The following is a 57,671-nucleotide window of genomic DNA, read 5'->3' on the forward strand; positions in this document are numbered from 1 at the left end:
GGGGATGGCTTGCGCATTCGGTTCGATACCCGCATCGCGAAATCCCAGCTGCTGAAGCGCCTGATCCGCGAGCTGCCCTAGCTCGGGCAGCGATTCGGGCGCGAGCCGCTCCGGCAGCTTCCAGGCGGCGAGCCAGTCCTGCCACTGCCGCCGGCACTCGCCGCAGCGCGTCTCCGCCGTCTGACGATCCCGCTCGACGCGGGCTGCCTCGGCGGCGACCGCTTCCCCACGGCGGCGAATGTCGTCCAGCCTCGCCTGCGCACGGTCCATCGCGCTCCAGCGATCCAGCTGTGCCTGCACCCCGTCGCGCAGCCAGCGGCGGAGACGCTCCGCCTCCGCCTGCACCGCTTCGTACGCCTCCGCACCGCTTGCGCGTCCGTCCGGCGCGAGCGCCGCCGCCACCGCCGCGGGCCGGGCGATCAGTCGCGCCAGCGCTTCCCGCGCCTGCCCGGCCCGGAGGTGCAGCGCAGCTTCGGCCTCGCGCACGCTCGCTTCGACTGCAGCTGCCGCGCCGACATCAGGGCCGTCTGCGGGCGCCGCCCGGCCCGGGGCGCCGCGCGAGACGCGCATCCCGAGCCACAGGGCGGCACCGGAGGCGGCGAGCAGTACGGGCGCGAGCACGCCGTAGAGACCCGCAGCTTCCATGGAGCCGCTCGCGAACGCGGCGATCCCTACGGTGGCTCCGAGGATCGCGAGCGCGACGGCGCCGATCCGAAGGCCGCGGCGCAGCGCCGCGTTATCGTCCGCAGGATCGTTCGCTCTGCGACGCCGGGCGGCGACTCTACCGGCGGAGTGCGACGTCTCCGCGTCGAGCCGCCCCCGCGCATGCGCAGTGTCTTGCGTCGCCACGGCGCTCTTTGCCGCCCAGGCGGCCTCCCGGCCGGCGCGATCGAACTCGCGCAGTTCGTCCTCGAGTTCATGCCAAACGCCAAGCAGCGCCTCTCGCGTTCGCGGTACGAACGCGACCGCCTCGACATCCGACGATGCGGCGGCCCCAGCGGCGCTGGCGGCTTCGTTCGGCGACGCAGAAGCTTCTTCCTCCGCCGCCAGCTCCGCCTGGATCGCCGCTTGATCGCCGCGAATACGCTGCGCTTCGGCTTCGATCCGGTCGCGCACCCGTTCCGCCTCCGCGAGCCGCTGCCGCAGGCGGCCGCCCTCCTCCCGCTCCGCCATCGCGGCGAAGCGACGGGCGTCGTCCTCCGTCCAGGCCGGCGACACCCGCTGGAGCGCGGCGGCCGCGGCCTCCTCCAGCAAACGCAGGTCCGCGGCAACCTCAGTCAGCTCCGAGCGGCGTGCGACCGCCGCTTCCCTTCGCGCGTCCAGCGTTTCGATGCGGGACGCGGCGGCGACTAGCGCCTCGTCCCAGACGAGCGCGTTCCGCTCGCTCCGCAGCTCGGCCAGTGCCTCTTCCGCCAGCTTGCAGGCGGCTTGCGCGTCCGCGCTTCGCCTCAGCAGCGTCTCCCACCGGGCCGACGCCTCCTCGCCGAGCGGGGCCTGCACGCGCGCGTCCGGCGGCAGCTGCGCCGCAAGCTCCGCCTCCGCGAGCCGCGCCGCCTCGGCGTCGAGCCACCAGCTCCTCGCCTCCAGCGCGCCCCGGAGAAAGGCCTCGCGCTCCCGCAGGGCCGGCAGTCCCGCCTCCAAGGCGTCGATCTCGCGATCCGTCTCGGCCAGGCGAGCGGTGGCTTCCCGGTAGGCGGCGATTCCCTGCCGGGACTGCCGGAGCGCCGTTTCGAACGCCTTCATGTCCGCCAGCGTCAGATTGATTGTCTGGGTCGAGCCCTTCGGCCGGTACAGACGATCCATCTCCGCGTTCAGCCATTTGCCGGCTGCAGTCAGCGCCGCGCCGCCCGCCATGCCCGCGTGGTAGAGATAGTTGCCGATCTCCTCCCCCTGGAGCGTGCGCAGCTCGTGAAGCTCGTCCAGCGTCACCGCGAACAGCTGCCGGAAGAGCCGCTCGGAGACGCCCCCCAGCAGCAGCCGCTCCACCTCGGCTTGCGTCAGCGTCCGCTCGGCGCCCGCGTCGTCGCGGAGAACGGCCGTTCCGCCCCTTCGCGCGGCGCCGTCCGCGTAACGCTCCAGGATCAGCTCCCGGTCGCCGTCCCGCAGGACGAGCCGGCCGCCGTGGCGGCCGCCGCGGACCGGCTCGCCCCGCTCCGGCAGCTGCGCCCTTGTCGCAAAGCCGTACAGCATCGTGCGGATGAAGCGAAGCAGCGTGCTCTTGCCGGCTTCGTTCGGCCCGTACACGACGGTGACGGGCGCGTCGAAACGGCAGCGCATATCGTGCCACGCGCCAAAGCCGTCGATATGCAGCTCCTTGATGTGCACGCTCGCGCCTCCTTCTTATGTACGGTAATAAAGACTTGTGTACGGATTTAGAAACTTAGGTTTCATGGCCGTCTTACTCGCCCTCGGACTTGTCCCTCAGCAGCAAGGCGGCGAGCGCTTCAGCCCGCGAGAGCAGCTCCGCCCGGGCTTCGTCGCCGCGACCGTCCAGCCATTCGCGGAGCCGCGGCTGCCGTCGCAACGCCTCCGTCGCGTCCGCCAGCAGCTCCCTCGAGAGGGCCGAGTCCGCCCTCCCGGTTCGCGCGAGACGCGCCAGCTCGCCGAGGAAGCCTTGCCCATCCTCGGCCGCGGCATCGTCGCCCGTGCCGGTCGTCGCAACGGCAAGCCGCTCGACCCACACCCAGTCGTCCCGCTCGTCCGGCTCGCCCACCCATTCGCGCAGCTCGCCGAGCCACGCTTCGCCGGCGTTCTCGCGCACAAGTCGCGCATGAAGCGGCCCCGAGCCGACGAGACGCAGGCGCAGCACGACCGGACGGCCGGCGGCGTCGGCCCGCGCCCCGTCTACGGCCGCGAGCAGCCGTTCCTTCAACTGCTGCTCGCGCTCCGCGCCGTCGATGGCGACGTCCGTCTCCCGCCAACGCACGTCGGAGACGTCCCGGAACGATAGCGCGACCTGCCCTTCGGCGGAGACGCGGACGACGTAAGCGCCCCTGGCCCCCGTCTCCCGGACGCTGCGTCCCTGAATATTGCCGGGATAAACGACGTGCGGATACTCGCGCAGCACGCGGCGGTCGTGAACATGGCCGAGCGCCCAATAGTCAAAACCGGCCCCCGCCAATTCCGCCAGCTTGCAAGGGGCGTAATTGTCGTGGGCCGCGTTTCCGTCGACGTTGGCATGCAGGAGCGCCAAATGAAACGGGGCGCCCTCTGTCGTCCGGTATCGGGATGCGAGGTTGTCCGTCACGCTCGCGTCGGCGTAGGAAATGCCGTATACATGCGCGGCCAGCAGGCCGTCCCGGCGGTATGCGGGACGGCATTCGACGTCCTCCGTCCCGAATACGTGCGCCGTCTCCGGCCAGTCGAGCTTCGACTGCCAGCCGCTGACCGGGTCGTGGTTGCCGTGGACGATAAACGTCTGGACGCCCTCCCGGGCCAGCTCGTTCAGGGCGCGCTGCATGCGCAGCTGCGCCTTCAAGGAACGATCTGCTGCGTCGTACAAATCGCCCGCGAACACGACGAAGTCGAGCCGCTCGCGGCGGACCGTCTCCATTAGCCGATCGAAGGCGGCGAAGGTCGATTCGCGCAGCCGGTCGCGCACCTCGGCGGGCGCCTTGCCGAGTCCGCGGAACGGGCTGTCGAGGTGCAGATCCGCCGCATGCAAAAAGGTAAAGGGAATGCCCACGGTTCGCGGCACGCTCCGTTTCTGAAAGAATGTCGCGCGGAATTGAACTTCCGCGTCTACGGCTGCGGTTCGGCGTCTTTCGCCGGCCCCATCGCCACGTATATTTTTTTCAGCTCTTGGATGACCCGGTTCAAGGAATACGTCTTCTTCGCTTTGTTCATCGCCGCCCGCGCCAGCTCGTAGCGGTAGTGCGGATCGATGATCAGCTTATCCAGCGCCTCGGCGAGCGCTGCCGGATCTTCCGAAGGCACGAGCAGCCCGTTGCTGCCGTCCTCGATCTGCTCGGCGATGCCGCCCACGTTCGTGCCGACGAGCGCAAGCAGGCAGAGCGCCGCCTCGGCGAACACGGAGCCGAACGCTTCCGCGCGGGAGGGGAGCACGAACACGTCGAAGAAGGGCATCATCTCTTCGGGGTGCAGCATATAGCCGTAGAAAATCGTCTCGTCGTAGATGCCCAGATCCTGCGCCAGCTTTTCGAGTTCCGGCCGGATCGGCCCGTCGCCGATGACGTGCAGCACGAACTTGCGATCCCGCTTGCGCAGCTCCGAACAAGCCCGAAGGAGCAGATCGAGCCCTTTGGCGGGCACGAGGCGGCACACCGTCACGAGCTGGGTCACTTCGTTCTCGTGAGAGATCGGCTTGAAACGCCGCTCGTCGTAGCCGTTGGGAATGACGCCGATCGCTTCCGGCCGATTCATATAAGCGCCCATGTAATCGGCGAACGACCGCGAGACGGTCAGCATCCGATCGGCATGATGCTCCAGCTCCCCGTACAGCGAGGTGAGAAACCGATGCTCCGGCCCGTCCGCCGGAATGCGGCCGTTCAGGATCAGCTCCCGCTCGTAGCTCGAGTGCACCGTCATGAGGAGCGGTGTGCCGGGATAAATCCGCTTCATCGCGAGCGCGGCGACCGGATGATGCGCGTGGATCAAGTCGTAAGCGCCCTTGAGGCGAAGCCGGCTCCACCAGATATAGTCTTTGAGCGTTTGCATGTATTTGTCGACGACCGGATGACCGGCGTACGCGCGCCAATCGAATGTGTCGAATTCGATGTCTTCCTGCCCTTTGTTGCGAATGCGCTTGGGGATCGAGAAAAGCTCCATCTCCCAACCGATTTTGCGAAACCGTTCTCCGATATAAGGGACCATGGAAGAAACGCCGCCCGGCTGTTCCGGGGGAAAAAACAGCGCCTGCAAAATGTTCATGAGGCGATTTCCTCCTCTGCCCTACTTTCTCGGTCTATCAAAGTTATGATATATTAGAACATATGTTTCTGTAAAGAAAACGCCCAAGAGGAGCCTTTATGAACGTAGCTACCATCTGGCACGACCGCGGTCTCCTGCTGGCATTCTCTTCGGCCGTCGCCGTCGTCATTCTCGCGCTGATGCTGTTCATGTCCTACCGGCTGATCGCGCTTGGCCGCCGCAAGGCGTATCGCACGCTGCTCATCTCGCTGGGCGTCATCGCCGCCTACCATGCGTTCCAGCTCGTCGCCGCGCTGGACGACCGGCTCGGCACGCCGATCGCCCTGTTCGGCGGAGCCGTTTTGCGCACGCTGGCGTTTGTTCTGCTGAATTTCGCCGTCTTCGAGCTGTATTACAAGCGGCGTCCGCGTACGCGCGCCTGGCTGTTCGGGCTGATGGCGATCGGATTGACGATCGCGGTATGCGACGTCTTCGTCGCGACGGGCGGGCTGGCGAAGCCGATGGCCGACTCCGGCCTCCTCGCGCCCGTGCTCGATGGCTACATGCTCGTGCTGAGCCCCCTGTTCGCGCTCATGTTCGGGCCGCATCTGCTGCAATCAAGCAGATACGTCGCCGGATTGGCCCTGGCCTTCGGCGGACAGCTCGCGGCGATGGCGGGCGAGTATTGGGGAGCCGATTCTCCATTTTATGCGGGGGCGGCGGCGCTTCTGCCGGTCGGCTACTATATTTTGCTGTTCATGCTGCTGTTCGAGCGCGTGGTCGAGCTGTTGCAGTCGGCTTACCGCTCGTCGATCACCGATGGTTTGACTAATCTGTTCAATCGACGCTTCTTCACCGGCCAGCTCGATTCGGTGCTCCGCGCCGGCAAGGAAACCGGCGCCATCTTCTGCGACATCGACAACTTCAAGAAGCTGAACGACACGCAGGGCCATCAGCAGGCCGACATCGTGCTGAAGCAGGTCGCGGCGATTCTGATGGAGGAAACCGGAGGGATCGGCCTCGCGGGACGGTACGGCGGCGAGGAGCTGGTGGCGTTCGTCGCAAGCCCCGGCACATCCTCCCTGGCCGTCGCCGAGCTCATCCGGGCGCGTGTGGCCAAGGAGACGATCGTCACCGTTAGCGTCGGCCACTGCATGGCCGAGCCCGGCATGACGGCCGATCAGTTGATGAAGCACGCGGACGAGGCGATGTACCATTCGAAACATTCGGGCAAAAACCGCGTCACCGACTATGCCGCCCTCGCCGGCGCCGACAACTTCGGCCTGGAGAGCGCGGCGTCAGGCCGGCGCAAACGCTAGGCGCCGCCGCGTCAGCGTCGCGCGTCAGCGGGTATCTGGGACCGCCGGACTTCGTCCGCGGCCCGGATACCCGTTTTTTGTTGGTCGATCAGGGTACGTACAACATCAGGCATGGCACGATGGAGAAAAGGGAAACATCTCCATCTTGGAAACCTTGATTGTACGTGCGTCATGGATTCGGGCAGGCTAACGGTTGCTGCCGAGCTTATATGGCGCAGAAACGTCATTTTAAAATGATAACGGTTGTGGTTGAGCTTATTTCTCCTCTCGGATCCCTTCATACGATGAAAGTTCACAAATAACAACGTTGGCAACCGTTACCGTTCGTAAATCACCATTTTGGCCCCAATAAGCTCATCTGCAATCGTTACACCTTGCACCTCACTAGCCGAAACCGTCGCTGGGGCTTAGGTATGAAAATCTTGATTTTGAGCGACCTTTCCGGCCTTCATCTCCTATCGCACATTCGTAAGCAGCATGCCGAATCCGCGTCGTGAGTCGACTTGTGTCGAATCACCCCGACCGTCAAATTGGAGCGCTTCGACGTCTTCCGAGAGGGGTTCGCCAAGGATTTGCTGCAAATTTACTTGGTCATCCCAATCATGCAGCGCCACGGTATGGTCATTGACCTTTAAGGCATATGTGTTCAACGGATTCTGTACATGCGTGGCTTGGACACATCTGTGGGTTTGGGCGTTTCGGTTTTCATAGCTGGATCAGAGGGAGATGCTGTCCGAGTGTTCGGTTTTTGATCATCGGAGCATCCGAGCATCTAGTACAAGCTGACGAAAGAAAGAATCCAGATCTGCTTTCTCATCTCTATCCCTCTTTTCGGAAACGAGCAATCGGCAAGGCGATCCAATTGTAAGCAAGATTCGTGTATACTAGGACCATTGATTTCGACGCGCGCTCCGCGCCACCGAAGGAGAGACTGACATGACGCCAACCCTACCTCCCGCCTATACCGCGCGCATCCGGGAACAGCTCGGCGGGGAAGCGGACGCCTTCCTCCGCAGCTTTGCGGAACCGCGCGCTGTTGGCCTGCGCCTGAATCCGCTGAAGCTGGACGTCCAGCGGGACGAACGGGGAAGAATGCCCGCGCCGCCGGCAATCGCGCAGGAATGGGGGCTTGCCCCGATCCCGTGGTGCCCGGATGGCTGGTTCTACGAGGAAGACGCCAGGCCGGGCAAGCACCCCTTCCATGCGTCTGGCTTGATCTATATTCAGGAGCCGAGCGCGATGATCGCCGCAGAGCTCCTCGATCCTCAGCCGGGTGACATGGTGCTCGATCTCGCGGCGGCGCCTGGCGGCAAGACGACTCAGATCGCGGGCAAAATGCGGGGGCGAGGACTGCTCGTGGCCAACGAAATCCACCCCGCCCGGGCGCGCATCCTTTCGGAGAACGTCGAGCGGATGGGCATCGTGAACGCGGTCGTCGTGAGCGCGGCGCCGGGGCCGCTCGCCGAGCGCTGGCCCGAAGCGTTCGACCGCATCATGCTGGACGCCCCATGCTCGGGGGAAGGCATGTTCCGCAAAGATCAGGACGCCATCGCCGAGTGGTCGCCCGAGGCGGTACAAGCGTGCGCCGTGCGCCAGTGCGACATCTTGCCGGATGCGGCGGCGATGCTGAAGCCGGGCGGCCGGCTCGTCTACTCCACCTGCACCTTCAATCGGGAGGAGAACGAGGAGACGATCGCCTGGTTCCTGCGCGCGTTTCCCGACTTCCGACTGATTGGGGAGCACCGCATGTGGCCGCACCGGGGCGAAGGCGAAGGACATTACGCCGCCGTCTTGGAAAAACAAGATTCCGATAGCGCCGAACCTGTGCGGCCATCATCCGACTCGCCGCGCAAAGGCGTCCGAAACGCAAAGCCGAATGCCGCCGCAGCAGCCGCGGAAACCGCGCTCCAGGCGTACCGGGCGTTCGCCGAAGACGTGCTGCCCGGCTTCGCGTTGCCGGCGGACGGGACGCCGCTGCTTTTCGGGGAGGCGCTATACTGGTTTCCCGTACCGCCCGGCTCGGCGGTGCAGCCGTCCGGTCTCGCCGGCCTCAAGACGCTTCGCCCGGGCCTGCATCTCGGCGAATACCGCAAAGGCCGGTTCGAGCCCGGGCACGCGCTCGCGCTGGCGGCCGCGGCTGGACAGGCCTCCCTCTCCGCCGATTATCCGCCGGACGCCCCGGAAGTCGCCGCCTACCGCAGAGGAGAATCGCTCCCCGCCGTTCCGGGCGAACGCGGCTGGGGGCTGCTGACGACGGGCAGCCTTCCCCTCGGCTGGTTCAAGTCAAGCGACGGCTGGCGGAAAAACCACTACCCTAAAGGCTTGCGGCAACAGGGGTAACCTTATTGGCATTTCGGCATTTCGGCATTTCGGCATTTCGGCATTTCGGCATTTCGCCAGACGAGCTGTAACCCGATTTTCGGGTTACACGCCGCTATCCCGCCACCAGAGGCTTTCAGCCCTTTCCCAACCCGGACGGTCATGTTCAGCAACTCTCCGGCATCTGCCGGCACGCCGCGCCGAATGCCGGGTCCCAAGCGGAAAACCTCCCGCCAACGCGACGGCTCCTCTCCCGATCCGCGCCGGCCTAATTTTGGCCGAAGCCGGGTAAGTGTCCAGTCGGACCTATACGTTCGTCCATAGGATAAGTTAGGTCGGTCGAGGAAGACGGCAGCGCCGCCTCACGCACGGTCGCCTACCACTTACCGCAACGCAAAGGAGGAGTTTGCATGTCCGGTGTTGTAGACGGCTACTACAGTTCGGGAGCTTTCGCACTCGTCCTTTTCATCTTGCTCGTCCTCATCCTGCGTGTAATATAAGGAGAATGGCCCAGCGGACCGCGTCGAGCCGGCTTGTTTTTGAGGAAACGTCAAAGGCACCCGAGTTGCCCTCGCAACCGGGTGCCTTTTTCGCGATCGCTCCCCCAAGGAGCATTCCGCCAGACGACGCGCCAAACGCCGATTTCGTTCTATCCTTTTCATTGGGACTTGGGTTTCAAACACCGATTCCGTTTGCTCCTATCCTCAATACCTTGGCTTCGAGCACGACGGCGACGCCGTCCTCGTTGTTCGATACCGTGACCTCGTCGGCCGCTTCCTTGACTTCGTCCGGCGAATTGGCCATCGCCACGCCGCACCCGGCAAACCGGAGCATGCCGATATCGTTGTAGTAGTTGCCGATGGCGAGCACTTCTTCGCGCGGGATGCCGCGCATCCGCGCCAACCGGGAGAGCGCCGCCCCTTTGGAAGCGTCCGTATGCTGCACATCGATGAAGAAGTCGCCGCTGCGGATCGTCTGCAACTCGTGATCCCAGTCCCGCCAGGCCAGCTCCAGCTCGTCAAGGGACTCCTTCGGCGCGAAGATCGAGATCTTGACCGTACGGGGCGGCATTCCCTCGGCGGCAGCGCGCAAGATCGGCTTGGTCAGCATGCGCTCGTACATGTCGGACGTCTCCTCGTCCAGCCGTTCCGTGAACAGATCGAACGCAGTGTTCATGTCAAAGTGAAGACCCCGCTCCCGGAAAAGCGCCAAGTACCGCTCCACCGCGGCGGCCGCGATCTCCGCCTCGTGCAGCACTTCGCGCGTGACGCTGTCTACGACCGAGGCGCCGTTATGCGTAATAACCGTTCCGGACAAGCCCAGCTGCTCGAGCACCGTCAGCGCGCTCGTAGAGCCCCGGCCGGTGCAGAGCACGATCTCGGCGCCGTGCTCCGCCGCCGCCAGCACCGCTCGCGCGACCCGTGGAGACAGCTCGTGATCGTCGTTCAGCAGTGTGCCGTCCACATCCAATGCGATGAGTCGATAAGTCATGTGGTTACCCCCGTATTTGTCGTTCGCCGCGCAGCTCCTCCGTTTCGGCTTTCGAGAGCTCGCGCCATTCGCCGGGCGCAAGACCGGCATCGAGCGGCAGCGGGCCCATCGAGACGCGCCGCAAATACAGCACCTGCTTGCCGACGGCTTGGAACATGCGCTTCACTTGATGGAACTTGCCCTCCCGGATCGTCAGCTCGATCCAGCTGAGCGTCCGTCCGCTTCCCGCCGCTTCGGCATACGCCGCGCGATTCGCCGCAAGCGGCGGATGAACATTCAGGCGGGCGACGGCCGACTCGGCGTCGTCTTCGGCAAACGGCTCCGTCCCCTTCGTCCGGGACCGCACCCGGAGTACCGCCGGAAGCGTCACGTAGCCGTCGTCGAGCGCGACGCCCGCTTCGAACGCCTGCACGTCCGCTTCCCCGACTTCTCCGTCGACGAGCGCCCGGTACGTCTTCGGCACGTGTTTGCGGGGGGACAGCAGCTCGTGGGACAGCTTGCCGTCGTTCGTCAGCAGCAGCAAGCCCTCCGTATCCTTGTCGAGCCGTCCGACGGGAAAGGGTGAAAACACCCGCAGTTCCTCGGGCAGCAGATCGATCACGGTCCGGTCTCTCGTATCCTCCGTCGCCGAAACGAATCCGGCCGGCTTGTTCAGCAAAATGTAGACGGTATCGCGGTAGACGATCCGCTCGCCGTTCAGGACGACTTCGTCCGCCGACGGATCGATCTGCATGCCCGCGTCCTTCGCCATCGCGCCATTCACCGTAACGGCGCCTTGCCGGACGAACTGCTTGATTTCGCTTCGCGTGCCGTATCCCAGGTTGCCCAGCATCTTGTCCAGACGCATCGTTTTTTTCATCTCGTACTCCTTCCTCCGCCGTTGCCGGTCAAACCCTGCGCCAGCCCGGCAGCAATTCGTTCTTTAACGTCGCGCCGTCCCAGCGTCCCCAGCCGACGGGATACCCGTCGACGCAGACAAGCGTCCAGCCGCGGCCCGTATCGGATCGGCCGTCCCGTCCGGCGACGCGGTCCGGATCCGGCTGCAGCGTTTCTCCGCGCAAATAGCGCAAGGCGGCGTCTTCATCCGCGCTTAGCAAAAGCACGCGCGCCGCTTCGCCGGCGGACAAGCCCATCGCGAGCGCCTGCGACGGCTCGAAGCGGTGCTTCGTGGCCATGCCTAACAGCCAGCCTGAACGGACAACCTTCAAGCGGTGCAGCTGTCCCTCGCCGATGTCGGCGGACAGCGCGTACAGATAATCTCCGCGCACGTACAAGCGGCCGGGCGGCTGCCATCCGCCCAGCGCGTCCGCGGCGAAAGCGTCGAACTTGCCGAGGACGTCCGTCTCCGGCTCCACGGTCGCCGGTCTCTTGCCGCCCCTGATCGCCTTGCGCGTTCCTTTCGCGTCGCGGACGGGCATCGGCCGTGCGCCTCTGCCTTCAACTACGGGCGAAGCCGGGAGCGGAACCTCCCGCTCCGGCGTTTCGCCTTCCCGGACCAGCAGCGCGGCGAAATGCCCTTCTCCTCGGCAAAGGTGCGGCCACAGCCGGACGGTGCCGGAGAGCGACGCCCGCCGCGGCTCGTTCAATCCCGCCGCCTCCTCCGCGCTCAGCCAATCCGGGCGGCCGGGCGCAAAGCCCCAAGCCGCGGGCGCCGCGATCGGCACGACCGCAAAGTCGGGGAACGCTGCCAGAAACCGTGCGATCGTCCCTTCGTTCTCGACCGGCGAAAAGGTGCACGTCGAGTAGACCAGGCGCCCGCCCGGCGCCACCATCCGGGCCGCCTCCGCGAGGATCGCGTCCTGCATCGCCGCGTAACGCCGCGGCCAACCCGGCTCCCATAGCCGCGCCATATCCTCGTCTTTGCGGAACATGCCTTCGCCGGAGCAAGGCGCATCCACGAGCACGCGGTCGAAAAAGGCTCCGAAGGCATCGGCGAGCCTCGCCGGCTCTTCGTTCGTCACGACGGCGTTGCGGATGCCCGCCCGCTCCACGTTTTTCGCCAGCGCTTTCGTCCTTTCGGCCGCGTTGTCGTTTGTGACCAGCACGCCCTCGCCCCGGAGCTTGGCTGCGAGCTGCGTCGTCTTGCCGCCCGGCGCCGCGCACAAGTCCAGGACGCGATGCCCGGGCCGGACGTCCAGAAGCTCGGCGGGAACCATCGCGCTAGGTTCTTGTATATAGTAGAGACCCGCGTCATAGTGCGGATGCTTGCCGGGCCGATCGTCCCCCTCCGTCGTATAGCGGCCGTCCTCGGTCCACGGAATCGGCGCTCCGCGGCGACCGAACCGGGCCTCGTAGTCTACTCCGCTCAGCTTCAGCCCGTTCACCCGCAGACCCGTCTGCTTGGGCTGCTCGTAGCTCGCGAAGAAGCGCTCCGCTTCATCCCGAAGCAGGGCGGCCATCTCTTCCGCGAATCGTTCCGGTAACCGCATGTCTTTCCGTTCTCCCCCGTTGTTTGCTGTTTGCGATCGGCTATAATGGAAAGGAGTCTTCCGCGCTTGTCCATGGCGGAATGCCGAAGGAGCTCCCCATGTCCAAAGCCGACAATATGTTATCCATTCTATGGCTTCTCAAGACCGGAAAGCAACTGACGGCCAAGCAGCTTGCCGACGAGCTCGAAATCCATATCCGCACCGTGTACCGCTACATCGATGCGCTCTGCGCGAGCGGCGTGCCGATCATCGCGGACGCGGGGCCAGGCGGCGGGTACAAGCTGCTGCACCCGCTCAACGAAGCGCCGCTCTTCTTCGATCTGGAAGAACAGAAGGCGCTCGTCCACGCGGCTCAGTTCGCGGAGGAAGCCGGCTATCCTTACGGCGAAGCGCTCGGGCGAGCGGTCGCCAAGCTGAAGCGCTACACGAACGACGAGCAGCGCGAGGCGATCGACCGCCACGAAGCCGGGCTGAACGTGATCAGTCCTTCGCCGGACCGGACGGTCGCCGAATTGCTGCAGGCGCTCGAGCAAGCCGTCGCGGACGGCCGCACCGTCCGAATCGATTATCGCAAGGAAAGGGGAGAAGCGGCCGAAACGCGGCGTCTCGACCCATACGGTCTCGTCCATTGGAAAAGCAAGTGGTACGTCATCGGCCGCTGCCATCTCCGCGACGACGTCCGCAGCTTTCGCGCCGACCGGATCGAGCGGATTCATTCGACCGACGATTCGTTTGCGCGGCCGGCCGATTTCGATGCCCGGCGCTATTTTCTGGGCAGCCTGCTGCCCGGCGCCGACGCCGCGATCGGCACGGTCAAGGTACGCCTGACGGGGTATCCCGACGCCATTGCCGACCTAAGCGAGCATTGGCAGTTCGGCCACGGGATCATTTCGCAATCGAAAGGGGAAGTCGTCTCCCGCATCCCCGAAGCTTCGCTAACGACCTATCTGCCCTACATGCTCCTGTCCTACGGCGGCGCGGTGCAGGTCGCCGAGCCGCCCGAGCTCAAGGCGCGTATGCTCGAAATCGCGACGGCGCTCGTGTCCCATTACGGTCAAGGCTAATCGCGATATTCGCTCTTCCGCCTCGCGCAAACGGGTCGACGTCCTTCCGGACGTCGACCCGTCTCTTTCTTCCCGATCCCGTCCGGGCGTTCCGAGTCCCGTTCGGGCCCGGTCCTTGCTCAGACATTCGAGCCTTTCCCCGCGCGGATGAGCGCCGCCTGAATCTCTTGGGACAGCTCGGCGAGCGACCACATGTCCTCCTGCTCCCACAGCTCGTTGAAGCGCAGCTGGAACTGCGCCGCTTCGCGGACGCGGCGGAAGAAGTACAGACCTTGGATGTCGTTTAGCACCTTGCGGACTATGCCGGACTTCTCTTCGAAGTCCTGCTGGGCGTCGACGATTTCCTGCCGGATGCTGGACATCTCCTTGTCGAGCTGGAAGGCCGCCTCCGCCGCCTTGCGCAGCCGTTCCTTCACGTGCTCCGGCAGATGCTCGCGGTACTTGTAGTTCAGCGAATGCTCGATCGTCGCCCAGAAATTCATCGCCAGCGTCCGAATCTGGATTTCGGCCAGCACCGGCATCGAGCCGAGCGACGTCTGAACCGGATATTCGACGATAATATGGTAGCTCCGGTAGCCGCTGTCCTTGTAATTGGTTATATAATCCTTCTCGTAGACGACCTTCCAGTCCTTGCGCAGCCGGACGAGATCCGCCACCCGGTGGATGTCTTCGACGAACTGGCACATGATGCGGATGCCCGCGATATCTTCGATGCCGGTCTCGATCTGGTCCATCGGCACGCTCAGGCGTTTGGCCTTTTCCAAAATGCTGGAGATGCGCTTGACGCGGCCGGTGACGAACTCGATCGGAGCATATTCGTCGCGCGCCTTCAGCTCCGTTCGCAGCGCCTTCAGCTTCACTTTGAGCTCTTCTACGGCCTGCTGATAGGGCAGCAGGAACTTGTTCCAATCTCTACCGTCCATCGTTCAACTTCCTCTCTGCCGCGCGTTCGGTCGGAACCCGCCGCACCTTGCCCGATTGTTCGAAATCCGGGGCCTGCCGCCCGTCCTCTCGTTAACGATGATCTGCGCCGACCGCCTCGGCAATTTGGCGGAATCCGTCCCGTGCGAGACGCTCCCGAAGTCCCCGGACGATCTCTTTGACGACGCCCGGCCCCTTGTAGATCAGCGCAGTATAGACCTCGACGAGATGCGCGCCCGCCCGGATCTTGGCGTAGGCGTCGTCCGCCCCCATGATCCCGCCCGAACCGATGATCGGCAGCTTGCCGCCCGTCATCGCGTACAGGGAGCGGACGACCTCGGTCGACCGCTCTGTCAGCGGACGTCCGCTGAGTCCGCCCGCTTCGCGCGCGTTCGCGTGCGTCAGCCCGTCGCGGCCAATCGTCGTATTCGTCGCGATGATACCGGACATCCCGCTCGAGGTGATCGCTTGCGCCATATAGGCGAGCTGTTCCTCGTCGTTGTCGGGCGCCACCTTCACCAGGATCGGCTTAGGGAGTCCGCCCTGCCGCTCCGCCTGTACGGCCATTTCGTCCCTCACCGCGTCCAGCAGCAGCCGCAGCTCATCCCCGTGCTGCAGCTTGCGCAGATCCGGCGTGTTCGGCGAGCTGATGTTCACCACGAAGAAGTCTCCGTAAGCGTACAGCTTCCGCAGACAAGCCCGGTAGTCGTCGGCGGCGTTTTCGTTCGGCGTCAGCTTGTTTTTGCCGATGTTCACCGCGATCGGCACGCGCCGCTTGCGGAGCTTGCCGAGCCGCTCCGCCATCGCGTCGGCGCCTTCGTTGTTGAAGCCCATCCGGTTGATGAGCGCCTCGTCCGGCGGCAGCCGGAACAGCCTCGGCTGTTCGTTGCCCGCCTGTCCGAGCGGGGTGACCGTGCCGACCTCCATGAACGACAAGCCGACGCGGGAAAATCCGGCGACCGCCCTGGCGTTCTTGTCCAAGCCGGCCGCGAGACCGACGGGATGAGCGAAATGCAAGCCGAACAGATCGACCGCGAGCTCCGGCGACTCGCCGACGCCCCACAATCCCGAGAGCAATTGAGGCATGCCCGGCACGCGCGCGGCCGTCCCCATTCCGTCTACGACCAGATGATGCGCCGCCTCCGGATCCATACGGAAAAACAAAGGTTTAGCCAACTTATACAGCAACGAATTCAGCATCCTTTCATCGTCCAAGCCTCCGCCGACGTCCGAAGCGCCACGGCTTCGCGTCCCGGCGGAGATAAAGCGATCATGAAGCAACCCTCGGGTAACAGTTTAGCCTTTTCTCGTCTAAAAGAAAAGGGAACAGACGCCCTTTCCGGCAGGAATCGCTATCTGGCGTTTTCGCCCGCAAGCGTTTACAATAAAAGGAGCTTCTTTTATTTTTTCACGGAAAGGTTGATTGCGATGAGCGCCACCAAAAAACAGCCCCCGATCACCCGCAAGCAGCAGCAAGGCGAAACTGTCAACAAGCGGGCGCTGATCTGGACGGGCGCCATTTTCGTCGTCATCGTCGTCGCGATGGCCGTCCTGTTGATCTGGAACGGCTAAGCCTCTGTTGCACCGCTCGTTATCCTAACCATTTGTACGTTTTGCGGGGGTTGGTCTCGTCCTCCGCGGGCTTCAGGCGGAATCGCTCCGCCGGCGCGCGGAGCTCGGAGGGCAGCCCCCCTTGCGTGATTGTCACTTTCGTGCCAAGCGGCGCCAGATCGTACAACTCCTCCAGGTCCTCGCGCTTCATCCGAATGCAGCCGAGCGATTCGTTTTGGCCGATGCTCTCCGGCTCGTCCGTGCCGTGGATGGCATACAGCGTATCCGACAGCGTCATTCCCCGGCTGCCGAACGCGCCGTCCGAGCGCCCGTTCGGATTCCGCACCTTCTCCGTGATGACGAAGCTCCCCTCCGGCGTCGGCGTATTCTTCGCTCCGAGTCCGACCGCGTAATTCCGCACCAGTATGTCGCCCGCGACGACCGCCAGCCGGTGTCTCGTCATGTCAACGCGGATCTCGATCGCCTGCTCGGCGATCGCGCCCAGCTTCCCCGCCGGCCGGCCGTCGCCCGCCTCGGGTCCCGTCGCGGCCGGCCAGCCGACGTCCGCAGGCTTGGCGACGTTCCGGGCCGCTAGATCTTCACGAAGCTCCCGAAACCAACCTTCCAGCGCCGGGTCGGTACCCGCAAGCGTGTTGTTCGGATAGGCGCCCGCGAGCGACGCCGGGCTGGATGGCCACTTGCCCGTCCGTTCCCGATAGCGGACGATCGCCGACCGCAGCACGAGCTTCCCTTCCTGAAGCGGCTTCCAGGCACGGATCTGCTTGGCGATCGGAGCCGCATCCTGCGCGGTGCTGCAGGGACACCATCCCGGCGCGTACCAATCGACGGCCGCAGCAGCCCGATCCGGCGAAGGCTTGACCTGCGCGAGCGGCCGCCCGCTCCGCTGCCAGTCCGTCCATTTGCCGAGCTGCGGCGTCTCGGCGAGCAAGGACGGCGCCGCCGCCGTCCGATGCAGCAGCAGCTCGCCCAAGGCGCGCTGGCCATCGTCACCCGGGCCGGAAGCGCCCGCGACCAAGCCGACCTTCGGAGCCCTGGCAGCAGCAGCTCCCTTCGGGCCTTCCGGCACCCGTGACGGCGAAGCCGCCGTATCGCCCGGTTCGGCAGCTGCGTCTAACGCGTCCGGCTCCGCCGCCGACGCCTCGATTCCCGCGGGCGCGTGCGCCCGGTCTCCCGCCGGCAGCAATCCCAGCGCGAGCAGCAGGATGCCAGCCGCCGTCAGCAGGAGGCCTCTGCGGCGTCTTTTGGCGCGCCGTCCCCCTCGGCCCTCTTCGGGTTCGCTGCCTGCGAGCGGATGGGCTTGCTGCTCGAACGCTTCGTAGACCGGTCCGGCTTCGCGGAAGCAGTAGTTCGCCTTGGCGACTTCGCCCCGCTCCATATATTGTTTGCCCAGCAAGTACCAGGCCATCTGGTTGTTTTCGTGCTTCAACAAGTAGTCCTTCATCGGATGGGCGTCCGACACTTCCGGCACTTGCTCGTAAAATTGATCGATTTGCTTGTTTAAGCGGTCGTTCTTGCCCATGTTCCCCGCCCCCTTGCCCTCATCTCTCCTTTTCTATATCGGCCGTCGGCGGCTTGGCGTTTAATTCGGCCGCAAGCACGCGAAAAAAACGACATTCGGGGTTGGCGATACCGGGCGGGAGGACGGTGCGTTCAACGGAGTCGGCGAACAGCCCGATGGCGCCGGAAAGCGGCTAGCGGATCTCAGAGACGTTATTTCATTAAATATTGAAAACATTCGATTCTAACGGACCGTAGAGACGTTATTTCATTCCGAAAGCGCGGATTTCGCCTCTATGCCCCCATATAAGACCGTATAGATCCGTTAAAATCTTCATCAGCGCTTTGGACGCAAAATAGCGGCTCCTGAATCCGTTAGCGCTTGCGCCATTCGAATTCCGAATCCCCTATTCCGGATAAAGTCCCGTTGGCGGAATGGCCGTATGCAAAAAAAAGCCGCGGACAGCGAGCTGTCCGCGGCGGTTTATGATGGCTTCAATCAAAACGTCGGGGTGCGAATGACGACCGTCCCGACCGCTCCGTCCCATTGAATGTCGAGATTCGCCTCCGCGGCGAAGAAGCGGACGGGTACGTACAAGCTGCCGTTCCGGACGACCGGCGCGCCGTTCAGAACCAGCTCGCTCGACGCGCCGTTCATTTGCTTAACGACTTTCTTTTGCCCGCCGGCGATGCCGTATACGACCCCGCCTTTGGCCAGCTTGGCCGTCTTCGCACGGCTGTCGAAGCTCACCTCGTAGCCGAGCGCTTGGCCGACGCTGCGCAGCGGCAGCAGGACCGCTCCTTGCTCCAGCAAGGCGGGAGACTCGGTCTTGAGCAGGACGCCGTTCAACAGCGTCTTCACTTTGCCGTCTTTGGTTACGGTATTCGACCCGCTGTACTTGGCCAAGATCCGAACCTTTTGCCCGTTCTCGTCCGCGATGGCGAGGCGGCCGTCCGAGAGGACGGCGACGTCCGTCGGGTGATTGAACATAGCTGCGGTTAGGACGCCGTCAGCTGCGCCGTACTCGCCGCCTTCGCCCGCGAGCGTCGTGACCTTGCCGTCCTTGAGCAGCCGAACCGCGTGGTTCAGACCGTCCGCGATGACGAGCGTGCCGTCCGGTGCGACCGCGAGACCTTCGGGCGCGTGGAACCTTGCGTCGGCGGCCAGGCCGTCCGCATAGTCGCCGGCCGCATAGAGGCTGCTGCCTGCCGCATAGGTAGGCGTGCCTCCCGCCACCGTCGTCACCGTCCCGGCGGCGAAGTCGATATAGCGGATGTTTTGGTTGCCGCGATCGCTGACGTACAGATTGCCTTTCGGGTCGAGGGCGAGACCGCTCGGTTCATTGAACTTCGCGGAGGCGATCGGGCCGTCCGCGAAGTCTCCGGCCGACTCCACCGCGCCCGGGACAACCTGCACGACGCGGGTAGAAGCCGCGTTCAGAGTCGTGACCGTACCGTCGGGCGCGACTTTGCGGATGAGGTGATTCAACGTGTCCGCGACGTACACGTTGCCGCGGTCGTCCACCGCTACGTCGGAAGGCGCGTTAAATGTCGCCTTGGCGCCTTGTCCGTCGTCGCTCCCGAGCAGCCCGTTGCCGGCCAGCGTCGTCACGGTTCCGTCCTGGGCGACTTTGCGGATCGCATGGTTGCCGGAATCGGCAACGAAGGCGTTGCTTTGCCGGTCGACGGCGACGCCCTTCGGCGAATCGAACGCCGCTTGCGGAGCCTTGTCGTCGTGATATGCACCGAGCGGCAGCCCGGATTCGTCACCGCCGATGGAGAGGCCGCTGTAAGTCGCGAGCTGGTCCCGCGTCAGCGTCCGGATCAGGTGATTGCCGCGATCGGCGACGAGCAGCTTGCCGTCCGGCAGCTGCGCGATGCTGTACGGATAAAAGAGCGAAGCCTCGGCTGGCTTGCCGTCCTTAGCACCCGGCTCCGCCTGTCCGGCCCACGTGCGCACTTCGTACAGCTTGCCCGACTGGGTCCAGCCGATGTCGGCTGCGGCCGACGCCGCAGCCGGCCCGGACACGGCAAGGGCGAGTCCCAGCGCCGCCGCGAGGACTTTGCGAGAAGGAAGTTTCATATGCATGCTCCTTTGTTGGCCAAAATCTTAAGAAAGACTCTCAATGGTAATAATGAATCTGTTCAGGACGCCTTGAATCGTGAGGTCAAACTCATAGGAAGTAAAAGGCCCCTCCTCTACCCTTTTCAGTTCGCTAACGGGGAAAGTAAAGGTCGGGTAAACTGAATTAAAAGTATAGCGTTTTTCACCGCTAATATAGAGCTCTACTTCCTGCCCCGAATTCACTTCGAATTCTATGGAAGATTCAAACTCTAGGCTATACAATAATGCTCGATAGACGGGTTGTTCGCCTTCAACAGGTTTTTTGTTCCACACCAAACGATCGCCGTTCGGATCCTTCACCTGAAACGCGTTCAGTCCATCTGGCAAATCCTTGTAAAGGTGGATCCGGATCACGAAGGGTCCCATATCGGCAAACAAAACTTGATCAGGACCTTCCATTAACGGAATGCGGATCAGCCCATCGGTACTCGGCAAATAGGTGTTCTCCCCGTTAGCCAAAACGGATAGGGGAACGAGCCCCATCTCGTTAGGTGCAAATACAATCTCCTCGGTTGCCGGAGAGACATCGGCCGAGAAATTCATTTCTTCAGCATCTTCCAAATTCACGCGAGCGGGGGTCCCACTGCCGTCTCTCAACTCAAACAGCAAGCTTTCGGGTATTCCATTCATCCAGAACATCTGCTGCGGCTGGCCGATCATGCGGCCTTCCGCATCCTTCAAAGTTAAGGTAAACGAGGTCGCCTGGTTGGCCGCCAGCGAATCAAAGATTTCTCCAAAGAAGATTCGATAATCCTCCCCATCGAAACGCGACAGATCCGCTCCCACGCCATCCACACCAACGTGGATGGATTCGACATTTTCCTCCACTTGGATCTGGAGTGCCAGTCTTTCCGTGTCCGTAGACCTGGTCCCGGCAGCATATTTGTTGCTGGCGATATTGTACCAATCAAACCAATGTTCGTCTTGGTCCATGGCAGACCAAGATATGATGCCCTCCGGCGTGTCCGCCCTCTCGACGTATAACGTAGATACCGACTCGTCATTGCCGGGCTCTTCGTCGGACGTCCAAATGGAAATCACGTTATCGGCTTCGGAGCCTGAACGCAGCGGAATCCTAAATTCCCCGTCCGCATTCGGCGTATACGAAATGTCGTTCGACCAGATTTTCTTAATCGGCAAATCTGCGGAGATGTTGCCCGTGATCGTGAGATCGGCGTTGTTGGCGCTGACTTTCATTTCGTAGACGTGTTGGTCCGGCGCAAACGCCAATTGCAACGGCTCGCCTTTCGCGTCCGCATACTTCACGCCGTAGAAAGGCGCCGGCGTCGGCGACGGAGAGGTCGTCGGCGTTGCGCTAGGCGTCGGAGAAGGAGAAGCCGTCGGTGTCGGCGTAGCCGTAGGTGCAGGCGTCGGCGTCGGCGAACCGCCGGAACCTCCCGATCCTCCCGGCGATACCGGCGTAGGCGTAGGTGCGGGCGTCGCGACCGGCGGTAGCCCGAGGGCGGCGCGGTTCTGCTCGAACGCTTGGCGTTCGGCATCGGTCATCCCTTTCAAATAGGCGTCCAGCGCCTGCTGATCGAGGACCATCTGCCTGTTCCGGTTCTGCTGCGTGAGCCGGGTTTTCTCCTCTTGAATTTTCTTCAGCATATCCAGCATCTTTTTTTGAAGCTCTTGCATCTGCTTCATCTGTTCTTCCTTGAGCTGCGCCTCGTATTCGGCCTGGGCATTCTTGGCCGATGCCGATTGGGAAGGGTCGGTCCCCGCGGCGGGATCCAGCGGTTTGACGTTGCCGAGATCCAGTTTTTTCATGAGATCCGTCATTTTACTGTTGGCTTCGTCGATCGCTTTTTGAATGTCGCTTGAGATCGACTTGTTTTGCTCGATCGCTTTTTGGGCGAGATTGCCGACGAGCTGTTCCAGGTTTTGCTGTACGGGGCTCAAGTCGGATGGAATTTGGAAGGAGGACGTAGGCTGCAGGAGCCCATTCCCGTTTTGAAGCCGTTGAATGAACGCCTCGTTTTCCTGATTGATCTCCGGCGCCTGCTTGATGATAGCCTGGACCAGTTCGCTTGAAGCCGACTGAACAAACGCGTTCAGATCCGCGAAGGCGATCTTTGCCTCCGGCTGACGATCCGACGGATTCAGCTGAATCTGCTGCGTCGGATATACGGGGACGGTTGCCGGCGCGGACGGCAGCCCGGTCTGCACGATTCCGGACAGGACGAGCAGGGTCGTCGTCCCGGTCTTCGGGTCGACGACGACGGCGAAGTTCGTGCCTCTTACGCCCATGCTGGCCGTCGGCGTCTCCAATTGAAACGCGTCCTCCGCGGATTTGATCGACTTGACGTGGGACCAGACGTTTCCTTTCAGGACGCTGACCTTGGTGACGGTTCCTTTTTTGTCCGACACTTTGGCGAACGTCATCGACGTATCCGCGCCAAGCGTCATCTGGTCGTCTTCCGACGATCCGTTGGCGAACTGCAGCACGGCGGATCCCTTCGGACCGCTCGTGATGATGTCGCCCTGGTTGAGGCTCATTTTGGCGAAGGCTTTGAACGACTTGCTGCCTCCGGCCTTCTGAACGGACACCTCCCCGGTCAGCGACTTGATGATCGCCACGCGGGAAGAGGCGGCGAACGTCGGCTCCGCAAGCACCCCCAGGAGCGGGAGCGCCACCAGAAGCGCGGATAACAAACGAATCAGGGCTTTACGCAACTCGGATTCCTCCTTGAAATGAACATGCATGCCATCCTATATGAAAATGAGACCGTCCGGATTTAGTCGGCCGAAGCCGGCCCTAACAGCGTAAACACCCGGATGGCCTGCGACTTGCCCTTGAACAAACGATCTTCCCCCTCGTCGTAGCGGAAGTTCGTCCGCGTCCGCTCGAAGACGGCCTCGGACACCATGATCTGCCCGGGCTTCGTCTGAGACTCGATCCGGGCCGCGATGTTGACGTTGTCTCCGATCGCCGTATAGTCGACCCGCAAATAGGAGCCGATATTGCCGACGACCGCCTGGCCCGTGTGAATGCCGATGCCGACGTTCACTTCGCAGCCGTAGCGCTCGCGGATCCGTTCCCGAATGTCGACCATGCCTTGCTGAATCTCATAGGCCGTCCGTACCGCCAACCGTTCGTGGTCCTCTACATCCAGCGGCGCGTTAAACAGGATCATGGCCGCGTCCCCGATGAATTTGTCGATCGTGCCCCGATGCCGGAGCGTCGTCTCGGTGATCATGTTGAACATCGTGTTCAGCGTATCGACGAGCTCGGGCGGCGTCAGCTTCTCCGAGAGCGGCGTAAAGCCGCGAATATCGAGGAATAGGACCGTGATCTGCTTGGCGTCCCCGCCGAGCTTGATGTCGATATCCCGGGCGACGATCTGCCGGACCAGATCCGGGGAAATGTAACGGCCGAACTGGCGGGTGACGAATTGCTTTTGCGCGCTTTCGAGATAGGACTTGAGGGAAACGTTAGTCAGATAAGCGAATGTAATGGCCAGGATCGCGTCCGCCACCCGGATTTGCAGTGCGGATGCCCGATAGAGCTCCATCTGGCCGTAGAGCAGGCCGCCGGCGGCGGCGAGAAACGCGAGAATGGAGATGACGTTTTTGAGGCGCCAAGGCAGGATGACAAACAAGGCGAACAGCAGCAGCTCGCCGAGGAGAAGGGTCCATGCCGGCGGATAAGAGACGCTGCTGCCGTTCAGCAGCTGGTTGACGATATTGGCATGGACATATACGAGCTGCATCTTCTTCTCGATCGGGGTCGTCCCGCTGTCCTGCCCGGACGCGTCGGACAGCCCGGTCGCGGTGAAGCCGACGAGAACGACGGCGTCCTTGAATACGCTCGGATCGATCTCGCCGTTCAGCACGCGGCTGAAGGAGACGGTCGTAATGTCCTCCGTATTCAGATGATAGTCGATCGTGATCGTGTTTTTGGCGACGGCGCTTCCGGGTTCGAACAGTCCCGCCGGATCGGTCATGCCGTCGTACCGGCTGAGGTCCGCCCCGGCCATTCGGGCCGCCTCGTAGGCAAGCGACGGCACGACCTGGCCGTCCTGAGTCGCTAGCTTCAGCCAAGTCTGGCGGATGACCCCGTCCGGGCTGACGACACGGTTGATGTTGGCCAGCTTCGCATGCTCGGCAAACATCGGGAGCGGCACATCCAGCCGATCGACCGATAGCCATTTGTCGGGACGGGCCACGCGCTTGCCGAATACTTCCCCCTCGGTGACGCCGATGACCGGCAGGATGACGTTGTCGGTAGAGGAGAGCGCATCCGCGAACGCCCGGTCGCTGTCCGGGTCGGATGCGTCGTTGAACAGGATGTCGAAGGCGATCGCCTTCGGCTTGCCGTCCGGCTGATTCAGCATGTCGAGGAACGGCGCGTAGACGGCGCGGTCCCACGGAAATCGGCCCAGCTCGGCCAGGGAATCGTTGTCGATCGCAACGACGACGATATCCTTCGGCAGATGCGTCGCGGCCTGCCGCATATTGGCGTCGAACAGCAGCGCGTCCAGGCGCCGCAGCCACCGTTCCTGATCGACGAAGAAGACGGCAAGCAGGAGCACGACGTTCATCGCGATCGCAATCCGTTTGATTCTCTCTCTCAACTCGGACCCCACCTATGTAAATCTTGGCATTGTTTTTAGTATAATGGAAGTCCTAGCGGCTGTGTTGGATTTTGTCAAAAAATATAGGACTCTCTGCATCGGTTTTTGGACCGATACAACCGGTCGGCGGACCCACCTGACAGGCGCGATAGCAGAAGGTAACGCCGTACATAAGCGCAAAAAAACCCTCCCGGGCCGTCGCGCCCGGAAAGGGTGGAATGTCGTTTCTTACATATTGAACGGGGAATCCGCGATCTTGATGGAGTCCGTCGGGCAGCCGTCGGATGCGTCCTGGAGATCGTCGTACAGATCCTCCGGGATCTCGGTATTGCCATGGTTGCCGTCGTTGGCGTAGATGACTTCCGCGAGACCCTCGTCGTCGTAGTCGTAGATGTCGGGAGCCGTCGCGCCGCAGGCGCCGCAAGCGATGCAGGTGTCTTTATCAACATAAGTGAACTTAGCCATGGAAAATAAACCTCCTATATGATTCAATCTCGCTATATATTACGCGAAACTAGGGCCTCTGATGTCCAATATAATACAAAAGGGGTCGGAGATCAAACGAATTTGCAGATGGAAACGTTCTAATCGGCGTCCGAATCGTCCGAGCTACTTCCCCTCAAAAAGTCCTTCTGGAGCGACGTCCCGCGGGTACGGGTGTTGCGGATCAGGGCGGACGGATCGTCGGTGAGCATGCCCGCCGTGAGAACGGCGCTCTCTCCGAATTTGTCCCGCAGACGGTCCATGACGCTGGTGAGCTCGGCCTTGCGGGGAGCGGCTTCGTAGGCGAACAGATCCAGCTGGACGGCCGTCTCCGTTCTCGGCGACAGCCCCTGCAGCGTAATGCCGAGCAGCCGGACGGGCGAGCCCGTCCGCCAGTGGCGGTCCATCAGGCGGCATGCCTCCCTGTGCACATCCTCCATCGTATCCGTCGGAATGTCCATTGTAAACGAACGAGTGATCGTCTTCATGTCGGGGTCCCGGATCGTGATCTGGACCGTGTGGCACATCATCTGCTGTCTGCGCAGTCGTCGGGTCGTCTGGTCCGCCAAATTCAACAGCACCCGTCGGTACTCGTCTTGCGTCGTCAGATCGGCGGGCAGCGTCGTCGTGTGGCCGATCGACTTGGCTGCGTCGGCGATCGGTTCGACCGGCGCGTCGTCCAAGCCATGCGCCGCACGCTTCATCCAGGCGCCGTACACGCCGAATTTGTCGGTCAGCAGTCGTTCGTCCGCCGCAGCCAGCTCCCCGATCGTCCGGATGTTCATCCTGATTAGCTTTTCCGCGGTTTTGCGTCCGATCCCATACAATGTTTGGCACGGCTTGCCCCAGAGCAGCTGCGGCACCTCCCGCCTGCGAAGAACGGTCACGGCGTCGGGCTTGCGCATATCGGAAGCCATCTTGGCAAGCAGCTTGTTCGGAGCGACGCCGATGGAGCACGGCAAGCCGAGCTCCTCCTTCACGCGTCGGCGGATCGTTTCCGCGATTTCGACCGGCGTGCCGAACTGGCCGCTGCCGGTCACATCGAGAAAGCATTCGTCGATCGACACCGCCTCCACCTGCGGCGTGTAATTGCCGGCGATCCGCATGAATCCTTTGGAGTACCGGCGATACAGATGGAAGTCCGGGGAGATCAGAATCAGCTCCGGACAAGCGCGTGTCGCCTCCCGTACGGTCATCCCCGTACGAACGCCGCGGGCACGCGCTTCGTAAGAACTCGTCACGACGATGCCCTTGCGCAGCTCGACGCTGCCGGCGACGGCCGTAGCCTTGCCGCTGTACAGCTCCGGCTGCTCGGCGGCGTGGACGGAGCAGTAGAAGGCGTTCATATCGATATGCAGGATGTACCTTCTGTTTCCGCTCACGGCATGCCCCTCCTTGTCGTCGTCGCCATTTTCCCGGTCCTTTTCTTCTATTATATACATTCGGTTCGGGACGTGCATCACGCCTCTACATTTGAACGCGGCCATGCTATAATAGATTAAATTGTCACCGCAGTGCATTAAAGTTAGGAGGCATCACGTATTACATGACCACTTCCATCAGCATCTTTGATACCACGCTCCGCGACGGCACCCAAGGCGAAGGCATCAGTTTGACGGCGGAGGACAAAATCAAGATCGCGCTGAAGCTCGACGCCTTGGGCGTTCACTATATCGAAGGCGGCAATCCGGGCAGCAACAGCAAGGACATCGAATTTTTCAAGCGCGCCCGGGAGCTGAAGCTGCAGGCGAAGCTGACGGCCTTCGGCAGTACCCGCCGCAAGCTCAGCCTCTGCGAGCAGGACGTGAATTTGCGGAACCTGGTGGAATCCGGTGCTCAAGCGGCGACGCTGGTGGGCAAGACGTGGGACTTTCATGTACACACGGCCTTGCAGACGACTCTCGAAGAAAATCTGGCCATGATCGGCGAGTCCATCGCATTTGTCAAGCAGCACGGCATGGAAGCGATCTTCGACTCGGAGCATTTCTTCGACGGCTACAAGGCCAATCCCGAATACGCGCTTGCCGCCCTCGCTCGGGCTAAGGAAGCCGGCGCCGACTGGATCGTGCTCTGCGACACGAACGGCGGGACGCTGCCGAGCGAGATTCAGGAGATCGTCTCGCGGGTCGGCAGCCTCATCCAGGCACCGATCGGCATTCATACGCACAACGACTGCGAGCTCGCCGTCGCCAACACGCTCGCCGCCGTCACCGCCGGCGCACGGCAGATCCAGGGAACGATCAACGGATACGGCGAGCGCTGCGGCAACGCCAACTTGTGCTCCATCCTCCCCACGCTCCAGCTGAAGATGGGATACCGGGCGATCTCGGACGAACAGCTCCGCACGCTCACGTCGGTCGCCCGCTACGTCGGCGAGATCGCCAACGTCGTGCTGCCGGTAAATCAGCCGTACGTCGGCACCGCCGCCTTCGCGCATAAGGGCGGGATCCACGTCTCGGCGATCCTGAAGGACTCCAAGACCTACGAGCACATCGCGCCGGAGCTGGTCGGCAACAAGCAGCGCGTGCTCGTCTCGGAGCTGGCGGGCCAGAGCAACATTTTGTCCAAAGCGCAGGAAATGGGCCTCACGGTCAGCACCGACAACGCCAAGTCGCGCAGCGTGATCGAGAAGATCAAGGACCTGGAGCATCAGGGCTATCAATTCGAAGGCGCGGACGCTTCGCTGGAGCTGCTGCTGCGGGATGCCTACGGAGATACGATCGACGTCTTCACGGTGGAATCGTTCAAGATCCTGATGGAAAAAGCAGGCACCGGCATTCAGACCGAAGCTATCGTCAAGCTGAGCGTCGGCGATCAACAGGTCTATACGGTCGCCGAGGGCAATGGCCCCGTCAACGCCCTCGACAATGCGCTCCGAAAAGCACTCGTACAGTTTTACCCAGGCATCAACGGCATCCACTTGTCCGACTACAAGGTCCGCGTCTTAGACGAAAAAGACACGACTGCCGCCAAGGTTCGGGTGCTGATCGAATCGACCGACTTCAAGGATACGTGGAGCACGGTCGGCGTCTCGTCCAACGTGATTGAAGCAAGCTGGGAGGCGCTGATCGACAGTATCCGGTATGCGCTCCTCGGCATGCAGCAGAGCGATTTCCGGCCGGAAGCGCCACGCGAAACGCTCGGACTGGTGAATCACTGACCTGATGATATGTCCGCTTGTCGCACCCAAACCAAGAAGCCTCAGCCCGTTTGCCGCGGGACTGAGGCTTCTTTGCGAGCTCGGCGGGCTTTAGGACGAAGTCCCGCTAACCAGCGGATCGAGCATCTCCGCCCACTTTTCCAGCGATTGCGGTCCCTCGATTCGATCCCGCACGATGCCGTCCCGATCCACGATGAAGCTGATCGGATAGGAGAACACTTTGTACGCGCTCCCCGCTTGTCCTTCCTTGTCCATCATAACCGGAAACGGGAGCTTTTGCTCTTTCACGAAGTCTTTGGCGCCCCGGACCGTATCGTATTTGGTCGCGTTGACCGCGTACAGGTCCACGGAATCCTTGTACTTCTCGTACAGCTTGATGAGGTCCGGCGCTTCCTGCTCGCAAGGCCAGCACCACGATGCCCAGAAATTCACGATTAGCACCTTGCCGCGCTTTCCGCCAACCTCGTAGGTTACGCTGTCGTCCAGAGATGACAAGGCGAACGCGGGCGCCGCCGAGCCGACGATCGGCTTGGCATCCGCCGCGGACGGAGAAGTTCCGCTTGGATTGGCTTCCTTCGAGTCCGAACGGGCGAACAAATTCCAAGCCAAAATGGCTACGATCGCGACGACGACGATGCTTAAAATGGTGATATTGCGTTTCATGGAATGATTTCTCTCTCCTTGACCCTTCTCCCCTCCATCATACCGCACCGCACGCCGGATTCCAACCCGCGGAAGGACTGCGACGCATGCGTTCGTTCGGGATCGGGCACATTAGCTGTGTTCGTCCATTTCCGACAAGGAGGCGCCCGATGGCTACCTCGGAAGCGAAATCCAAACTGAACGTCACGTTTACGAGCGAGATGGAAACGCGGCCCGCTTCCGCGCGGGCAAGCGGCGGCGCATCCGGAAAAGGCGTTTCCGGCGGCAGGCGCAAGGTGCTCGAATATGCCGCGCTCGCATCGGTGCCGCTCGTGCTCGTGCTCGGCAATTCCATGATCGTTCCGATTCTTCCGACGCTGATGCGGGAGCTGAAGATCAGCTCGTTCCAGAGCAGCCTCGTCATCACGCTGTTCTCCGTCACGGCGGGCTTGATCATCCCGATCGCGGGATATTTGTCCGACCGGTTCAGCCGCAAAGCCGTCATGATCCCCGCTCTTATCCTGTACGGCATCGCCGGTATCCTCTCTGGGATGGCCGCTCTCTGGCATTCGTATGCCTTCCTGCTGACCGCCCGCGCGATCCAGGGCATCGCGGCCGCCGGGACGACGCCGATCGCGATGGCCCTCGTGGGCGACCTGTACAAGGACGCGGAGGAAAGCCGAGCGCTCGGCCTGATCGAAGCGTCCAACGGCTCCGGCAAAGTCATCAGCCCGATTCTGGGCTCGCTGCTGGCGCTCATCGTTTGGTATGCCGTCTTTTTTTCGTTTCCGGTGTTTTGCGTCATTTCGCTCGTCGCCGTCCTGTTTTTGATCAAGGAGCCGAAGCGGACCGCTCCGCCGGTGGCGCTGAAGCCATACATTCGCAAGATCGGAGAACTGTTCAAGAAACACGGCCGATGGCTCATTTGCTCGTTCTGGGCCGGATCGACGGCCATGTTCATTCTTTTCGGCGTGCTGTTTTTTCTGTCCAACATCCTCGAGCAAAAGCCATACAACATCGACGGCGTCGCCAAAGGGTTCGTGCTGGCGATTCCCTTGTTCGGGATGGTCGCGACGGCCTACATCACCGGAAGCGTCATCCGCAAAAACGGCGTGCTCATCCGTTGGCTCATGAACATCGGCCTCGCGATGATGGCCGTGTCGCTGGGGCTGGCGATCTGGCTGAACAAAGACAATCTGTACGTCTTCATCGGCCTGCTGACCGCAAGCAGCATCGGCACGGGCATGCTGCTCCCCTGCCTGACGACGATGATTACCGGCGTCGTGGACAAAGCGGAGCGGGGCATGATCACTTCGCTCTACAGCAGCCTGCGGTTTCTCGGCGTCGCTTTCGGTCCGCCGCTGTTCGGCTGGATGATGGAAATTTCGCACCGGACGGTGTTCATTACCGTCTCCTGCCTGTCGCTCCTTACGCTGGCGCTCGTCTTTTTCTTCGTCAAGCCCGACAAGCAGGTCAAATAGCTTGCCGAACCAAGCCGTGTCAGGCATACTGGAGTCGATACGATCATCGGAAAAAGGGGCACCTGCCGTGACTACGATTCGCAGCATCTCCGTCCAGCCCGAGCTTTTAGGGGATCTCGTCGAAACTTGCCGCATTCGCCTCCCGAGCGAAGCATGCGGCGTCATCGTCGGGAAACGCGCTGGCGATGAAGTTCTCGCGCAGCGGTTCATCTTGCTTCGTAACGTGGCGGCCGATCCGCTCCGGTCGTTTCGTTTTGCGCCGGAGGAATGGGTCCGGATCTATAGCGAAACGCAAAAAAACCAACGCGAGATCGTTGGTTTTTTTCACGTTCATCCCCGCGGCGAGCCGTACCCGAGCGCGGCTGACCTGGCGGGATGGGACGGCTCGGGGACGTATTGGATCGTCGGTTCTTCCGGCGACGCGCCCGCCGTTCGCGCCTATGCCCTTCGTCCGGACGGAAAGCTGCGGGATCTGGCGCTGCCATCGCTTTCCCGACCCGGCCGCCAGAATTCGGTTTAGTGTCTGCTCAAATAAGCGTACAGATCTCCAAGCGTAACGACCTGCTTGGCCCGGATCTGCTCCAAAAACGCGAACCAAAGCTTGGCCGTCATGACGGAGTCGTGCAGTGCGTGGTGCCGGCAAGTGACCTCGATGCCGTAGCTCTCGAGCAATTCATCCAGGCCGTAGCTTTTGCGCCGCGGTTCCAGCCATTTGGCGATCATCATCGTATCAAGCACCCGGTGGGTGAGATTGACCTTCGACGTCTTCCACAGCGCTGCGTTCAGGAACTGTTTGTCATGGCCGCTGCCGTGGGCGATCAGCACCCGTTTGCCAATAAAGTCCAGAAAGTCGTGCAACCCTTGCATCAGCTCCGGTGCGTCCTCGGCCATCTCGTTGGTGATGCCCGTCAGCTCCACGATGATCTCCGGGATTTTGCGCCTCGGATTGACGAGCCGGTAAAACGGCTCTGCCTCCCGCAGCTCTCCTCCGCGGATCAGCACGCCGCCGATAGACAGGATCTCGTCGCCGTTGTAGGGATGAAAGCCGGTCGTCTCCAGGTCGAATACGACCGCCTCCATCTCGGCGAGCGGCATCTCGAGCGGGGACTCCTTGCGCTGGTCCCGTGACATCGACCGGATGAACGCCATCTGCTGCGCGTTGGACGACCCCAGCATCGAGGCGATCGCAGGGGTGATCCCGCCCGTTTTGTACAGATGCCACATGCGCCCCATCGGGCTCTTGGGCTCCTTCATGCGATTCACCTCCCGCCGAAGCGGTGCTGCATTTCTTTCTCCAGCTGCCGCTGCAGCTTCCTTCCGAGCCTCAGCGCCTTCTTCAGCGGCGCCCGCAGCGCGACGTCGAGCTGGGCGGCCGCGATTTTGCCCGTGCCGATCCATTGCCCATCCTCGCTGCGGGCGATCGAAAGCAGGCGCAACCGCAACAACAAGCCGAACGCCTCGGTCGCTTCGCGGGCCGTCTCCTCGGACACCTGTCCCGCTTCCCGGAGCGCCTCGATGCGCGCCAGCGTCCCGGTTTCGCGAATGTCGGCTTGCATCGCCAACAGTCGAAAGACGTTCACCATCGGGATATAGGCGCCGTATTTGATATCCAAGCTGCCCGCGTCCCGGCCGTACTGCTCGACGAGCAGCTGGCCGAACACGCCGACGAGCACCTTGTGCCGCAGCGTATTCTCCATCATCCGGCGCGCCAACACCGGCGTCGACACCAGGCCGCCGAAAAAGCGGCGCTTCAGCCGATCCGCCAGCTCCCGGTCCCCGGCCAGGCACCGCCCGTCCGCGACGATGAGCAGGTAGCGCACGTTCTCCCAAGACGGCTCCGCGAACCAGGCATCCAGCTTCCTTTCCCAGGCCGAGATGGACTGGCGCCACTCGGGATTGGACGCGATGACGTTGCCCTCGCAGGGCGGATAGCCAAGCGCAATCAAGTGGCGGACGGCCAGCTCGCCGAAAATGCGGAAAAACGTCTCGGCCCGCTCGGCCTCGACGGGACCGTCGGCATCCGCGTATACGATTCCGCTGTCCTGGTCGCTAGCGGCCGTCTGTTCCCGGCGGCCTCCGCTTCCGAACAATAAATAGGCGTAAGGCACGGGAGGGGCGCCATGCCCCAGCCGTGCCGCTTCCGCTTCCGCGAACGCCAGCGCTTTTCGCATCAGAGCGTCGTGAAGCCCGTTTAATTCGTCGATGACCTCGATCGCGGAAGCATCGGACAGGGACGCCGCGAGGCGTTCCTGTTCGGCTTCGCGTACGTTTCGCATTTGCTCGAGACTGCCGGCGCCGGTAATATCGGGCAACCGCTTCTCCCCATGGAGATTGGACATGCGGTCTCTTCCCCCCTGAATGTACGCCGGTGAACGTTTCGCGTATCCGACTTAGACCGACGTCGTCGTATGTCCCGCTTTTTTCATGGCTTCCGGATAACCGTAGTTGCCGTGTTCGCTGAGGTCGAGACCGATGATCTCTTGCTCTTCGGAGACGCGGAGGCCGACGATTTTCTTCACGACCCACAGGACGATGAAGGAAGCCGCAAACGCGAACGCGCCGCACACAACGACGGACTCGAATTGCACCCACAGCTGCCCGCCCCCGCCGCCGTAGAACAGGCCGGCCTTGCCTATGCCGACTTGCTCGACGAGCTTAGGCGTCGCGAAGAAACCATTCGCCAGCGTGCCCCAGATTCCTGCCGCGCCGTGCACGGACAACGCGGAGATCGGATCGTCGACGCGGACTTTTTCGAAAAATTGCGCGACCAGGAATACCAGCACGCCCGCGATCAGGCCGATGACGACCGCCGCCCAGGGCTCAACGAATGCGCATGAGGCGGTGATGGCGACCAATCCGGCCAGCGCGCCGTTTAGCATCGTTGGAATGTCGGCTTTGCCCTTGACGAGCCAGGAAATGAGCATCGCCGCTACGGCCCCGCCGGCCGCGCCGAGCTGGGTCGTGAATGCCACGTAACCGAAGAAGCCTTCGCCGACGGATACCGCGCTGCCCGCATTGAAGCCGAACCAGCCAACCCACAGGAGCAGGACGGACAGAGAGGTGAACACTTGGTTGTGGCCGAGAATTTCGTTGGCGGAGCCGTCTTTGTTGAACTTGCCGATCCGCGGCTTGAGCAGGATCGTCGCCGCGAAGGCGGCCATGGCGCCCGTCAGATGTACGACGGTCGAACCCGCGTAGTCCTGGGAGCCGTCTTCGGCGAGCCAGCCTCCGCCCCAGATCCAGTGCGCGATAATCGGATAGATGACCGCTGTGAAAACGATCGTGAAGATGAGGTAGACGGACAGCTTGGCGCGTTCCGCGAATCCGCCCCAAGCGATGGAGAGCGAGACCGCCGCGAACGCGAGCTGGAAAACGAAGAAGATCGTGGATGGGTACGAGTCGCCTTCGCCCGCCAGGATCGACGGATTGAACAGGAAGTCGCCGATGCCGATGAACTTGTTCAACCCCGCGCCAGCGTCGCCGCCGAAGGCGAAGCCGTAGCCGACGGCCCAGTAGATCAGCGAGGCGAGGCCGACCGTGAAGATCGTCTTGCCCGCGACGTGGCCCGCGTTCTTCATGCGCGTCGAGCCCGTTTCCAGGAGGATGAACCCGCCCTGCATCAGAAGGACGAGAATCGCGGCCACCAGGATCCACAGGGCGTTCAGGCCCATGTCCAGCGTCACGGCCGAAGGACCTTCATCCGCTGCGAATGCCATCGTCGGGAATAATACAAGTAAAACGCCAAGTCCGATCAAACTCTTCTTAATCAAGCCGACCACTCCCTGAATGTAATGTTTCATAACATTTTAAGAAAGCCTTGATGTCATTATAGTAAGAAGTTCACGATTTGACAATAAGATCTTTCTATAAAAGTACGGAATTTACGCCAAATATCTAACATTGAATCGTTCGTTTGTCCTCAATGTTAAGATATTGACGACTTTTCGTAGGATTATTAGCCCATTCGATCGGATTTCTGGAAAGACGCCTTCTTCAATCAAATGTCAGCCCTATCTCATGTTAGATTTTGTATCATTTCAACTTAACTCCCCCCTTTCTGTGCCTGCGTATGGGGACAACCGATTAGGCAAGCATAACGTTTGACTGTACGGTTGCGGATTGAGTATGATGGCTTTACGGATCTTCCAAGAAGGAGGTGAGGAGCGTGCGCCACGGACATTCGGAATCCCCGCGCAACCTGTACAAGATCGGTGAGCTGGCCAAGCTCTCGGGAATTAGTTCGCGAACGATCGATTATTACACCGGCATCGGCTTGCTGTCCCCCGTCAAGCGCTCTGGCGGCAATTATCGTTTATACGATGATGAAACCTTAGATCGCATTCGCCGTATTGAATTGTTAAAGGCGCAAAAATTTTCGCTCGAGGAGATCAGGGAGCAATTCGCCGCCCTGAACCGGGTAACCCCCAGCGAACAAGTCTCCCGCAAGCTCGTGGATCTGCATACGCATTTGTCCCAGCTCGAGCGGGAGGTCAAGGAACTGGAGCCGGTGCTCGAACAGTTGAAGCCGCAGCAAGCCAAACGCCTGTTTCGGGCGATCTCGCCGCAGACCGCGGCTTGCATCGAAGCGCTGCTCCTGCTGCTGAACAAGAGCAACCTCATGTAAGCTTTTCCCGTCGCCGCCTCTGCAGCGAATAGCGCCAACCCTTATTCAACGGAGGTTACCGCGATATGAATGCCAACTGGATGTACATCTTGATTATCCCGACCTTTCTGTTGTCGCTATGGGCGCAATTCCGGGTGAAGGGCACATTCAACAAATGGTCCGAGGTTCGCGTCGCGAGCGGCTTGACCGGTTACGAAGCCGCCAGACGCATGCTCGACCGCAACGGCTTGCACGACGTCCCGATCGAGCCTGTACCAGGCGCTTTGTCCGACCACTACGATCCGATCCATCGGGTCGTTCGGCTGTCCGAGCCGGTCTACTACGAGCAGTCGATCTCGGCCGTTTCCGTCGCTTGCCACGAAGTCGGTCATGCGATCCAGCACCAGCAGCACTATCCGATGCTCGTCCTGCGCCACCGGATGTTCCCGCTCGTGCGCTTCGCCTCCGGACTCGCGCCGTTCCTGTTTATCGCCGGCATCCTGTTCGCCATGACGAACCTGATCGGACTCGGCGTCGTCTTCTTCTCGGCGGCCGTCGCCTTCCAACTCGTCACGCTGCCGGTCGAGTTTAACGCCAGCAACCGGGCGCGCGAGCTCATGGTCTCCGAAGGGTTCATTACGAATCACGAGGAGCGCGGCGTCGCCAAAGTGTTGAACGCGGCCGCTCTCACGTACGTCGCCGCCGCCCTGCTGTCGCTGCTCGAGCTCGTCCGCTACATCCTGATCTTCACGAACAGCAACCGCGATTAACCGACCGAACGCCAAAAAGGCCGCTCGTCTCCAGCGTCTCCGCTGCGGACGATCGGCCTTTTTTTCGGGTTGCGCGAACTTGCGCTCGGTTCCCCCTACCAGATCTTGTAGTGGTTTTTGAAGTAGTCGATCAAATAAGTGTGGAACAGCTGCACGACGGTGGCCGGCTTCTCCCCCGCGCGCCTAATGAGACCGATCGTGCGGGTCACGCGAGGCTCCCTCACCCGCACGATGGCCGGCATCATGGAGCCGGTATGGTACAGCGCCATTTCCGGCAGCAAGCTGACGCCCATGCCCGCCGCCACGAGGCCGCGGATCGTATCCGTTTCCTCGCCCTCGAAGCCGATGATCGGCACGAAGCCCGCGGACCGGCAGGCGTCCCAGACGAGCGGACGGAGGGAATAGCCGTTGCTGAACAGGACGAACGTGTCGTCCTTCAGCTGGTTCAGATGGATCGAATCTTCGGTCGCAAGCACGTGGTTTGGCGGGAGGATCGCGTACAGGTCCTCCGTCAGCAGCACCTCCCCCGTCACCTGCTCATGCCGCTCCGGGAATGGCGAGATGAACGCCAGGTCGATCTCCGCCTCCACCACGTCGCGGATGAGCGAAGGATACATCCCTTGGCGAAACCGAAACTTGACGTTGGGATGCAGCTTCCGGAAGGAGGCGATCACCTGCGGGATGAGGTGGATGCCGAGACTGTGCGGAAAGCCCAGCCGGATCTCGCCGACTTCCGGATCCAGAAACTCGTGGATCTCCGTCACCGCGCGATCCAGATCGTGCAGGATCGTCTCCGCGCGCTTCAGGAACAACTGTCCGACTGGCGTGAGCTGGACGTTGCGGCCGCGCTGCATGAACAGGCGCACGCCGAGCTCTTCCTCGAGGCGGTGAATCTGGCGGCTCACGGCCGACTGCGCGACGTGCAGCTCCTCGGCCGCCTTGGTCACATGCTGCAGCCGCGCGACTTGCACGAAATATTGCAATTGTCTCAGCTCCACGCCCCGAGCCCCCTTCTTCTTTTTATCGACGAGCGAGGTTGCGGCTGCCCATCGGACCGTACAGGATAAACCCGGCTACCAAACCGCCGATATGCGCCCAATAAGCGATATGGGGAATGAGGAACGATGTGATCAGCCCGACCGCCAAAATGCCGACGACCGTCGTCCGCGAACTGGCATCCAGCAACCGGCGCTGGAATACCGTCATGTACAGGTACGCGCCGTAGAGGCCGTAGATGGCGCTGGAGGCGCCTACGCCGTACCACTGACCCGTCGCGAGGAAGACGGCCGCGGCATTGCCCAGGACGCCGGAGACGAGGTAGAAGACGGCGTAGCGCGCATGCCCGAAGATGCGCTCGAGCGGCGGGGCAAACACGAACAGCGCGAACAGATTAAAGACGATATGTTCCCAGCTCCCGTGAAGGAACAAGGCGGCGACATAGCGCCAGAGCTGATCGTATCCGGCCACGTTGGTAAGCATGCCCAGACGAAGAAGCGCCTCGTCGTCGCGCAGCGCGCCGGTTGCCAGCTCGACGCCGAAGAGGACGATGTTGGCCGCGATCAACAGCGCCGTGACCGGGTACAGTCTGAGATATTGGCGAAAGCTTTCGTAGCGCAAAAATATCAATGCGGATGCCACTCCTTGCTGCGACCGATTGGTGCAAATTGGACAAGCGGAAGATCGAACCTTATAATATTAACGGCAAGTCCAAACCTTGAAGGAGGCATGAACGCATGAGCCAAGAACGCACAAACGTCGCAACGTTCAAAGGCAATCCCATCACGCTGATCGGGCCGGAGCTGAAATCCGGAGATCAGGCGCCCGACTTCCAGTTGAACAAAAACCTGCTCGAAACGGTCTCCCTTAAAGATTATGCTGGCAAAGTCAAACTCATCAGCGTCGTGCCGTCCATCGATACCGGCGTCTGCGACGCCCAAACCCGCCGCTTCAACGAAGAAGCCTCCAAGCTCGGCGACGGCGTCGTCGTCCTCACGGTGAGCGCGGACCTTCCGTTCGCCCAAGCGCGCTGGTGCGGCGCCGCCGGCGTCGATCGCGTCGTGATGCTGTCCGATTACAAGGACAACAACTTCGGCAAAGCGTACGGCGTCCTGATCAAGGAATTCGGCCTCGACCTCCGCTCCATCTTCGTCGTCGACGCGAACGACAAGATCACGTACGTCGAAGTGCTGAAGGAAATGACCGAGCATCCGGATTACGAAGCGGCCGTCGCCGCGGTTCGCCAACTGGTGTGATCCGAAGCTTTACCGGACCGAACATGCAACAAAAGCGAGGCAGGCCCAGCGCCTATCCTCGCTTTTTTTATTTTCGAACGTAAGTTGGATTACTGTTTGTACGAGGACAGCTTCTTGTCCAGCACCCCGTAAATCTCCTGAATGACGCGGTAGTTCGCGCCCAGATCCCCCAGCGAGCCGCGGGATGCGGAGTAGATGTCGACCGCCGACGTGCCTGGGCCCGTCCCGACGATCTGCACCGTGATGTCCATCGTCCTCCCGGCCATCGTCCTCTTCTCCAGGACCAGCTCCCCGATGTTCGGCACCTCGTGAAGCACGCGATAGCCCTGCATCTTCTTCAGAACGGAGCCGACCTCTTCGAAGGCTCTGTCCTTCGACAGTCGGTAGTAATGGGATTTCAACTTCGGATCCTTCGCCTTGTCGCCCGTATGTTCTTGGCTGCGAAACAATCCGACGAGTATTCGCTTCAGCAAAATACGTTCTCTCCCTCCGGGTGACCATGCGCTATCTACAATCATACCATGCCCGTCCCGGGGATTAAAGCCATTTCAGGAAAAAACCCGCCTATGCCGTTCGACGTGCTTGTTTCTGAACCCGCTCTCGCAGGTGGGTGTCCGCAGCCTTGCATTTGGCGTCCCCTTTCGAGGGCATGTCAGCCGCTTGGCAATGTAAGACTCCCTTAGAAACAGCATTGGTTCAAAACAAGGTGTCGTCGTCACGAACACAGCAGGATGATAACCATTATATACAGGGCGGCGGAAAAAGTAAACCGGACCGCCGGGCGATCCCCGGATCAGGCGCGGGCCATGCGGTAAACGGGCACGTCCATCAGGACTTCGAAGACGGCTTTTCCTCGTCCTTCGTCGGCGAATCCTCGATCGGCAGCTGCTCGTCCTCCGTCTGGGCGGCGGCCTGCATCTTTTGGATCGTCAGATAAAAGTTGTAAAACGCGAAGAGCGATATCAGGCTGCCCATGAAAAACGGGATGAGGAAGGTGAACCTCATGCTGATGAACACGATAAACCCGCATACGATCGCCGTCGAGAGCGAACGCAGCGGCCGGCCGATCGTGAGAATGACGGCGTTCTTGATCAGCTGAAGCGTCTTCATGTGGAAGTGCGACAGCAGCGAGAAGAACTGGAACAGGGATACGACCAGCAGCACCATCAGCGCCAGGAACAGGATCGACAGCACGCCCAGGTTCGGGATGCGCTTCAAGTACACTTGGTAGTCGACGACCAGCACCGCGAAGATCGCCGCGTAGAGCAGACCGCCTAGCATGGCCTGGAGGTAGTTCTGCTTGTAGCTGCGGAAGAACGTCTTGAACAGCGGCACGTCCGTGTCGCCCATCACCCATTTGCGCACGACCGAAAACATGGCCGCCGTGGACGGGAACCAGGTGAACGGCAGCAGCACGCAGATCGGGACGAGAATCGCGACAAATTCGTCCGTTGTAGACGCTCTCAAAAGCAGGATAAGAAAATACCAGACCGGCAGGGAAGTCAGCACCCACAGCACGTTCGTTACGGACAAGCGCATGATCCATTCCGAGATCTTGTAGAACCCGCCCATCATGCCGCGCATTTCCATGGGAATTCCTCCTGAATATGCGGCAGGTGCGGCACGGCCGTAAGCCGCGCGCGCACCGGATGCCGCCGTGAAAAGTCAGCGTTTAGATGTTCACGAAATCTTCGTTGTGGGAACGGGTGCTGCGGGCGTCGTCCCGGCGATTATCGGAGCGTCCGCCGCGCGGGCCGTCGCGATAGCTGTCCTCGCGGCGTCCGCGGTCTTCGCCGTACGGACGGCGGTTGCCGCCGCTGTAGCCGCCGCGTCCGCCCTGGCCGCCGTAACCGCTGCGTCCGCCTTGGCCGCCGCTATAGCCGCCGCTGCGGCGCTGGCCGCCGTAGCCGCCGCCGCCGCCGCGCCCGTCGAACTTGCGCTTCTTGGAGCGAATCGGATCTTCCGGCGTCAGCTCGACAGCGACGTCTTTCTTGTCGCCGGCCAGCAGCTTGATGGCCGCGGACAACAGCTCGACCGAATCGTGCTGCTCGAGCAGCTGCGCTGCGATGCCTTTAAACTGCTCGATGTCGCCTTCGTCGGAGCCTACCGCTTCGAGCAGTCGGTCGGCGATAACGCGCTGCTTGCCTTCGCTGGCTTCGGCCGTCGTCGGCAGCGCCTTGCGCTGGATGCGGAAACGCGTCACGCGCTCGATGAAGTGCAGGTGGTCGGCTTCGCGATGCGTCACGAACGACCAAGCCGTGCCTTCCTTGCCCGCGCGGCCGGTACGGCCGATGCGGTGGGTGTAGCTCTCCGGATCCTGCGGGAGGTCGAAGTTGATGACGTGGGTCACGCCGGAGACGTCCAGTCCGCGGGCGGCCACGTCGGTCGCCACCAGCACGGCGATGCTGCCGTCGCGGAACTTGCGCATGACGGCGTCGCGCTGGTTCTGCGAGAGGTCGCCGTGCAGGCCGTCGGCTGCGTAGCCGCGCTTCATGAGCGCTTCGGACAGTTCAGCGACGCGGCGCTTCGTCCGGCCGAAGACGATCGCGAGTTCCGGCGGCTCCATGTCGAGCAACCGGCAGAGGCCGTCGAACTTCATCCGTTCTTGAACTTCGATATAAAATTGCTGAATGGTGCTGCTCGTGGTCGACGTCTTCGGAATGACGGAGATGTGCTCCGGGTTCCGGAGGAACTGCTGCGCGAGCTTTTGGATGTTAGCCGGCATCGTCGCGGAGAACAGCAGCGTTTGGCGCTCTTCGGGCACCAGCTTCAGAATCGACTGGATGTCGTCCATGAAGCCCATGTCGAGCATTTCGTCGGCTTCGTCCAGGACAACCGTCTGAACGTCGTCCAGGCGAATGGTCTTGCGATTGATATGGTCGAGCAGACGTCCGGGCGTCCCGATGATGATCTGCGGTCTGCGGCGCAGGCCGCGGATCTGGCGTCCGATATCTTGTCCGCCGTAGATCGCCAGGGAGCGCAGTCCCTTGAAGCGGCCGAGCTTCTCGATCTCTTCGGCGACTTGGATGGCGAGCTCGCGGGTAGGCGTCATGACGAGGGTCACGATGCGGTCCTCGGACGCTGCGATCTTGCTAACTAGGGGAATCCCGAAAGCGGCGGTTTTGCCGGTGCCTGTCTGGGCCTGACCGATCATGTCGCGTCCGCTAAGGGCTACAGGAATCGCTTGGCTTTGGATCGGGGTCGCTTCTTCGTACCCGAGTTGCGAAATGGCTTGAAGAACGTCCGCCTCCAAACCGAAATCTGTAAATTTACTCAAATTGGTTTCATACTCCTTCTGTGTATGGGGCCATCAACTAACGGTGCCGGGCCATCAACTAACGGCTTCCAAAAAAATATACAGATCATTATAACATACTCACCGCCACAAACTCCAGTTCGATCGAATGTCATTGGAAACGCAGGGAACGATAACCGCTATCGGCTATGCCGGCAACTTCCGTGGAGGTGTTCCCCGGTGCGGATCAAAACGACGGACGCAGTTCATATCGGCATCATGGTGGCGGGGTCGGCCGCCGTCGCTTGCGGATTCCAGCTGCTGCTGATCCCGGAGCAGCTTATCAGCGGCGGACTGTCTGGCGTCGCCATGCTGATCGGCTACGCGACGGGCTGGAACATCGGCATCCTTTATCTTGTGCTGAACATCCCCGTTCTCATGTGGGGTTGGCGAGAACTCGGCCGGCGCTTCATCGTGTACAGCATCGTGTCGGTCGCCGCCGCATCGGCGTTCATGCAGCTGATCCCGATCCAGGCATTGACCGACGAGCGGCTGCTGGCCGCCGTTTTCGGCGGCGTCCTGATCGGGATGGGGACAGCGGCGGCGCTGCGATTCGGCGGCTCCTCCGGCGGCTTCGACATCATCGCTTCGATCATCTCTCTCCGGCGGGATCTGCCGGTCGGCTTGCTGATCTTCGTCCTGAACGGCAGCGTCGTCATCGCGCTCGGCCTGCTTAATCGCAATTGGGATGCCGCGCTCTATTCTATGCTGGCGATCTTCCTAACGGGAAAAGTGATTGACGCGCTCCACACGCCCCACCGCAAAGTGACCGCGTTCATCGTGACGAACTGCGCGCAGGAGCTGGCGGCCGAGCTGCTTAAGCTCCCGCGCGGCGTGACGATCCTGAAAACCAAGGGCGCATTCACCGCCGAGGATCGGGACATGCTCATGACCGTTACTTCCCGCTATGAGCTGGCGGAGCTGCGCAAGCTCGTCCGCGGGCTCGATCCGAAAGCGTTCGTGAACGTCGTGCAGACGGTCGACGTGATCGGCGAGTTCCGGCGCAAATAGCGGCTTTGTCTCGCGCGAGAGACCCCTTCCCCGCTTTGCAAAGGTTCCCCAAGATCCTACAAATTACCCCTGTCTCCCTTGTTTGAACTCGTTTATAATCGGGTTGTATGAGCATACGGGGAGAGATTGAAAAATGGATATTTTGCTTGCCTTGTTCCTTTTACTGCGCGCCGCGGCTGCGGGCACGCACGAGGAGCATCCGAACGACCTCGGCCAAGTGTGGAAGCTGGCCGCCCGCGGGATTCAGCTGGAAGAGCAGGGAGCCGGCACCACGCTGCCAGGCGAAACGGACAAGCCCGGCGACGCGCGGGCGCCGAGCGATCCGCAGCCGGACGCGCCGGGGGTGAAGGGGATTTACGTGACGGCGTACAGCGCGGGCGGAGAGCGCATGTCGACCTTGCTCGACCTGATCGACAAGACGGCGCTGAACGCCATGGTCATCGATATCAAGGACGACAACGGCTGCATCACCTACAAGACCGACAATCCGGAGCTGCAGAAGCTCGGCACGCCGCAAAATTTCATCAAAAACATCGGCGGGCTCATGGACACGCTGAAAGAACACAAGGTGTACCCGATCGCCCGGATCGTCGTCTTTAAGGATACGGTCCTGGCCAAGAAGCATCCCGAGCTGTCCTACGTTAAAAAAGACGGCACCCTCTGGGCCAACGGCAAAGGAGACAGCTTCGTCAATCCGTATCGGCGGGAAGTGTGGGACTACAACGTCGCGATCGCGAAGGAAGCGGCCAAGCTCGGCTTCAAGGAAATTCAATTCGACTACGTCCGGTTCCCGGAAGGCTTCGAGAAAAAGGCGGACGACCTCAAGTTCACCAAAACCGCCGACAGCCGCGTGGACGTTGTGGCCGGCTTCGTGAAGTACGCGCAGGAGCAGCTCGCGCCGCTCGGCGTCCGCGTCTCGGTCGACATCTTCGGGTACGCCGCCTCGGTTCCCGCCGCGGAGGGCATCGGTCAAGACTTCGTCAAGATCTCGTCCGCCGTCAACGTCATCAGCCCGATGATCTATCCGAGCCACTACAGCGCAGGCTGGTTCAAGCAGGCCAATCCGGATCTGGCGCCGTACGCGACGATCAAGGGGGCGATGGACGATACGCACAAAAAACTAAGCGCAATCGGCGGAGACAAGCCGCTCATTCGGCCTTGGATCCAAGACTTCACCGCCAGTTGGCTGGGCAAAGGTCACTACACGAAGTACGGCGCCGCCGAAGTGAAGGCGCAGATCAAAGCGCTCGCCGACAGCGGCGTGACCGAATACTTGCTGTGGAATGCCGGCAATAAATACACGCCCGGCGTGGACTACTGACCGAACTGATCCATTCTTTTTCATCGCAAGAGCGGCTGTGCCGGGCTTTCCCGGTCCAGCCGCTCTTTGCGTTGGCGCCTCTTGGCGTACCTATTACCGCTGTACGCCAACCTCCCGCGGCAGAAGCCGCTCGGCCATGCCGACAAAGTAGTCCAGCACGCGCGCCACCCGCTGCTGAACAGCGGCATGAACCGGTACGCCCTGTTCGTCGAACGCGCGCTGCTCCCCGCCGATGGAGATCCATTCCGGGCAGTTGATGCCGTGCAAGTTGCGCACGATGATCTGCAGCTGCGTCAGCGCGCTAACGCCCACGGCGCCTCCGGAGGCGCTGAGGGCAAGCGTCAGCTTGCCTTCGAACTGGTCGCTGCCCAGATAGTCCAGCGCGTTCTTCAGCGCGCCGGACACGCTGCCATGGTACTCAGGCGTGGAGAGCAGCACGGCGTCCGCACCCTTCACGGCCTGCCGCAGGCGAGCGACACTCTCCGGCTCGTCTTCGGATTCCGGCGAGAAAATCGGAAGCTGATGCTCGTAGAGGTCGTAGACTTGGACTTGATGTCCGGATTCGGCCAGCAGCCGGCCGGCATAACGGGCCAAGCGGGTGCTGGCGGAGGAGCGGTGGTTGCCGCCCGCGACGATTACAATTCGCATAGGAATTCGCTCCTTTTCTAAACTTTACATACAATATAGTATGAAAAGTAAAAGAAAGTCAACGGGGCTGCGAAAAAAAATCGCAGCCCCGTTCCGAATTCGCTTTATTCGATGACGTACGCGGCGCCCTTGACGGCGCGGCGCTTCTCAAGCAAGACGATCTCGCGGACGTCCTGCTTGCCGACGAAGTGCTTTTCGATATGCACTTCGGCCTTCTCCAATACTTCGACATCCGAGTCGCCCATCACAATCAGCGTGACGACACGCTCCCCGATCGTGGCTTCCAGTTTGTAGAGGTACATGTTATTGCGCCAGCCGGATCGCGAGATTGTACAAGTCCATGTTGAACGCCTTCTTGGTGGAGACGACCTTGTCGATGTCGGTCGTCACGAGCTCGCCGCGAAGGATCCCGCACGCCTTGGCGGAATCGCCTTCCTCGAGCTTTTGCACCGCGAAGTCGCCGAGCTGGCTCGCCAGGACGCGATCGTTGTGGGTCGGCGCTCCGCCGCGCTGGATGTGGCCCAGCACCGTCACGCGCGGCTCGATGCCGCTGTGCGCCGTAATGTCGCGGGCGATGTCTTCGCCGCGGCCCACGCCTTCGGCCACGAGCACGATGCTGTGGCGCTTGCCGTTTTGGAAGTTCTCCTTCATGCGCTGGGAGATCTCGCGGATATCGAACGGCACCTCCGGCACGAGGATCGACTCGGCGCCGCTCGCCAGCCCCGCATACAGCGCGATATCCCCGCAGTGGCGGCCCATGACCTCGACGACCGAGGAACGCTCGTGCGACGTCATCGTATCGCGGAGCTTGTTGATCGCGTCGACGACGATGCTGACCGCCGTGTCGAAGCCGATCGTGAAGTCGGTAAACGGAATGTCGTTGTCGATCGTGCCCGGGAGGCCCATCGTCTTGATGCCCAGCTTGCTGAGCTTGTTTGCGCCTTGATAGGAACCGTCGCCTCCGATGACGACAAGCCCGTCGATACCGTGCTTGCGAAGCACCTCGGCGCCGCGCTGCTGCCCTTCCGGCGTCAAAAATTCCTTGCAGCGGGCAGTCTGCAGAATCGTCCCCCCGCGTTGGATAATATCGCCCACGCTGCGCAGATCCATCTGGCGCAGATCCTCGTTCAGGAGGCCTTGATAGCCCCGCTGCACGCCGAATACTTCCAGGCCCCGGTACAGGGCGCTCCGCACGACGGCGCGTACCGCCGCGTTCATCCCTTGCGAATCTCCGCCGCTCGTCAAAACCGCAATCTTCTTTACTGCGCTCATCCTGTTCTTCCCCTTTACATTGCTTTGCGTATCAAATGGCTGTTCAGCCAGAAAAACACCCTGGTCCAAGGACTTCCCTTCATCAGCAGCCGGGCCGTCCGGCGAACGCTCTGCTGCCCTTTCACCTTCGGATCGGACAAGTACAAGGCCACGAGACCCTCTACAATCATCCGGTGAAACCGCGAAAACGGCAGCCGGTCCGCCGACTCCCGCGCCGCGCCGACCATTCGCTGCAGCCGGTCATCCAGCTCTTCCTGGCTGTCATAATAGCTGCAGAAGTTCAGATCGCCGCCCACCTCGTCCTCCGCCTGGTCGATTAAATAATCGAGCAGGATATGGAGCCCGTTGATCGACGGAAAGTACGACTCGCGGATATCCTTGCCGATCTTCGGCGACAGCTTCTCGTCGCTCGCGGCGAGGAACAGCATGAACATCCCCAGCGTCGATCCGGTTGCCGCGGCGAACTCGTTCCACTTGAGCCCCGGATACGCATGCGCGTGCGTCTCCCACCAGGCGAGCAGCTCCCGCTCCCGGCAATCGTGGGAGATGTGCTTGTACACCTGCAAGTCTCCATACAGCGTAACGAGCTCTCGGACATATGACTGCACCTGCGAGTACGCAGGAAGCCGGGACGCGCATGCTTGGCAGCACTGCACCAACTGGCCAAGATAGCCGCCGTCGTCCTGCTCCGTACGCAAGGCGTAATAGTTGGAGAGCGGCGCGCCCGGCGTCACGGCGTCCAGCATGCTCTGATGGAGCAGCCGGAAGTCGTCCGGGTCGAGCGAAGTGCTCCGGTCGCACAGGTTGTCCAGGTAATCGCTAATCGTCTGCAGCGCGACGATTAGCGGAATCAGCACGTCCCGCCGCTCCAAGTTCGCGGCGGCGTAGACGGCGCCACCGATGCAGTGGAATTCCTTGTCCGTCATGCTGTCGAGCGCCTGCTTGCGCAGCTCCGGATCGGGAATCGCCTCCGCGACCTTCCGCCAGCCGGCGAGCGCTTCCTTGACGCCGGGCAATATATACTTATAGACGCGGACCATGAGGGAAAAGGGTCCGCGGGGGGACCGACCCGCCAGCAACTCATAATCCATCACAGCGGTACCTCCACCTGCTAGCGACACTCAGCTGTGACGCTTGGTCTCTTCCATATCCTGTTGGATGCGATACCAGATCTGAAGGTCGTTGATCCGGCTCGCGAGCTCCGCGATCTCGCCGTTCAGGCGGCATGCCGTCCGAAAGTCCTCTTCCGCGTCCAGCTCGCCTTGCTTCGCCCGGATGCTCGCTTCCAACCGGAAGATCCGGTCCGGGATTTGTCCCCGAACGACCTCCCAATGCGCGATGATCGCGGCTTGCAGCTCCGGAGCGATAAGCTCCCATGGGCGTTCGAGCTTCGGCAGATCGATGCCTAGACGATCGTCATGGACAAAGTGCGTCCGCAACCCGCTCACCATCTTCACCGATGTTCTCCTATTCCAACTTCGAACGATACATCATCCTCTAATTTATCATTTCGACCACGCTAAATCCAGTAACTAGCCCTTTCCTTTAAAAAAGAATCCGGTAACCGCCCCCCGTACGGACCAGACCTGCTATAATAGCCGAGTACACATTAAGGAGATGACTTCATTGTCGCAGCAACGCGCGCCGGTCTCGCTATCGCGCCTCTTTCTCTTTTTTATCCCGCTCGGCATCTCGGCCTTGCTTATTAATCTATCGCACGTCATCATCAACGGTACGCTCGCCCGGGCACAGAATCCCGAGCTCATTATCGCGGGCTACGCAACGGCCATGAGCCTGCTCTCCGTTACCGAACGGCCGGCGGTGCTGTTCAGAGAGACCTGCTCCGCGCTCGTACGGGACCGCGTCTCGTACCGGGCGATTTTGAAAGTCGCCTTCATCGTCTTCGGCGGTTCGCTCGTTTTCGGGGGCATGATCGCGTTTACGCCGGTCGGCCACTGGGTCTTCAAGGGCGTCTATGGAGCGGAAGCGGACGTCGCGGACGCGGCGGTGAACGTTTATCACGTTTTGATGTTCCTGAGCATTTTCTCCGGCTTTCGCTGCCTCTTTCAGGGCGTCATCATTTATAAAATGCATACCCGCTGGTTGACGATCGGTATGGTCTTCCGACTCACTGGCATGTTTTTGCTCTCGCAATATATCATCCATCGAGGCGTGACGAGTTCTCAGCAAGGCGCGATCATCTTCGTTTTCGGCATGATGATCGAAGCCGCGATCAGCTGGCTCGAAGGACGCAGCCTCGCGAAGCGGCTGCCCGAGCGCTCGCCCGAGTGCGAGGTGGAGCGCCCGCGGCAAATATTGAAGTTTTACAGTCCGCTGCTGTTCTCCTCGTTCATCGTCGTCTGGGTGCCGCCGATTCTGAACGCGCTGCTCGGACATACGGACCACGGCACGCTCGCGATCTCTTCGTTCGCCATCGCCGGCAGCATGATGAACCTGTGCCTCGGCTTTTTTACGTATTTCCATCAGATCGCCTTGCAGTTTTACCGTACAGACCCAGACCAGGTACGACGCTTTGTCTTGATGATGGGCTTCACGCCGGCGATCCTCGTCGCGACGCTTTCCTTTACGCCGGCCGGGCCATGGCTGCTCGTCCATCTGATCGGCGTAGAGGATCGTCTGCTGGATGCCAGCATCCATGCGTTGCGCGGGTTTCTGCCGTTCGTCCTGATCTTCCCTTGGTTGGATACGTTGAACGGTATCATCCTCTCCAAGGGACAGACGAAGCTGATGTTCGGCTCCCAGACGGCCAATGCCATCCTGACGACCGTCCTGATCGTCGTACTCACCCTGTCCGTCCCCGACTGGACGGGCACGCTGGGCTCGCTCTCCCAGTCGGGCGGCATTGCGGCCGAGCTGCTCCTGCTTGTCTGGCTGTTTAGACGGGCGATGAAAGCCGAAGGTTGGAGCGCCCCCAAACAAACCGCAACAGGAGAATTGGACGCATGAAGAAAGAAAATCGCCCCTCGCTGCAAATCGGCTATCTTCGAAGCTTGCACTTTTTCAACTATGCGACGCAAACCTTGATCGTGACCTTTTTCCCGCTCTACTTCGACGATATCGGCTTTACCAAGCTGCAGATCGGCGCCGTCTACTCTATCGGTCCGATGCTCTCGATCTTTGCCAACCTACTCGCGGGCATCGTCAGCGACAAGTTGCGAGGGCTTCGCCGCGTGTTGAACATCATTTTCCTCGGGCAGCTGATCGCGCTCGCGCTCTTGCTTCCGCAGCGGGAATTCACGGCGATCGCAATCCTGATGGCGCTCTTTTACTTGTTTCAGACGCCGGTCAACTCGATGATGGACAGCATGACGCTCCTCGCCGCGAGCCGCATGAACCGGAGCTTCCCTTCGATCCGGATGTTCGGGTCGCTCGGCTTTGCGCTTTGCTCGTTGCTGTTCGGCCTGCTGCTCAAGCAGATCGGCTCCGACTGGACGCTCTGGCTCGCGCTCGGAACGGTTATCGTCTCGCTCGTCTTCTCGCTCCTGATTGCCGATTTCCAAACGAAGATGAGCAAATTTGCATTCGGCGGTCTATGGGCAATTTTCAAGCGCAAGGAAACGCTCGCCTTTTTCGGGCTGGTCGCGCTCGTGTCCGTCGCCCACCGGATGAACGAAGGCTTCCTCGCCGTCGCCATGCGCGAGCTCGGCGCGAGCGATTCGCTCATCGGGGGCGCATGGCTCGCTTCGGCCGCCAGCGAGATCCCGATCTTTTTTCTGCTCGCCAAGTTCGGCCACCGCTTCAAGGAGATTCCGCTGCTCGCCATCGCCAGCACGATGTACATGATCCGGCTCGCCATGCTGAGCTTCATTCATGAGCCGGCTTGGTTCGTCGTCATCCAGGCGATGCACAGCGTGACGTTCGGCATCTATTACGTCACCGCGCTGCGCTATTTGCAGTCGATCATCTCCGATGACTTTCGCTCCTCCGGCCAAGCCTTGTTCGGCGTCGTCTGGACCGGCATCGCCGGACTGATCGCCGGTACGATGGGCGGCTGGCTGTACGACGCTTTCGGTTTTGCCTCCGTCTTCCGCGTCGGCTCCGGTTTCGCATTCGCTGCGGCCATCGGTTTTCTCTACGTCCATTTTCGGCGTGCTTAACCTGCGTCAACGAAAAGAGAGCGCTCCTTGAATTGGGCGCTCTCTTTCCATTGTTTAGTCTTCGCATTTTCAGAAAATACGGCACACTTCCATATTCCGTCTTTTACACGATATCCCCTTCGCTCAGGAACTTCGCAATAAACACGATCATCGGACGCTTTTCAAAAAAAAGCTTATGTTGTGTATTCCAGGCGCGATTCCAAATAACGGCGTTCCATTACTTACTTAAGTACTCTTTCTATTCAATTTTCCCGAACAATTAACTCGTATCATCCCGAACCGTCTTTCCTTTTCACCGCTAAGAGGCACCCTTTCGCCAGAACGGCAACACGACATGGCACCCTGGATTGCAAGTGCGAGAAGCAAAAAAATGAAACACCCAGGCACAAATGGGACTTGTAGAAAGTAAATGACGGTAAGAGGAGAAAGGCGAGCAGTCTCAACCCGGCACGAAAGCCGCCAAACTCAAGCAACCCTCCCACGTACGATTGGCTGCGAAGGCGTGTGAAACAGTCCGGCAGGATGAGTAAAGGGAAGGCGGCGGATCAACTGTCGGTATGTCACGGTGACGGTCGACGCGCAAAGCTTGGAGAGCGGGGTCATGTGGTCATCCGCCCCGGCCATGAGATTGACGCGATAGCAGAATTCGTCCAAGTATGCCTGCAGATGCTTGGGGCCGATGCCGCGGAAGGTATCGCTGAGCCATCGAAATGCCTGGCGGAAAACAACCCGCAATGCCGGGGAGCGCTGCTTGGAAGGACGCGGCGTGATCAGGACGGCGGACGCGGCCGGAGATACGTGCTGTGCCGCAAAGTGTTCGCACGCTGCGCGTCCCGGATAGCGCCATGCACAAAAGAGACGTCCGACCTGTCGCATGATCAGCGCGGACAATTCTCCATTGTTCTGAAGTTCAGCGCCTGCAACGATCGGTTGATCCTTGTCGTGAGAAATCGAACTGGACAGAAAATGAGAGCCCGCGTAAATCTCCTCCTGGATCTGGACAAGACCCGACAACTGCAATCGCCCGTTGGCCTGCATCATCGCATGGCGCAGCTTGTGGTTCATCAGCCAGGCCGTCTTGTAAGTCACGCCGATCCGGGTCATCAGCTCCTTGGCACTAATGCCAAGGGACATCAACCGGATGGCTGTAAACCACTTGCGAAGCGACGTACGTGTCCCCTCCATAATCGTGCCGGCGATCAACGACGTCTGTTGGGAGCAGTGGAGGCATTCAAAAAGCGGATACCGTCGGGTGCGTATGACATAATGCGCTCGGCGGGCGCACGCCGGGCAGCGGAAGCCATTCGGCCACTTCGCACGATACAAAGCCTCCGCACAGGCTTCCTCCGTCATATGCGACGTTTCGAACGAATGGATCTGCTCCTCCACCGTCATCGCCCCCATAAGAACATTTGTTCCCTTTTCTACAATTTACCAAACGTATGTTCTCGTGTCAATCTCGATTTCCTGAGCGAAAGGGATATCGTAGAAAAGGGAGAAAAAGGGACTCCCCCCCTCTCGTGTCCCTGCGCCAAACGCGGCCAACAAACAAAGGCAGCATAATCGCGGTCATCAAAAAAGGCAGCTCCACGCCGCCAGAAGGCGACAATCGGAACTGCCTGAGAATTCAAACGAGATTAGCCGGAAGCGGCCTGGGGCTCTACCCACTCGGATAGATCCTCCCGGATGACGGCGAGACGCGAGACCCGGAGATGGTCCGTCTCTTCGATGACGAAGCGGACGCCGTTTTCGAGCTGTACGGATTGGTATTTTTTCGGCGGGATCTCGATCTGGGAATACATCCATCCGCCGATCGTGTCGTAGTCGTCCGTCGGGATATCGAGGCCGAAAAAGCTGTTGACCTCTTCGATCAGCATCATGCCGCTAATCGAATACGTGCGCTCATCCTTACGCTCCATTTCGGGGCGCTCCTCGTCGAATTCGTCCTGGATCTCCCCGACGATCTCCTCCATGATGTCCTCGAGGGTAACAAGGCCGGAGGTGCCGCCGTACTCGTCGATGAGAATGGCGATCTGCGTCTTTCTCTTCTGCATAAGCTTCAGCAAAGCGCTGATCGGCATGCTCTCGGGGACGGTCGTCATTGGCCGGAGCAGGTCGCGGATATCGTGGATCGTATGGTCGGGCACTTTGAGCAGATCTTTGATATGAACGAAGCCGATGATGTTGTCCTTGTCGTTGTCGCACACCGGATATCGCGTATGCATCTCCTTGAGCGCGATCGCCTTGTTGTCTTCGAACGAAAGATTGCCGTACAGGCAGATCATTTCGGTCCGGGGAATCATGATCTCGCGGGCGTTGGTCTCCGCGAATTCGAAGATATTGTCCACCAGCGTGAGCTCCGTGTTGTCGATCAGACCGCTTTTGTGGCTTTCCTTCATCAGGATGCGGATCTCTTCTTCGGTGTGGGCCGAGGAAGACTCCGATGCCGGCGCGATGCCGAACAACCGCAGCAGCTGGTTGGCCATCCCGTTCAGCAGCCAGATAAAGGGGCTCATGATCTTGCGGAACAGCACCAACGGGCCGGCCGCCCATAGCGTGATCGACTCCGCCTGGCGGATGGCCAGCGTCTTGGGCGCCAGTTCGCCGAGCACGATGTGCAGCACGGTAATGAAGGTGAAGGCGATGACGAAGGCTAACGGATGGATCCAGCTCGCAGGCAGATGAATCGCGGAGAACAACGGAGTCAGCGCGTCCGCGACCGCGGGCTCGCCGATCCAGCCGAGTCCGAGGGAAGCCAGCGTAATCCCAAGCTGGCAAGCGGACAAATAAGCGTCAAGGTGGTTCGTCAGGTGAGAGGCATAGCGTGCCCTGGCATTCCCTTCTTGCACCAACGTGTCGATACGCGTTCCGCGCACCTTGACCATCGCAAATTCGGCCGCCACGAAGAAGCCGTTCAGAAACACTAGCAGCAGTACCAAGACCAAGTTCACGCCTAGCGGAAAAGGGTCACCGTCCAAATCGTCCCTGCTCCCCGAGCGGAAAGCAGGTGCACCTCCTTTAATGTCGCGCAGATAAAATATGGAAAAATGTTGAAAGTCCTCGCTTTATTCTAGCTTAGACGTTTTGCCGTGCAGCGTCAAACGCCGGTTCGGGCCGTAATCGGCCGTAGTATCCATCTGTATTCGCTTCCACCTGATTTCAGTGCGAATTTTTGGCCGGAACGGGCTCAAACACCGAAATAAGCGCCTTCAGAAGCATTGACGGACGCGGTCAACCCGTCTACCGGTGCGGCGGATCAGCCCTATCCCCGCGTCTGAGGCTTCCTGCGCTTGTCTTGGTTTTGGCGAATCCGGTCCTCCATCCCCTGTTCCGTGGCCTCGTAAAACACCTTGCCTTTGAGCTTGTCCGGCAAATACTGCTGCTCGACGTAATGGCCCGGGAAGTCGTGCGGATACCGGTAGCCGACGTGGCCCAGCTTCTTCGCGCCGCTGTAGTGGCCGTCGCGTAGATGAAGCGGAACTTCCGCGGACTTCGTGTGCTCGAACGAGTCCATGATGTTGCCGATCGCGACGGCGATGGCGTTGGACTTCGGACTCTCGACGGCGAAGAGGATCGCCTGGGCGACGATAAATTTGGATTCGGGCCAGCCGATCCGGTGGTACGCCTCCATCGCGCTCACCGCCTGCACCATCGCTTGCGGATTCGCCAGCCCGATGTCTTCGCTGCAGGCCACCGTGAGCCTCCGGAGAAACGTCATCGGATCCATGCCGAGCTTTTCGACCGCGTACAAAAACCAATACAGCGCCGCGTCGCTGGACCCCCGCACGCTCTTGTGGAAGGCGGACAGCACGTCGTACTGCGTCGACTCGTCCGCTTGCAGCGTAGGCTGGCGAATTGACTCCTCTGCGATCTCCAACGTCACGACGACCGATCCGTCGGGCTCCGACGGCGTCGTCACCGCCGCCAGCTCCAGCGCCGTGAGCGCCCGGCGGATATCGCCGTTCGCCATCGCCGCGATGTGGGCGAGCGCCTCCTCCTCAACCCGCAGCTTCATGAACGCCAGCCCTTTCGACGGATCGGCGAGCGCCCGGCGCATCGCGAGAAGCGAATGCTCCTTGGTCAAGGCGTTCAGCCGGAACAGCGTGGAACGCGACAGGAGCGCCCCGTTTACCGAGTGGTACGGATTCTCCGTAGTCGCCCCAATAAAAACGATGATGCCTTTCTCGACGGCCGGCAGCAGCGCGTCCTGACGGGCGCTGTTGAAGCGATGCACCTCGTCGAGAAACAGGATCGTCTTCCGGCCGTACATGCTTTTGTTTCGCTCGGCCTGTTCGATGACTTCCCGGACGTCCTTGACGGAAGCGTCTACGGCGTTCAAGCGCACAAAATCGCCTTCGGTCCGTTTCGAGATGATATGAGCAAGCGTCGTTTTGCCGGACCCCGGCGGTCCGAACAACAGGATCGACGTCACCGCGTCTCCCTCGATCGCGCGCCGAAGCAGCTTGCCTGGTCCGACGATATGCTCTTGGCCGATATATTCGTCAAGCGATTCCGGTCGCATCCGGTCGGCCAGCAGTCTGGCCCGCGGCTGCGCCTCCTCGCCGTAGCTGAACAGATCCATGATGACATTCCCGTCCTTTCTTTCTATCATCATAGCAGAATCGGGGCCTGACCAAAAGAAGATAAGAACAAATGTTCGCATTTAAGAATGTCAAACAAAAGAATGCCAAAACAAAAACCGCCCCGCAGGGCGGCGGCTCCCGCTCATGCGGTAGGCGGTCCGGATGTGTTTATCTCCTCCGTCCGTATGTGCTGGACCTTCCGGCACGGGAACGTCCGCGCGGCTTCGGGCCCTCCAACTCGTCGTCGGCCGGACTGCCGCCGATCGGTCCCAGCGGACCGATCCCTCCGATCGTCCATGCCTCGGGATGCGTCGGTCCGAGTCCCGCCAGGTACAGCGGATCTTTATCCCAGTCGCCGCCGGGCAGATTCCCCCATCCGCCGTTCGGCCGAGCCTGTTTCCCTTCGACCTCGTAGGCATTGGAGTCGAATGCGGCCGCGGACTTGCGGCGGCGCTTGCGGCTCGAAATCCGGCCTTTTTGTCCGTATGCTCGCGACGGTTTGCTCATTTGCACTACACCTCCACAACTGCAGGGATGGTCTAGTGTATGAAGGACAATCGCGGAGTGACAGGGACAAATGCACAAATTGGGCGGGGATGATCCCGAACATTGCGGGTGGACGTCAGGATTTGGCTTGGGCTTTGCCGCGCTCCAGCAGCTCGCGGAACGCGACGCTCACCATGATGAGCCCGGCGACGGGCGGCACGAAAGCATTGCTCGACGGCGGCTGCTGCGCCTTGCGGATCTCCTTCGGCGCCGTATCCGGTACGATGCGCTGGGTGACGTCCTCCAGCGGCTTGATCGGCTCTTCCGTCGAGAAGACGACCTTGACTCCTTTCTTGATGCCTTCCTTGCGCAGCTTGGTCCGGATTACCCTGGCAATCGGATCGACGGTTGTTTTGGAGATATCGGCGACCTGGAACCGGCTCGGGTCCATTTTGTTCGCCGCGCCCATGCTGGAGATGATCGGGATTTTGCGCTCGAGGCACTGCTTGATCAGGTGAATCTTGTACGAAATCGTGTCCGAGGCGTCGATGACATAGTCGAGCGGGTACTTGAACAGTTCCTCGTACGTCTCCTCCGTATAAAACATCCGCAGCGCGATCGCCTCACAGTCGGGATTGATCAGCTTGATGCGCTCGCGCATCAGCTCGGCCTTCGGCTGGCCGACGGTCGTCGTCAGTGCATGAATCTGTCGATTCACGTTCGTAATGTCCACGACGTCTTTGTCGATCAGGATGATCCGTCCGATGCCCGACCGGGCGATCGCTTCGGCCGCGATGCCGCCGACGCCGCCGATGCCGAGGACCGCCACGGTGCAGCCCTTCAAAATTTCGAGCCCCTCGGGGCCGATTGCTAGCTCCGTCCTGGAGAACTGGTGCAGCATAAGTTCGTACCGTCCTTCTTTCATAATGGAAAACATGCCCCGCCCGCACGTGCCGCACCGCGCCGTCCGGCGAAGGTGCGACCATGCGGGCGGGGCATGCCGTCATTCAGATGTTGCGCGCCGTCATCGGGCGAGCCTTAGGATTGGGCGGCAGGCGCTTCTTCGCCGTCCGCTTCGGCGTGAGCCGGTGCGGCCGATTTGGCCAGAGCGGCGACCGCCTTGGCCGACAGGCGAAGGTGCAGGTCTTCGATCTGGCGATCGGCGACGGGCGCCGGCGCGTTGAACAGCAGGTCCGTCGCGCTCGCGGTCTTCGGAAACGCGATTGTCTCGCGCAGGTTCGTCAGGCCGGCAAGCAGCATGACGAGCCGGTCCAGACCGAAGGCGATGCCGCCGTGCGGGGGCGTGCCGTACTCGAACGCGTCCATGAAGAAGCCGAACTTCTCCCTGGCTTCCTCGAACGTGAAGCCGAGTGCCTCGAACATCTTCTCCTGCACGTCGCGGCTATAGATCCGCATGGAGCCGCCGCCGACTTCGTAGCCGTTCAGCACGATATCGTACGCTTGCGCGCGGATCGCGCCCGGATCGCTATCGAACAGCGGCAGGTCCTCGTCGCGCGGACGGGTGAACGGATGGTGCTCGGCCACCCAGCGTTTGCCTTCCTCGTCCCAGCCGAGCAGCGGGAAGTCGACGACCCACAGGAACTTGTACTTGTTCTTGTCGATCAGGCCGAGATCCTTGCCGACCTTGAGGCGCAGGTTGCCCATGACGTCGGCGGCCGTCTTCAGCTTGTCGGCGGAGAAGCAGAGCAGGTCGCCCTCCTCCACGCCGAGGCGCTCGGTCAGCGCGGCGATCTCTTCGGGCTTGAAGAACTTGACGATCGGGCCTTTCCACTCGCCGTCCTTAACGGTAATCCAGGCGATGCCCTTGCCGCCGTAACGCGCCGCGAACGGTTGCAGGTCGTCCAGCTCCTTGCGGCTCCAGCTGCCGCAGCCTTTGGCGTTCAGCGCTTTGACGACGCCGCCGGAGGCGGCGACCGACGCGAATACCTTGACGTCGCTGCCCTTCACGATGTCGGTAACGTCTTCGATTTCGAGGCCGAAGCGCAGATCCGGCTTGTCGGAGCCGTATTTGTGGATGGCATCGTGGTAGGATAGCCGCTGGAACGGCGTCGGAATCTCCACGCCGATCGTCTCGCGGAACAGACGCGCCATGAGCGTCTCCATCATTTCCAGCAGTTGGTCGCGGGACAGGAACGACGTCTCGATGTCCACCTGCGTGAACTCCGGCTGACGGTCGGCGCGCAGGTCTTCATCGCGGAAGCAGCGGGCGACTTGGTAGTAGCGCTCGAGGCCGCCGATCATGAGCAGCTGCTTGTACAGCTGCGGCGACTGAGGCAGAGCGAAAAATTCGCCCGGGTGCACGCGGCTCGGCACGAGGTAGTCGCGCGCGCCTTCCGGCGTGCTCATCGTCAGGATCGGCGTCTCGACGTCGATGAAGCCCTGCTCGTCCAGGAAGTCGCGGAATACTTTGGTCGCCTTGGAGCGAAGGCGCAGCGTGTTCTGCATTTCCGGCCGGCGAAGGTCCAGATAGCGGTATTTCAGACGAAGCGCCTCATCTACTTCGACGCCATCCTCAATCGGGAACGGCGGCGTCTTGGCTGCGTTGACGATTTCGACTTCCGCGACCTGCACTTCGATTTCGCCCGTCCCGAGGTTCGGGTTGTACGTTTCGGGGTCGCGTTCGACGACCTGTCCCTTCACCGCGAGCACGTATTCGTTGCGGGCGCGGCTGCCCAGCTCCAGCGCGGAGCCGGAAAATTCCGGATTGAAGACGATCTGCACGATCCCGCTGCGGTCGCGCAGGTCGATGAACAGGATGCCGCCAAAGTCGCGCCAGCCCTGTACCCACCCGTTCAGGACGACCGTTTGGCCGACGTGTTCCTTCGTTAATTTGCCGCCGTCATGCGTTTTGAGCATCATATGCGTTATCCCCTTTTCGATTCGTTAATCAGCTTGTGCACCGCGTCCGCCAGCTCGGCGAGCGGCACTTGGCGTTGTTCTTGCGTAGCCATATCCTTTAGCGCGACTTCTCCGCGGTCCAGCTCGTCGTCGCCGAGGATGGCCGCAAAGCGGGCCCCCGCGCGCTCGGCCGCCTTGAACAGCGCCTTCATCTTGCGGCCTTGATAATCCTTGTCGACCGCGAGCCCCGCGTCCCGCAGCTGCTGCGCGAGTCCCGGCGCCGCGCGCTCCGCGCGCTCGCCAAGCGCCATCAGGTAAACGTCGACCTGCGCGTCCAGCTCGGGCTTCGCATTCTGGCTTTCCAAGAGGAGCAGCGTGCGCTCCAGGCCGAGGCCGAGGCCGACGCCCGGGCGGTCGTCCCCGCCGATTTCGGCGACGAGGCCGTTGTAGCGGCCGCCGCCGCCGATCGTGTCGATCGCGCCGATACCCTGCGCCTTGTATTCG

51 protein-coding genes and 1 other RNA gene (1 of these 52 running past the window's edge) are annotated in these 57,671 nt (G+C 61.3%); 15 read left to right on the forward strand and 37 right to left on the reverse strand.

The window, feature by feature from the left end:
• The 3 genes from LKX83_RS25015 to LKX83_RS25025 all read right to left on the reverse strand — a co-directional run.
• Window positions 1-2,325: AAA family ATPase (locus LKX83_RS25015; protein ID WP_227885569.1), on the reverse strand; the 2,325-nt coding region annotated here is incomplete at its 3' end.
• A 73-nt stretch (window positions 2,326-2,398) separates the two neighbouring features.
• Entirely contained in the window at window positions 2,399-3,697 is a 1,299-nt protein-coding gene (locus LKX83_RS25020) for a metallophosphoesterase family protein (RefSeq protein WP_227885570.1), read from the reverse strand.
• 44 nt (window positions 3,698-3,741) lie between these two features.
• Window positions 3,742-4,890, reverse strand: a complete 1,149-nt coding sequence (locus LKX83_RS25025; RefSeq protein ID WP_227885571.1) for a glycosyltransferase — start codon at window positions 4,888-4,890, stop codon at window positions 3,742-3,744.
• Window positions 4,891-4,988: 98 nt separating this feature from the next.
• On the opposite strand from LKX83_RS25025, the gene LKX83_RS25030 reads away from it, so the two are divergent.
• Together LKX83_RS25030 and LKX83_RS25035 are read left to right on the forward strand one after the other, a co-directional pair.
• The gene (locus tag LKX83_RS25030; protein ID WP_227885572.1) at window positions 4,989-6,188 is read left to right on the forward strand and encodes a GGDEF domain-containing protein; all 1,200 of its coding nucleotides are present in this window, start codon (window positions 4,989-4,991) and stop codon (window positions 6,186-6,188) included.
• A gap of 936 nt (window positions 6,189-7,124) precedes the next feature.
• Window positions 7,125-8,528: an RsmB/NOP family class I SAM-dependent RNA methyltransferase gene (locus LKX83_RS25035; protein WP_227885573.1), complete on the forward strand. Its 1,404-nt coding sequence runs from the start codon at window positions 7,125-7,127 to the stop codon at window positions 8,526-8,528.
• 2 nt (window positions 8,529-8,530) lie between these two features.
• On the opposite strand, the gene LKX83_RS25040 is transcribed toward LKX83_RS25035, so the two are convergent.
• From LKX83_RS25040 to LKX83_RS25055, 4 genes are all read right to left on the reverse strand, one after another.
• Window positions 8,531-8,725: a hypothetical protein gene (locus LKX83_RS25040; protein WP_227885574.1), complete on the reverse strand. Its 195-nt coding sequence runs from the start codon at window positions 8,723-8,725 to the stop codon at window positions 8,531-8,533.
• Window positions 8,726-9,182: 457 nt separating this feature from the next.
• The gene (locus LKX83_RS25045) at window positions 9,183-9,998 is read right to left on the reverse strand and encodes a Cof-type HAD-IIB family hydrolase (RefSeq protein ID WP_227885575.1); all 816 of its coding nucleotides are present in this window, start codon (window positions 9,996-9,998) and stop codon (window positions 9,183-9,185) included.
• A gap of 4 nt (window positions 9,999-10,002) precedes the next feature.
• Window positions 10,003-10,857, reverse strand: coding sequence for a pseudouridine synthase (locus LKX83_RS25050; RefSeq protein WP_227885576.1), 855 nt, complete (start codon window positions 10,855-10,857; stop codon window positions 10,003-10,005).
• 28 nt (window positions 10,858-10,885) lie between these two features.
• The gene (locus tag LKX83_RS25055; RefSeq protein WP_227885577.1) at window positions 10,886-12,427 is read right to left on the reverse strand and encodes an RsmB/NOP family class I SAM-dependent RNA methyltransferase; all 1,542 of its coding nucleotides are present in this window, start codon (window positions 12,425-12,427) and stop codon (window positions 10,886-10,888) included.
• Between the two features lie 98 nt (window positions 12,428-12,525).
• On the opposite strand from LKX83_RS25055, the gene LKX83_RS25060 reads away from it, so the two are divergent.
• Window positions 12,526-13,491 carry a helix-turn-helix transcriptional regulator gene (locus LKX83_RS25060; RefSeq protein ID WP_227885578.1) on the forward strand — a complete coding sequence of 322 codons (966 nt, stop codon included), beginning with the start codon at window positions 12,526-12,528 and terminating at the stop codon, window positions 13,489-13,491.
• Window positions 13,492-13,610: 119 nt separating this feature from the next.
• Here the strand turns inward: LKX83_RS25060 and yjbM are convergent, their stop codons facing one another.
• Together yjbM and LKX83_RS25070 are read right to left on the reverse strand one after the other, a co-directional pair.
• Window positions 13,611-14,414 carry a GTP diphosphokinase gene (gene yjbM / locus LKX83_RS25065; protein WP_227885579.1) on the reverse strand — a complete coding sequence of 268 codons (804 nt, stop codon included), beginning with the start codon at window positions 14,412-14,414 and terminating at the stop codon, window positions 13,611-13,613.
• A 91-nt stretch (window positions 14,415-14,505) separates the two neighbouring features.
• Window positions 14,506-15,600, reverse strand: a complete 1,095-nt coding sequence (locus tag LKX83_RS25070; protein ID WP_227885580.1) for a quinone-dependent dihydroorotate dehydrogenase — start codon at window positions 15,598-15,600, stop codon at window positions 14,506-14,508.
• 240 nt (window positions 15,601-15,840) lie between these two features.
• On the opposite strand from LKX83_RS25070, the gene LKX83_RS25075 reads away from it, so the two are divergent.
• Complete coding sequence (locus tag LKX83_RS25075) at window positions 15,841-15,984, forward strand: hypothetical protein (RefSeq protein ID WP_227885581.1); 144 nt, start codon at window positions 15,841-15,843, stop codon at window positions 15,982-15,984.
• 19 nt (window positions 15,985-16,003) lie between these two features.
• Here LKX83_RS25075 and LKX83_RS25080 read toward each other — a convergent pair whose 3' ends face one another.
• The 6 genes from LKX83_RS25080 to LKX83_RS25110 all read right to left on the reverse strand — a co-directional run bounded on the left by LKX83_RS25080 (window position 16,004) and on the right by LKX83_RS25110 (window position 26,048).
• Window positions 16,004-17,503 (reverse strand): L,D-transpeptidase, encoded by a 1,500-nt coding sequence (locus LKX83_RS25080; RefSeq protein WP_227885582.1) that lies wholly within the window; start codon window positions 17,501-17,503, stop codon window positions 16,004-16,006.
• Window positions 17,504-17,980: 477 nt separating this feature from the next.
• Window positions 17,981-19,564 (reverse strand): stalk domain-containing protein, encoded by a 1,584-nt coding sequence (locus tag LKX83_RS25085; RefSeq protein WP_227885583.1) that lies wholly within the window; start codon window positions 19,562-19,564, stop codon window positions 17,981-17,983.
• Between the two features lie 27 nt (window positions 19,565-19,591).
• A complete protein-coding gene (locus tag LKX83_RS25090; RefSeq protein WP_370639127.1) occupies window positions 19,592-22,312 on the reverse strand; it encodes a FecR family protein in 2,721 nt (906 codons plus the stop codon).
• 32 nt (window positions 22,313-22,344) lie between these two features.
• Window positions 22,345-24,183 carry a CHASE2 domain-containing protein gene (locus tag LKX83_RS25100; protein ID WP_227885584.1) on the reverse strand — a complete coding sequence of 613 codons (1,839 nt, stop codon included), beginning with the start codon at window positions 24,181-24,183 and terminating at the stop codon, window positions 22,345-22,347.
• A gap of 228 nt (window positions 24,184-24,411) precedes the next feature.
• A complete protein-coding gene (locus LKX83_RS25105; RefSeq protein ID WP_209074546.1) occupies window positions 24,412-24,648 on the reverse strand; it encodes a ferredoxin in 237 nt (78 codons plus the stop codon).
• Window positions 24,649-24,767: 119 nt separating this feature from the next.
• Window positions 24,768-26,048 carry a DNA polymerase IV gene (locus tag LKX83_RS25110; RefSeq protein ID WP_227885585.1) on the reverse strand — a complete coding sequence of 427 codons (1,281 nt, stop codon included), beginning with the start codon at window positions 26,046-26,048 and terminating at the stop codon, window positions 24,768-24,770.
• Window positions 26,049-26,212: 164 nt separating this feature from the next.
• Here LKX83_RS25110 and cimA point away from each other — a divergent pair, with 164 nt between their 5' ends.
• A complete protein-coding gene (cimA, locus tag LKX83_RS25115) occupies window positions 26,213-27,826 on the forward strand; it encodes a citramalate synthase (protein ID WP_227885586.1) in 1,614 nt (537 codons plus the stop codon).
• Between the two features lie 90 nt (window positions 27,827-27,916).
• Here the strand turns inward: cimA and LKX83_RS25120 are convergent, their stop codons facing one another.
• A complete protein-coding gene (locus LKX83_RS25120) occupies window positions 27,917-28,423 on the reverse strand; it encodes a TlpA family protein disulfide reductase (RefSeq protein WP_370639128.1) in 507 nt (168 codons plus the stop codon).
• On the opposite strand from LKX83_RS25120, the gene LKX83_RS34495 reads away from it, so the two are divergent.
• The 3 genes from LKX83_RS34495 (at window position 28,356) to LKX83_RS25135 (ending at window position 30,469) form a co-directional block, all read left to right on the forward strand.
• The gene (locus LKX83_RS34495) at window positions 28,356-28,496 is read left to right on the forward strand and encodes a hypothetical protein (protein ID WP_370639129.1); all 141 of its coding nucleotides are present in this window, start codon (window positions 28,356-28,358) and stop codon (window positions 28,494-28,496) included. The two genes, LKX83_RS25120 and LKX83_RS34495, sit on opposite strands and share 68 nt — an antisense overlap.
• Before the next feature lie 142 nt (window positions 28,497-28,638).
• A complete protein-coding gene (locus LKX83_RS25130; protein ID WP_227885587.1) occupies window positions 28,639-29,949 on the forward strand; it encodes an MFS transporter in 1,311 nt (436 codons plus the stop codon).
• Window positions 29,950-30,016: 67 nt separating this feature from the next.
• The gene (locus LKX83_RS25135; RefSeq protein WP_227885588.1) at window positions 30,017-30,469 is read left to right on the forward strand and encodes a M67 family metallopeptidase; all 453 of its coding nucleotides are present in this window, start codon (window positions 30,017-30,019) and stop codon (window positions 30,467-30,469) included.
• Here LKX83_RS25135 and LKX83_RS25140 read toward each other — a convergent pair.
• The 3 genes from LKX83_RS25140 to LKX83_RS25150 are packed head-to-tail and all read right to left on the reverse strand — an operon-like array spanning window position 30,466 to window position 33,719.
• On the reverse strand, window positions 30,466-31,203 hold the full coding sequence (locus LKX83_RS25140; protein ID WP_227885589.1) for an exonuclease domain-containing protein: 738 nt from the start codon (window positions 31,201-31,203) through the stop codon (window positions 30,466-30,468). The two genes, LKX83_RS25135 and LKX83_RS25140, sit on opposite strands and share 4 nt — an antisense overlap.
• Before the next feature lie 5 nt (window positions 31,204-31,208).
• The gene (locus tag LKX83_RS25145) at window positions 31,209-32,288 is read right to left on the reverse strand and encodes a DUF294 nucleotidyltransferase-like domain-containing protein (RefSeq protein ID WP_227885590.1); all 1,080 of its coding nucleotides are present in this window, start codon (window positions 32,286-32,288) and stop codon (window positions 31,209-31,211) included.
• A 51-nt stretch (window positions 32,289-32,339) separates the two neighbouring features.
• On the reverse strand, window positions 32,340-33,719 hold the full coding sequence (locus LKX83_RS25150) for an ammonium transporter (RefSeq protein WP_227885591.1): 1,380 nt from the start codon (window positions 33,717-33,719) through the stop codon (window positions 32,340-32,342).
• A 386-nt stretch (window positions 33,720-34,105) separates the two neighbouring features.
• Here LKX83_RS25150 and LKX83_RS25155 point away from each other — a divergent pair, with 386 nt between their 5' ends.
• Both LKX83_RS25155 and LKX83_RS25160 read left to right on the forward strand, forming a co-directional pair.
• The gene (locus tag LKX83_RS25155; RefSeq protein ID WP_370639130.1) at window positions 34,106-34,573 is read left to right on the forward strand and encodes a MerR family transcriptional regulator; all 468 of its coding nucleotides are present in this window, start codon (window positions 34,106-34,108) and stop codon (window positions 34,571-34,573) included.
• 65 nt (window positions 34,574-34,638) lie between these two features.
• Complete coding sequence (locus tag LKX83_RS25160) at window positions 34,639-35,322, forward strand: zinc metallopeptidase (protein ID WP_227885593.1); 684 nt, start codon at window positions 34,639-34,641, stop codon at window positions 35,320-35,322.
• A gap of 95 nt (window positions 35,323-35,417) precedes the next feature.
• On the opposite strand, the gene LKX83_RS25165 is transcribed toward LKX83_RS25160, so the two are convergent.
• Window positions 35,418-36,320: a LysR family transcriptional regulator gene (locus tag LKX83_RS25165; RefSeq protein WP_227885594.1), complete on the reverse strand. Its 903-nt coding sequence runs from the start codon at window positions 36,318-36,320 to the stop codon at window positions 35,418-35,420.
• Between the two features lie 22 nt (window positions 36,321-36,342).
• The gene (locus LKX83_RS25170) at window positions 36,343-36,948 is read right to left on the reverse strand and encodes a rhomboid family intramembrane serine protease (protein WP_227885595.1); all 606 of its coding nucleotides are present in this window, start codon (window positions 36,946-36,948) and stop codon (window positions 36,343-36,345) included.
• A 107-nt stretch (window positions 36,949-37,055) separates the two neighbouring features.
• Between LKX83_RS25170 and tpx the strand changes: the two genes are divergently transcribed.
• The gene (gene tpx, locus LKX83_RS25175; protein ID WP_227885596.1) at window positions 37,056-37,574 is read left to right on the forward strand and encodes a thiol peroxidase; all 519 of its coding nucleotides are present in this window, start codon (window positions 37,056-37,058) and stop codon (window positions 37,572-37,574) included.
• A gap of 89 nt (window positions 37,575-37,663) precedes the next feature.
• On the opposite strand, the gene LKX83_RS25180 is transcribed toward tpx, so the two are convergent.
• The 4 genes from LKX83_RS25180 to LKX83_RS25195 form a co-directional block, all read right to left on the reverse strand.
• Complete coding sequence (locus LKX83_RS25180; protein WP_227885597.1) at window positions 37,664-38,047, reverse strand: DUF1499 domain-containing protein; 384 nt, start codon at window positions 38,045-38,047, stop codon at window positions 37,664-37,666.
• A gap of 80 nt (window positions 38,048-38,127) precedes the next feature.
• Window positions 38,128-38,310: non-coding RNA, 6S RNA (gene ssrS / locus LKX83_RS25185), on the reverse strand.
• A gap of 92 nt (window positions 38,311-38,402) precedes the next feature.
• Entirely contained in the window at window positions 38,403-39,164 is a 762-nt protein-coding gene (locus LKX83_RS25190) for a YesL family protein (RefSeq protein ID WP_227885598.1), read from the reverse strand.
• An 82-nt stretch (window positions 39,165-39,246) separates the two neighbouring features.
• The gene (locus LKX83_RS25195; protein WP_227885599.1) at window positions 39,247-40,851 is read right to left on the reverse strand and encodes a degradosome RNA helicase CshA; all 1,605 of its coding nucleotides are present in this window, start codon (window positions 40,849-40,851) and stop codon (window positions 39,247-39,249) included.
• Window positions 40,852-41,049: 198 nt separating this feature from the next.
• Between LKX83_RS25195 and LKX83_RS25200 the strand changes: the two genes are divergently transcribed.
• Together LKX83_RS25200 and LKX83_RS25205 are read left to right on the forward strand one after the other, a co-directional pair.
• Entirely contained in the window at window positions 41,050-41,880 is an 831-nt protein-coding gene (locus LKX83_RS25200) for a YitT family protein (protein WP_370639131.1), read from the forward strand.
• 133 nt (window positions 41,881-42,013) lie between these two features.
• On the forward strand, window positions 42,014-43,201 hold the full coding sequence (locus LKX83_RS25205) for a putative glycoside hydrolase (RefSeq protein ID WP_227885600.1): 1,188 nt from the start codon (window positions 42,014-42,016) through the stop codon (window positions 43,199-43,201).
• A gap of 93 nt (window positions 43,202-43,294) precedes the next feature.
• Here the strand turns inward: LKX83_RS25205 and LKX83_RS25210 are convergent, their stop codons facing one another.
• The 5 genes from LKX83_RS25210 to LKX83_RS25230 all read right to left on the reverse strand — a co-directional run bounded on the left by LKX83_RS25210 (window position 43,295) and on the right by LKX83_RS25230 (window position 46,572).
• On the reverse strand, window positions 43,295-43,849 hold the full coding sequence (locus LKX83_RS25210; RefSeq protein WP_227885601.1) for an NADPH-dependent FMN reductase: 555 nt from the start codon (window positions 43,847-43,849) through the stop codon (window positions 43,295-43,297).
• 104 nt (window positions 43,850-43,953) lie between these two features.
• The gene (locus LKX83_RS25215) at window positions 43,954-44,151 is read right to left on the reverse strand and encodes a DUF3906 family protein (protein ID WP_227885602.1); all 198 of its coding nucleotides are present in this window, start codon (window positions 44,149-44,151) and stop codon (window positions 43,954-43,956) included.
• 1 nt (window position 44,152) lies between these two features.
• A complete protein-coding gene (gene pfkA, locus LKX83_RS25220; RefSeq protein WP_227885603.1) occupies window positions 44,153-45,121 on the reverse strand; it encodes a 6-phosphofructokinase in 969 nt (322 codons plus the stop codon).
• A 14-nt stretch (window positions 45,122-45,135) separates the two neighbouring features.
• Window positions 45,136-46,212 (reverse strand): tetraprenyl-beta-curcumene synthase family protein, encoded by a 1,077-nt coding sequence (locus tag LKX83_RS25225; RefSeq protein ID WP_227885604.1) that lies wholly within the window; start codon window positions 46,210-46,212, stop codon window positions 45,136-45,138.
• Between the two features lie 30 nt (window positions 46,213-46,242).
• On the reverse strand, window positions 46,243-46,572 hold the full coding sequence (locus LKX83_RS25230; RefSeq protein WP_227885626.1) for a hypothetical protein: 330 nt from the start codon (window positions 46,570-46,572) through the stop codon (window positions 46,243-46,245).
• Window positions 46,573-46,747: 175 nt separating this feature from the next.
• Here LKX83_RS25230 and LKX83_RS25235 point away from each other — a divergent pair, with 175 nt between their 5' ends.
• Window positions 46,748-48,088 (forward strand): multi antimicrobial extrusion protein MatE, encoded by a 1,341-nt coding sequence (locus LKX83_RS25235; protein ID WP_227885605.1) that lies wholly within the window; start codon window positions 46,748-46,750, stop codon window positions 48,086-48,088.
• Window positions 48,085-49,239: an MFS transporter gene (locus LKX83_RS25240; RefSeq protein ID WP_227885606.1), complete on the forward strand. Its 1,155-nt coding sequence runs from the start codon at window positions 48,085-48,087 to the stop codon at window positions 49,237-49,239. Before LKX83_RS25235 ends, LKX83_RS25240 begins: the two co-directional genes overlap by 4 nt.
• A 465-nt stretch (window positions 49,240-49,704) precedes the next feature.
• Here the strand turns inward: LKX83_RS25240 and LKX83_RS25245 are convergent, their stop codons facing one another.
• The 7 genes from LKX83_RS25245 to hisS all read right to left on the reverse strand — a co-directional run.
• Window positions 49,705-50,628 (reverse strand): transposase, encoded by a 924-nt coding sequence (locus LKX83_RS25245; protein ID WP_227885607.1) that lies wholly within the window; start codon window positions 50,626-50,628, stop codon window positions 49,705-49,707.
• Between the two features lie 248 nt (window positions 50,629-50,876).
• Entirely contained in the window at window positions 50,877-52,178 is a 1,302-nt protein-coding gene (locus LKX83_RS25250) for a hemolysin family protein (protein ID WP_370639132.1), read from the reverse strand.
• A gap of 323 nt (window positions 52,179-52,501) precedes the next feature.
• Complete coding sequence (locus LKX83_RS25255; RefSeq protein ID WP_227885609.1) at window positions 52,502-53,821, reverse strand: replication-associated recombination protein A; 1,320 nt, start codon at window positions 53,819-53,821, stop codon at window positions 52,502-52,504.
• 169 nt (window positions 53,822-53,990) lie between these two features.
• Window positions 53,991-54,329, reverse strand: a complete 339-nt coding sequence (locus LKX83_RS25260; protein ID WP_227885610.1) for a hypothetical protein — start codon at window positions 54,327-54,329, stop codon at window positions 53,991-53,993.
• Window positions 54,330-54,444: 115 nt separating this feature from the next.
• Window positions 54,445-55,209, reverse strand: coding sequence for a tRNA threonylcarbamoyladenosine dehydratase (locus tag LKX83_RS25265; protein WP_227885627.1), 765 nt, complete (start codon window positions 55,207-55,209; stop codon window positions 54,445-54,447).
• A 137-nt stretch (window positions 55,210-55,346) separates the two neighbouring features.
• Complete coding sequence (gene aspS / locus LKX83_RS25270; protein ID WP_227885611.1) at window positions 55,347-57,188, reverse strand: aspartate--tRNA ligase; 1,842 nt, start codon at window positions 57,186-57,188, stop codon at window positions 55,347-55,349.
• A 5-nt stretch (window positions 57,189-57,193) separates the two neighbouring features.
• Window positions 57,194-57,671, reverse strand: the 3' portion of a protein-coding gene (hisS, locus tag LKX83_RS25275; protein WP_227885612.1) for a histidine--tRNA ligase. 794 nt of this gene lie beyond the right edge of the window; only the last 478 of its 1,272 coding nucleotides appear in the window; its start codon lies beyond the right edge, outside the window; the stop codon is at window positions 57,194-57,196.

The sequence above is a fragment of the Cohnella baijiui genome (genome assembly GCF_020731285.1).
GTDB lineage: Bacteria > Bacillota > Bacilli > Paenibacillales > Paenibacillaceae > Cohnella.

Bases quoted from the DNA above. Each gene is read 5' to 3' on its own strand.
- tpx (WP_227885596.1), top strand. From the start codon at position 37,056: ATGAGCCAAGAACGCACAAACGTCGCAACGTTCAAAGGCAATCCCATC.
- LKX83_RS25130 (WP_227885587.1), top strand. From the start codon at position 28,639: ATGGCTACCTCGGAAGCGAAATCCAAACTGAACGTCACGTTTACGAGC.
- LKX83_RS25205 (WP_227885600.1), top strand. From the start codon at position 42,014: ATGGATATTTTGCTTGCCTTGTTCCTTTTACTGCGCGCCGCGGCTGCG.
- LKX83_RS25085 (WP_227885583.1), bottom strand. From the start codon at position 19,564: ATGAAACTTCCTTCTCGCAAAGTCCTCGCGGCGGCGCTGGGACTCGCC.
- LKX83_RS25240 (WP_227885606.1), top strand. From the start codon at position 48,085: ATGAAGAAAGAAAATCGCCCCTCGCTGCAAATCGGCTATCTTCGAAGC.
- LKX83_RS25080 (WP_227885582.1), bottom strand. From the start codon at position 17,503: ATGGGCAAGAACGACCGCTTAAACAAGCAAATCGATCAATTTTACGAG.
- pfkA (WP_227885603.1), bottom strand. From the start codon at position 45,121: ATGAGCGCAGTAAAGAAGATTGCGGTTTTGACGAGCGGCGGAGATTCG.
- LKX83_RS25145 (WP_227885590.1), bottom strand. From the start codon at position 32,288: ATGTCCAATCTCCATGGGGAGAAGCGGTTGCCCGATATTACCGGCGCC.
- aspS (WP_227885611.1), bottom strand. From the start codon at position 57,188: ATGATGCTCAAAACGCATGACGGCGGCAAATTAACGAAGGAACACGTC.
- LKX83_RS25055 (WP_227885577.1), bottom strand. From the start codon at position 12,427: ATGCGGTTACCGGAACGATTCGCGGAAGAGATGGCCGCCCTGCTTCGG.
- LKX83_RS25105 (WP_209074546.1), bottom strand. From the start codon at position 24,648: ATGGCTAAGTTCACTTATGTTGATAAAGACACCTGCATCGCTTGCGGC.
- LKX83_RS25025 (WP_227885571.1), bottom strand. From the start codon at position 4,890: ATGAACATTTTGCAGGCGCTGTTTTTTCCCCCGGAACAGCCGGGCGGC.
- LKX83_RS25045 (WP_227885575.1), bottom strand. From the start codon at position 9,998: ATGACTTATCGACTCATCGCATTGGATGTGGACGGCACACTGCTGAAC.
- LKX83_RS25030 (WP_227885572.1), top strand. From the start codon at position 4,989: ATGAACGTAGCTACCATCTGGCACGACCGCGGTCTCCTGCTGGCATTC.
- yjbM (WP_227885579.1), bottom strand. From the start codon at position 14,414: ATGGACGGTAGAGATTGGAACAAGTTCCTGCTGCCCTATCAGCAGGCC.
- LKX83_RS25215 (WP_227885602.1), bottom strand. From the start codon at position 44,151: ATGTACCTCTACAAACTGGAAGCCACGATCGGGGAGCGTGTCGTCACG.
- LKX83_RS25190 (WP_227885598.1), bottom strand. From the start codon at position 39,164: ATGGAAATGCGCGGCATGATGGGCGGGTTCTACAAGATCTCGGAATGG.
- LKX83_RS25265 (WP_227885627.1), bottom strand. From the start codon at position 55,209: ATGCTGCACCAGTTCTCCAGGACGGAGCTAGCAATCGGCCCCGAGGGG.
- LKX83_RS25090 (WP_370639127.1), bottom strand. From the start codon at position 22,312: ATGCATGTTCATTTCAAGGAGGAATCCGAGTTGCGTAAAGCCCTGATT.
- LKX83_RS25060 (WP_227885578.1), top strand. From the start codon at position 12,526: ATGTCCAAAGCCGACAATATGTTATCCATTCTATGGCTTCTCAAGACC.
- LKX83_RS25160 (WP_227885593.1), top strand. From the start codon at position 34,639: ATGAATGCCAACTGGATGTACATCTTGATTATCCCGACCTTTCTGTTG.
- LKX83_RS25035 (WP_227885573.1), top strand. From the start codon at position 7,125: ATGACGCCAACCCTACCTCCCGCCTATACCGCGCGCATCCGGGAACAG.
- LKX83_RS25140 (WP_227885589.1), bottom strand. From the start codon at position 31,203: ATGAAGGAGCCCAAGAGCCCGATGGGGCGCATGTGGCATCTGTACAAA.
- LKX83_RS25260 (WP_227885610.1), bottom strand. From the start codon at position 54,329: ATGAGCAAACCGTCGCGAGCATACGGACAAAAAGGCCGGATTTCGAGC.
- LKX83_RS25230 (WP_227885626.1), bottom strand. From the start codon at position 46,572: ATGGTGAGCGGGTTGCGGACGCACTTTGTCCATGACGATCGTCTAGGC.
- LKX83_RS25075 (WP_227885581.1), top strand. From the start codon at position 15,841: ATGAGCGCCACCAAAAAACAGCCCCCGATCACCCGCAAGCAGCAGCAA.
- LKX83_RS25210 (WP_227885601.1), bottom strand. From the start codon at position 43,849: ATGCGAATTGTAATCGTCGCGGGCGGCAACCACCGCTCCTCCGCCAGC.
- cimA (WP_227885586.1), top strand. From the start codon at position 26,213: ATGACCACTTCCATCAGCATCTTTGATACCACGCTCCGCGACGGCACC.
- LKX83_RS25225 (WP_227885604.1), bottom strand. From the start codon at position 46,212: ATGGATTATGAGTTGCTGGCGGGTCGGTCCCCCCGCGGACCCTTTTCC.
- LKX83_RS25050 (WP_227885576.1), bottom strand. From the start codon at position 10,857: ATGAAAAAAACGATGCGTCTGGACAAGATGCTGGGCAACCTGGGATAC.
- LKX83_RS25255 (WP_227885609.1), bottom strand. From the start codon at position 53,821: ATGGATCTGTTCAGCTACGGCGAGGAGGCGCAGCCGCGGGCCAGACTG.